Raw genomic sequence first — 56993 nt, 5'->3', positions numbered from 1 at the left:
CCAGCGCCGAAGCCGAGCGGCTGGTGGAGCTGCGACGGCACAGCAGGGGCACCGAGGTGGACGACGAGTACCGCGTGGGCGAAGACGTCGCTGTTCCCCGCTCCCGCTTGGTGGACTACGTTGCGGCGCTCGAGGCCATGGCCGCCGCCCAGCAGGTGCACCTCAAGGTGGTGGCACACGCCGGCGACGGGAACCTGCACCCCACTTTCTGGATCGACCGGCAGGGCCCCGACGTTGAAGCCGGCGCCATGGAGCGGCTCCAGGTGGCCCTGGACGAGTCCATTACCGCCGCCCTGGCAATGGGTGGAACCATCACGGGGGAGCACGGCGTGGGCCAGTACAAGCTGCGCTGGCTTGGCCAGGAGCAACCGGAGCCGGTCCGGGAACTCCAGCGCAGGATCAAGGACCTGTTCGATCCTGCCGGAATCCTCAACCCCGGAAAGGCGATCTAGGCCTCAGTCATCCGAATCCGGGTATTCGTCCTCTGACTCATCGGCACCGTAGCGGGATTCCTCGTTTTCCACCTCGAGGATCTTCAGCAGTTCGGTGTCGGGGTTCAGCATGATCGCGGCCTCGTCCCGGCGGTGCCGGAGGATCGAGTCGATGTAGGACTGCACGGCCTCTGCCAGCGGAATATGGCGCTCCTGCTTCTCCGACATGTACCACCGGTGCTCCAGGACCTCGTGCACCACCTCGGCGTGCTCGAGCTTGCCGGAGAGGTCCCGCGGAATGGAACGCACGATCGGCTCGAAAATCTGGCTCACCCACAGATGGGCGCTGTATTCCTCATCCATCTCCGGGTTGTTGTCCGCCCGGAACGAGTCCATGTCGTTGAGGAGGCGGCGGGCCTGGTTCTCCTGCGCATCCAGGCCGGTGAGCCGCAGCAGCCGCCGCTGGTGGTGCCCTGCGTCCACCACCTTGGGCTGCAGCTGGATGGTGGAGCCGTTCTGGGTGGTCTTGATGGCATATTCCTCGACGTCGAAGCCGAGCTCGTTCAGGCGCCGGATGCGGGCGCCCACCCGCCAGCGTTCGCCCAGCTCAAAGGATTCCTTCTCGGTCAGCTCAGCCCACAGCCGCCGGTAGCTGTCCATGATCAGCTCGCTGGTGGCCACGGGGTCCACCTTCTCCTCGATGAGGCCGCCGTCCAGCAGGTCCATCAGTTCGCCGGCGATGTTGACCCGGGCAATTTCAAGGTCGTATTCGCGCTGCCCTGTGGAGAGGTCGGGGTAAAGCTCGCCCGTTTCGGCGTCCACCAGGTACGCGGCGAAGGCGCCGGCGTCGCGGCGGAACAGCGTGTTGGACAGCGAGACGTCGCCCCAGTAGAAACCGATGAGGTGCAGGCGCACCAGCAGCAGGGCCTGCGCGTCGATGAGGCGGGTGAGGGTGTCCTTGCGCAGCATCTGGGAAAAGAGGGCGCGGTAGGGCATGGAGAATTTCAGGTGCCGGGTCACGAGGACCGGGTTGAGCGGGCGTCCGTCGGGGGTGGTGCGCCCGGTGATCACCGCAACCGGCTCCACGCACGGCACATCGAAGCGGGCCAGCTTGCGGAGCATGTGGTACTCGTGCCGGGCCACGTGCTCGGAGGTTTCCTTGATGGCGATGACAGAGCCGCCCAGGTGGGCAAAGCGCACGATGTGCCGGGAGATGCCGCGGGGGAGTGCCGCGAGGTACTGCGCCGGCCACTCCTCGAGGGCGATGTGCCACGGCAGGTCCAGCAGTTCGGGATCCGCCGCTGCCGCAGTGATATTCAGCGACGATGCTACCGAGGCTGCCTTGTTGTCATCGGCACTGGCTGCCACGAACCGCGGCAGTTTACCGATCTGCGCGTAGTCGGTGGGTTCATCGTGCCACTGGGCGCTGTATTCCTCGGTCATGGGTCAATTCTTCCGTACTCGGGGCAGGGCGGCTAAATTTCGCCCGGACATCGTTAAAGGCCGACGGCGGCCCGCACCGTTTACGAAAAAGGTGCGGGCCGCCGTCGGACAAGCGGCGGTTGTGCCAGGCCCAACCGCCGGAGCCAAGGAATCAGTCGCCGAGGCGCAGGCCGGTCTTGGTGTCGAAGAGGTGCACGTGGCCCGACTGCGGACGGACGTAGATGACCTCGCCCTTCATCGGGGGACGGCGGCCGTCGACGCGGGCCACGATGTCGTGGTCCTTGCCGTCGAGGTTGGTGTGGCCGTAGACGTAGGCGTCGGCGCCGAGTTCTTCGACGACGTCCACTTCCACCTTCAGGCCTTCACCCTGGGGAGCGGTTTCCAGGTCTTCGGGACGGCTGCCCAGCGTGACCGTGGAGCCGTGTGCCTCTTCGAGGACGTCGCGCGGCACGGGGTAGACGGTGCCGCCGAACTGGACGCCGCCGTCCACCACGGGAAGCTCCAGCAGGTTCATGGCGGGGGAGCCGATGAACCCGGCAACGAAGACGTTCTTGGGGCGGTCGTAGAGGTTGCGCGGGGTGTCCACCTGCTGCAGCAGGCCGTCCTTCAGCACGGCCACGCGGTCGCCCATGGTCATGGCTTCAACCTGGTCGTGCGTCACGTAGACGGTGGTGACGCCGAGGCGGCGGGTCAGGGACGCGATCTGGGTGCGGGTCTGGACGCGGAGCTTGGCGTCCAGGTTGGACAGCGGCTCATCCATGAGGAAGACCTGGGGGTTACGAACGATGGCGCGGCCCATGGCAACACGCTGGCGCTGGCCGCCGGAGAGTGCCTTCGGCTTGCGGTCCAGGTACTGCTCAAGGTCAAGGAGCTTTGCGGCTTCGCGGACGCGCTCGGCGCGCTCTTCCTTGGAGACACCGGCGATCTTCAGGGCGAAGCCCATGTTGTCGGCCACAGTCATGTGCGGGTACAGCGCGTAGTTCTGGAAAACCATCGCGATGTCGCGGTCCTTCGGCGGAACATCGGTAACGTCACGGTCACCGATCAGGATGCGGCCGGCGTTGACGTCCTCCAGGCCTGCGAGCATGCGCAGGGAGGTGGACTTGCCGCAACCGGAGGGTCCCACGAGGACCAGGAATTCGCCATCGGCGATGTCGATGTTGAGCTTATCGACGGCGGGCTTATCTGTGCCCGGGTACAGACGCGTAGCGTTATCAAAAGTAACTGTAGCCACAGTTATCAATCCCTTCACCGGCAGGTACGTGCCGGACGATCCGTTGTGAATGGTTCATGTTTATTCAGTTTTGTTCCTGCAAAGTGCTCCGAGCCTGAGCCCGGGGCACAAAATGACGCCGCACGCTGGTTGTGCGCCACATCACACACAGAGTATGCCAGAGGTTGCGCTTCCTTGCGAAAATGTTACGAACGTCACATGTGCCGCCGGCCACGTCCTAACCTGACGCGGCCTGCGGATCCTCCTCGGCAACCGCGATGCTCCGCTCCTGGAGCAGGGCCTCCAGCAGTTCCGCAATGTGGACGGGAGCCTCCACCCGGTATTGGGCCTGGGTGAAATCAAGACCTACCTTGACCCCCACGTCGCCCGGTTCGAGCCGGCCAAAAGCGTCCTCGTCCGTGACGTCGTCGCCGGCGAACAGCACGGCAGTGGCCCCGGTGGCCTGCCGCAGGAAGGTGACACCTTCGCCCTTGGAGGCATTGACAACCGAAGTCTCCAGGACGCGTTTTCCTTCCTTCAGGAAGACTCCCTTGCGGTCCTGGAGCACCGACCGTGCTGCCGCCACTGCATCTTCTGCCACGTCGTCCTCCGCCTGGCGGGTATGCAGGACGACGCCGGCAGGCTTGTCCTCCAGGGAGGTGCCGGGCGCCTCGGCGACGATGCCGGCCAACTCGGCGCGGACCTCTTCAAGGAGCGCCTTCTGGTCCTCTTCAAGGGCCAGTTCGGTGGAGCCCGGCCCCAGCCACGCCTCGGCGCCATGGCTGCCGATCAGCAACGTGTCGACCGGCGGGGAGGCGACCTCCCGCAGGCTGGCGAGGGCGCGTCCGGAGATGAGGGCCGTCGTCGTGCGTGGCAGCACGGCGAGGCCCGCGAACGCTGCGGCGGACCGCGGAAGCGGCCGCGCATCCTGTGCGCGGCCCACGATGGGCGCCATGGTGCCATCAAAATCCATGGCCACGAGCAGGTGCTCCGTGCCGGCGATCCGGCGCAGGGCCTCCCGCAGTTCCGGGGAGAGCGCCAGCGGCGCCTTGGCGCGGCGGCCCTCAGGAGTCATCGCGGACCACCTTTTCATTCAGCGCGCGCAGGAAGTCGGCGGACCAGTGGTCCACGTCGTGGTCCAGGATCTGCTTTCGCATGGCCCTCATCCGGCGCGAGGCCTCCCGCGGGGTCAGCTCGACGGCGGTCATGATGGTGTTCTTCAGGCCGGCGATGTCGTGCGGGTTGATCAGCAGCGCCTGCTTCAGCTGGTCGGCCGCCCCGGCGAACTCGCTCAGGACCAGGGCGCCGTCGTTGTTGTTGCGCGCGGTGACATATTCCTTGGCCACGAGGTTCATCCCGTCCCGCAGGGCGGTGACCAGCATGACGTCCGCGGCCAGGTACAGCGCCACCATCTCCTCCACGGGGTAGCTGTGGTGCAGATAGCGGACGGCGGTGTTTTCGAGGGTGTCGTAGGTGCCGTTGATGTGTCCAACGGTGCCTTCCACCTCCTCGCGCAGAAGCCGGTACTGTTCCACGCGCTCCCGGCTGGGGGAGGCCACCTGGATGAGGGTCGCGTCACCCACCGTGAGCCGGCCGTCCGCCAGGAGCTCCTCGAAGGCTTTCAGCCGGTGCCGGATGCCCTTGGTGTAATCCAGCCGGTCCACGCCGAGCAGGATGGTCTTGGGGTTGCCAAGGTCCTGCCGGATCTGCCGGGCGCGTTCGATGATGTCCGGCCTGGCAGCGAGTTCGGTGATTTGCTTGACGTCGATGGAGATGGGGAAGGCCTGCGCCCGCGCGATGTGGGTCAGCTGGCCGTTGTGGTCCTTGACGTGCACCTGCTGCTGCTTGACGCTGGCACCCAGGAAGCGGCGCGCGGAGCGCATGAAGTTTCCAGCGTCGCTGGGCCGCTGGAAGCCCACCAGGTCGGCACCCAGCAGGCCGTCGATGATGGCCTGGCGCCACGGGAGCTGGGCAAAGATCTCAGGCGGCGGGAACGGGATGTGGTTGAAGAAGCCGATCCGCAGGTCCGGCCGTGCTTCGCGGAGCAACCGGGGCACCAGCTGCAGCTGGTAGTCCTGCACCCACACGGTGGCCCCCTGGTCCGCGTGGCGCACCACGGCGTCGGCGAACCTGGCGTTAACCCGGCGGTAGGCGTCCCACCAGGTGCGGTGGAACTCCGGCGGGGCGATGACGTCGTGGTACAGCGGCCAAAGGCTGGCGTTGGAGAACCCTTCGTAGTACAGCTCCACGTCATCGGTGCTGAGCTGTACTGGAACGAGGTCCATGCCGCCGTGGCTGAACGGCTCGACCGTCTCGTCGGGGGCACCATGCCAGCCCACCCAGGCGCCGTCCGTCTTGGTCATCATCGGTGCGAGGGCGGTCACCAGCCCTCCGGGCGACCGGCGCCAGCCGGAGCCGTCATCGCTGTCGTCCCCCGGTGCCACGCGGTCGACGGGCAGCCTGTTCGAGACCACCATGAAGTCGTACTTGGTATGGCCGGCGTGGCCGGAACCGGAACTGCCGGCCGTAGCTGTTCCGGCTGGTTTTTCCTGGACGGGTGTTTGCATTGCGGCCCCCTGGGGTTGCTTGTGCCTCTAAGCCACCCTAGCCGGACGGAATCATCGGGGCTATTCGTCCGTTGGTCAACCCGGAAGAATGGTTGAACCCGCAAGCTCTCAGCTTTCTCCCCTAAAATGTTGGGGTGCCACCAAGTGGTCCCCCTACGTCGACCGACCCAAGGAACTCATGAGCCCCGCAAACGAAGTACGTAAGTCCAAGGCTGAGCGAACCGCCGAGGCGCGGGAAAAGGCGCGCCTGATCCGCGAAGCGCAGGTAAAGAAGGACAAGCGCAACAAGATGCTGATCGGCTGGGGCATCGTGGCGGCGGTCGTGGCCATCCTGGTGGTGGTGGCCCTGGTGGTCACCAACAGCCTCAAGCAAAACGCGCCGGTTGCGGACCAGGGCCCCGTTCCGGCCAATGCCAACGCCCACGGCGGCGTGACCCTGCTGGCCAACACGGGTGTGGCCAAGACCGAAGCGGCAACCGTTGACGCGGCTTCCGTGGGGGACGCCCCGAAGACTCCGCCCGCCGAGGTAGTGGCCCCGGGTGCCGAGGCAGAGGCAGGCAAGCCGGTGAAGGTTGTCCTCTACATCGACTTCATCTGCCCCGTCTGCAAGAACTTTGAGGCCCAGTACAACGACCAGCTCACCTCGCTGCGCAATGACGGCAAGATCACCGTGGAATACCGTGCCCTCGGCTTCCTGGACAGCCGGTCAACCACCAACTACTCGTCCCGCGCCGCCAACGCCGCGGCCTGTGTGGTCAACGCGTCACCGGAGAAGTACTCCGACTTCTTCAACGCGCTGTTTGCCAAGCAGCCCGCGGAGGGCAGCGCAGGCCTCTCGGACAACGACCTGAAGAAGATGGCCTCCGACCTGGGCGTGAACATCGACTCCTGCGTGGATGACAAGACGTACCGCCCGTTCGTGAAGTTCACCACCAAGGAAGCAGCGGCCATCGGCGTGACCGGTACGCCCACGGTGTTCGTGGACGGCAAGCAGTGGGGCAAGGGGGACAGCGCCCAGACGCCGTTCCCGGACTTCCTGCAGGCAGCCATCACGGCCAAGGGCTAAGGGCCGACAGCCAGGGCAGGGGCCCGCTCCGGATCGTCTCCGGGGTGGGCCCCTGCCGCGTCCGGCGGCGTTCCGGCGCGTTTTTACGCCCGGCGGGAGTTGGGCTAACCTTATCTAGCGCCTTCCCGGCGCACGCCCCCAGGGGCACGCCTCCTTAGCTCAGTTGGCCAGAGCACCGCTCTTGTAAAGCGGGGGTCGTCGGTTCGAATCCGACAGGGGGCTCATACAGAAACCGTGCCGTACCTGGGACCTAGCCCCTAGCGGCACGGTTTTGTTTTGCCCCAAGTGCCGGCATCCCCTCCAAAACCCCTCGGCTTCGCAGAAATGTCGGTCGGTGCTGGTTCAATGAATGCATGGTCTTCGTCCCCTTCGACGCAACTGAAGATGAGCTCGCCGCGCTTTCTGTTATTCGTGACGGCATCCCGGCCACAATGGCCGCGCCTTTGCGCGCTTGGATTACTGAGCAGCTAAAGGGGCCGTTCATGAACGCAATTGGTGTCGCTGCAAACCTAAGACTGGCTCACGATATCCAGTCGGCTCTTCATGTGGACTTGGGTGCGGGAGTGTCTCCGATTGCGTTACAGCGGTTGTTGCAGGAGATCTACAGCAGAGGGGAGCAGACGATTATGCGCGTAACGGACTTCCTTTTGAGCCGACTGTCACCTGCTTCAGGCTCAGCCGCCAGCTTGGCAAAAACCCTTGAATGGTCGCATTGCAAATACAAGGCGGACCTGTCGGGAAAAACCGCGAGGTTGTCATTACGCCTTCCCGCTGGCATGGAGGAAGTCACTCAAAGTGCCATCGAAAGCGCACGTGAAGCAGGGCCCTTGCTTTACAAGGCCTGGCAGTATGCGTTTGGACTTGACGCTCGACCGGCCGAGGCCATGGACTTTGCGGTCAAAGCTGTCGAACGGGTAGTAACACCGGTTGTTTGCCCCAACCATCCGAAGCCGTCTCTGGGGAATGCAGTCGCTTATGTAAGAGATCAAGGCACCTGGGAACATAACCTCCGTGTAGACGGCGATAAGGCTCCCCCCAACACCACGATCCATCACATGCTGCAAACGCTCTGGGCCGGTCAGCACTACCGACATGTGGATCAGAACGCTGTTCCACCCACGCTGGAACAAGCCCAGGCGCACGTTCAGTTGGCTGCGCTGCTGGTCGGCTGGTTCTCGTCCGGGGTCATTCGGCGCGCCTGAGGTCCCCGCCTGGCGTCCCTCATCGCGGCGACGCGCTGCAAGCCATTTGGTCAGCGAAGGGCTGATCACTCGCCGATAGACTGGCTACCGCCCCTCCCACATCTGCTAAAGGAAGAGAAAGCCGCTTCCAGATCAAGAACGATGACGCTCTTCGAACAGTGGACATGAAGCGCCGGTTGTCTTGCCCCCGATATAAAATCCATGTATGTCATCGTGGGGGCCTCGCTTGTCGCTTAAAACAGCTTTGGTTGCAGTGTTCTGTCTGGTGGCCGTGGCCATCGCATCGGGAGCGGTGGTGGCAGGCGTTTTGGAATCTAGTCGAGTAGCGTCAGCCAAAGCCGCCGCAAGCCCCACAGCTGTTCAGCGTCCGCCTTCCGTGGCTACGCCGCAGGCTACGCCAGCGAAGGCCACGTCGACACCGACACCGACAATGACCAGGACACCAACGGCTGCCTCGGTTGTAGCTGACGTGCCTCAGCAGGTCGTGACAACCGAAACGCCAAGAAGTGCAAGGCAGCCCCAACCAGCGCCTGCCCCGTTGCCCACCAAAACTTGCCCTGCCGGAACTGTCACCTCAACGCTTACATCCGTCGATTACAAAGAGACCAGTCGCTACGGATACCCAGAAGTCCTAGTCACGGGCCGAGGCACTATTACTAACGGAACAACCGCTGCGGTACAGATCATGCAGACTGACGTGCCGGATCTTGAGGGCCTCGATGAACGGGGCCAGATAGAAGCTATCCAGACGACCGGCACTTACGATTGGGCACCGCCCCCGGGAGTGCCTAGCGGGGGCGTCATCGATCTCCAGCCCGGTCAGACATTGGCTTTTACCGTTGTCGAGGACACGTACCGACCCTCGTCAACCGTCAAGTATTGGTACTCGTCGACTGAGTCCGGTTCCGTGTTGATGTACTTCACGGATTTCCGCAACGCCAATTGTCACGTCTTCGGCATGCCGGAGCGCAGCGGGAACTCCATTGCGAATACTTTTGTCCCCAAGTCCTAGGATTCCTTCTACCCCTCCGAATCCCATCGAATCCGTGTGAATACGTCGCAGCGGGTAGAGGTGCGTAGGGTTAGGCAATCCCTCGGCTTAGGGCTTGTAAAGCGGGGGTCGTCGGTTCGAATCTGACAGGGGGCTCCACACCACCTCCGGGTCTAAGCTGGATCCCATCCGAATAATCAGCCTGCTGACTAAAGGAGGATGGGTGCCATGCCCAAGACCGGCAAGAACGACCATGCCCGCAAGGACGAGCTTCCCTCGACCCTGCAGCGTTCTGACCAGAAGGCCCAGGACACGTTCGCAAAAACCTACGATTCCGCCCTCGAGTCCTACGACCAGGACGAAGAGCGCGCTGCCCGTGCAGCCTACGCCTCCCTGAAGCACAGCTATGAGAAGGTGGGCGACCACTGGGAGCCCAAGGAAAAGCGCGGCCCCTCTGACAAGCACGCGGAGCAGGACATCCGGTCCTCGGAACCCACCGCCGGCGGAGTCGATGCCAACGCCTCCAAGGAGCACCTCTACAAGCTCGCCAGGGAATTGGATGTCAAGGGCCGCTCGAAGATGGACAAGGACCAGCTGGTCCACGCTCTCCAGAAGGCCAACGACGCCGCTACCCGCAAAGCCCGCAGCAAATAGCCTGTGCTCTTGCCGTCCCGCCGTCCCAAGGTGTCGAATCAGAGGACACGTCCGGTCCGGTCGGCAATGATGCCAGGAGGTTCCAATGTCGGTGAAGAGCACCAGGGAGTCAGCGCGGGCAGCGGGCGGCAGGAACGGGCCTGATTCGAAGCGGGCAGACCAGGCCGCCGGCATCGCGGGGCAGGACCCGGCCCGGATCCGGAACGTGGCCCTGGTGGGGCACTCCGGCGCCGGGAAGACCATGCTGATCGAGACCCTGCTGGCAGCCAACGGCGTGATCACCCGCAAGGGCTCCATTGCGGACGGGTCCACGGTCAGCGACTCGGACCCGGCAGCGGTCCACCAGCAACGCTCGGTCACGCTGTCCCTGGTGCCGCTGATGGTCGACGACGTCAAAGTGAACCTCCTGGACACCCCCGGCTACCCGGACTTCATCGGGGAGCTGAGGGCGGGGCTCAGGGCCTCGGATGCCGCCCTGTTCGTGGTCTCCGCCGTGGACGGCATCGACGCGACCACCACCGCGCTCTGGGGCGAGTGCGCGCACATCGCCCTGCCACGCGCCGTCGTCATCACCAGGGTGGACCACCCGCGGGCGGATTACGACGGCGCCCTGGCCGCCTGCCAGAAAGCGTTCGGCGACGGCGTGCTCCCGCTGTACGTCCCGGTGCCGGCCGAAAGCGGGGCAGCCGGTCTCCTCGGCCTGCTGTCCCAGGAGGTTACTGACTACTCCTCCGGAGATCCCGCACCGGAAATCCGTCCAGCCGCCCCGGAGGAACTTGCAGCCGCCGGCGCCGCGCGGGGCGCCCTGATCGAGGGCATCATCGCCGAGAGCGAAGACGAAACGCTGATGGACCGCTACCTGGAAGGGGAGGACATCGATACAGGGGTGCTGGCGGACGACCTGGAAACCGCCGTCGCCCGGGGCTCGTTCTTTCCCGTCCTGCCAACGTCCGCCGTCACAGGACTCGGCACGGCGGAACTGCTCGATGTCCTGGTGCGCGCCTTCCCGGCACCATTGGAAGGCAAACTGCCGGACACGACCGACCTTGCAGGGGAACCGGGTGGAAGACTGTCCTGCGATCCCGATGGGCCGCTCGCCGCTGAAGTAGTGCGGACCTCGAACGATCCCTTCCTGGGCCGCATCTGCCTGGTGCGCGTCTTCTCCGGGACGCTGCGGGAAGACACGCCTGTCCACGTGGGCGGACACGGCCTCGCTGACCGCGGGCACCAGGACCACGACACCGATGAACGCGTCACCCACATTTACTCCCCGCTGGGTGCCAGCCTGCGGCCTGTTCCCTTCTCCGTGGCAGGTGACATGTGCGCCCTGGCGAAGCTGGGCAGCGCTGAAACCGGGGACACCATTTCCGCCCGGGAAAGCCCGCTGCTGCTGGCCACGTGGGAGATGCCCGAACCGCTGCTGCCGGTTGCCGTGGAAGCGGATTCCCGCAGCGACGAGGATGCGCTGGCCCGCAGCCTTGGCCGGATCGCGGCCGGGGATCCCACCCTGCGGGTGGAGCGGAACGCTGAAACGCACCAGCTGGTGCTGTGGTGCATGGGTGAGGCACACGCCGAGGTGGTCCTGGACCGGCTGCGGGAACAGGGCGTCAAGCTGCACACCGTGGACGTGGTGACACCGCTGCGGGAGACCTTCGCTGCCCCCGCCACCGGCCATGGACGCCACGTCAAGCAGTCCGGCGGCCACGGCCAGTACGCCGTGTGCGACATCCAGGTTGAACCGCTGGACCGCGGCGGCGGGTTCGAATTCGTGGACAAGACAGTGGGCGGCGTCATCCCGGGAACGTTCATCCCGTCCATCGAAAAAGGAGTCCGGACCCAAATGGACAGGGGAGTGTCTGCGGGTTTTCCCGTGGTGGACCTGCGGGTGACCCTGACCGGTGGAAAGGCCCACAGCGTCGATTCCTCCGACGCGGCATTCCAGGCGGCGGGGGCCCTGGCCCTCCGCGAGGCGGCGGCCGCTGGAAAAATCCAGCTCCTGGAACCGGTGTCCTCCGTGTCCATCACCGTTGCCGACGAACATGTGGGCACCGTGATGAGCGATTTGTCCGGGCGGCGCGGACGCCTCACCGGCACAACCTCCTCCGGCGAAGGGCTGACGGAGATCAGCGCCGAAGTCCCGGACCAGGAACTCCTGCGTTACGCAGTGGAACTGCGGGCCCTGACGGCAGGTACGGGCCGGTTCCGCCGGCAGTACCTGCGGCACGACCCCGTTCCCCCCAACTTCAGCCCGTCCTGATCCGCCCGGCCAGGAACAGCCCGAAGGGAACGGCCGCCGGTGAACGCCGCAGCACGAAAGATCCAGAACGTCTACCTGACGCTGACGCTGGGAAACACCCTTGCGGCGTCGTTCATTTGGGGCATCAATACGCTCTTCCTGCTCGATGCCGGGCTCACCAACCTGGAGGCCTTCGCGGCCAACGCCTTCTTCACGGCAGGGATGGTTCTCTTCGAGGTGCCCACCGGGGTGGTGGCCGACAGCTGGGGACGCCGCACGTCCTTCCTGCTGGGCACTGTGACCCTGGCCGGGTCCACCTACCTGTACTACCTGCTGTGGCAGTTGTCGGCTCCGTTCTGGTGGTGGGCAGCAGTGTCTGCACTCCTGGGCCTTGGCTTCACCTTCTTCTCGGGGGCCGTGGAGGCCTGGCTGGTGGATGCCCTCCACTTTTCCGGCTACGACGGTGGCCTCGAAGCCGTCCTGGGCCGGGGCCAGATGGTTTCCGGCATCGCCATGCTGGCCGGGTCAGTAGCGGGCGGGGTCATTGCCCAGGCCACCAACCTGGGCGTGCCGTTCCTGCTGCGCGTCGCGGTGCTGGTGGCCATGTTCGCTGTTGCCTTCCTGCTCATGCACGACGTCGGCTTCACCCCCGAGCGGTCGGCGCACCCCCTGCAGGCCACCCGCGCAGTCCTGCAGGCCTCGGTGGACGGCGGACTGAAGAACCCCCCGGTGCGGTTCATGATGCTGGCCGCCCCGTTCACGGAGGGCGTGGGATTCTACGTTTTCTACGCACTCCAGCCCTACCTTCTGCAGCTCTTCGGCGATCCCAGGGCCTACGCCATCGCAGGCCTGGCAGCAGCCATCGTTGCCGGCGCGGACATCGTGGGCGGCTGGCTTGCCCCGCTGGTCCGGAAGCTGGTCCGCCGGCGCACCACGGTACTGATCGCCTCCACCATCACCAGCTCCGTGGTCCTGGTGGTGCTCCTGGCCACCCACATCTTCTGGCTGGCCCTGGTGCTCCTGGCGCTCTGGGCGGTGGTTGCCTCCGCCGGCACCCCCGTGCGCCAGGCGTACCTCAACGACATGATCGCCTCGAAGCAGCGGGCCACCGTCCTGAGCTTCGCCTCGCTCATGGGGTCCAGCGGGGGAGTGGTGGTGCAGCCGCTGCTCGGGAGGACCGCGGACCTTTACGGCTACCCGGCGTCACTGGCCCTGGGCGGCGCGGTGCAGCTGCTGGCGGCCCCCTTCATCGTGCTGAGCCGCCGCCGGCGCTCGCCGGCAGATGCGGCAACCGGCGTGGCCGCGCCCTGAGCAGTTGCCCGGAACCGCCACGGGCGCACGCAGGAAGGCCCCCGCTGCCAGGACTCGGTCCGGGGCGGCGGGGGCCAACAGGTGCACGGGTGGGGTGTTTCCTACTTGATGCCTGCCTCCACCGTTTCGCTGGCGGCAGGCGCCGGCTTCTCTGCTGCCGGCGGAGGGCTGGTCTTGAGCTTGAAGCGCTTGCCAATGTTGCCGCCGCCACCGCTGCGGTTCTTGTTGAAGATGTCGAAGCCGACGGCGATAAGGAGCACCAGGCCCTTGATGAGCTGCTGGTAGTCGGTGCCCAGGCCCAGGATGGACATGCCGTTGTTGAGGACACCCATGATGAGGCCGCCGATCATGGCTCCGGCCACTGTTCCGATGCCGCCGGTGACGGCGGCGCCGCCAATGAACGCCGCGGCGATGGAGTCGAGTTCGAAGCCGGTTCCGCCGGCCGGCTGTGCCGAGTTGAGGCGGGCAGTGAAGACCAGGCCGGCCAGTGCGGCCAGGACGCCCATGTTCACGAAGAGGCGGAAGGTAACGGCCTTGGTCTTGATGCCTGACAGCTCAGCTGCGTGGAGGTTGCCGCCGATGGCGTACGTGTGGCGCCCGAAGACGCTGTTGTTCATCAGGGCGGTGTAGGCGATTACCAGTGCGGCCAGCACCACCAGGACGATCGGCGTGCCCCGGTAGGACGCCAGCAGGAAGGTGATGACGAGCATGAGCAGGGCCGTGAAGGCGGTCTTGATGACGAACCAGACCAGGGGTTCGCTTTCGAGATCGAACTTCCGGCGGATCCTGCGCTCCTTGAGCGCCTGGATCAGCAGGGCAACCGTGGCGCCAACGCCCAGGATGACGGTGAGCCATTCCAGCACGGAGGTGCCGCCGGAGATGTCCGGGAGGAATCCTCCGCCCAGGGCCCGCAGCTCGGCGGGGAAGGGGGTGATCTGCTGGTTCTTCAGGGTGATGAGGGTCAGCCCCCGGAAGATCAGCATGCCCGCCAGCGTGACGATGAAGGCCGGGATCCCCACGTAGGCGATCCAGTAGCCCTGCCAGGCACCTACGAGGGCGCCGACCAGCAGGCAGGCTGGGATGGCGGCCCACCACGGCCAGCCCCAGTGCACGATCATGACACCGGCCACGGCGCCGATGAACCCGGCCACCGACCCGACGGAAAGGTCGATGTGCCCGGCGATGATCACCATCACCATGCCGATGGCCAGGATGAGGATGTAGCTGTTCTGGACCACCAGGTTGGTGACGTTCTGCGGTTCCAGCAGGATCCCGCCCGTCAGTCCCTGGAACAGCAGGACGATCAGGATCAGGGCAACGAAGATGCCGACCTGGCGGAGGCGGCTGGTGAGGAATCCGAGCGATTCTCGTAGGGCGGACATTTCGCTATTCCTTCTCTTTGGTCATGTAGTGCATCAGGGTCTCCTGTGTGGCCTCGGCGATGGGCACCTCACCGGTGATGTGCCCGGCAGCGAGGGTGTAAATTCGGTCGCAGATGCCCAGGAGCTCGGGGAGCTCCGAGGAAATCACAATCACGGCTTTTCCTTCGGCCGCGAGTTTGGCGATGATCGTGTAGATCTCGTACTTGGCCCCGACATCGATTCCGCGGGTGGGCTCATCGAGGATGAGTACGTCCGGGTCGGAGAACATCCATTTGCTCAGTACCACCTTCTGCTGGTTTCCGCCGGACAGCTTCCCGGTGATGGCGGCCACCGACGGGGCTTTGATGTTCATGCTCGTGCGGTAGCCGTTGGCCACCACGGTTTCCTGGTTCTTGTCCACGAAGCCGCCCTTGGCGAGCTTACGCAGGGCTGCCAGGGAAATGTTCCGCTTGATGTCCTCGATGAGGTTCAGCCCGTAGTGCTTCCGGTCCTCGGTGGCGTAGGCGATGCCGTGCCTGATAGCGTCGGACACCGTTGCGGTGTTGATTTCCTCGCCGTACTTGTAGACCTTGCCGGAGGTGGCGGTGCCGTAGGTGCGGCCGAAGACGCTCATGGCAAGTTCGGTGCGGCCGGCACCCATGAGGCCGGCAAGGCCCACCACCTCGCCCTTCCTGACGTGGAGGTTGGCGTTGTTGACCACCATGCGGCTGTGGTCCTGGGGGTGGCGCACGGACCAGTCCTCAATCCGCAGCACTTCCTCGCCGATTCGCGGCTCGCGGTCCGGGTACAGGCTCTCCAGGTCCCGGCCCACCATGCCGCGGATGATCCGCTCCTGGGTGATCTGGCCTTCGTCGAGCCGCAGGGTCTCGATAGTCCTGCCGTCCCGGATGATGGTGACGGCGTCCGCCACCTTGCGGATCTCATTGAGTTTGTGGCTGATGATGATGCTGGTGACGCCCTGGCCCTTCAGGTGGAGGATCAGGTCCAGCAGGTGGCCGGAATCCTCGTCATTGAGGGCGGCCGTGGGCTCGTCCAGGATCAGCAGCTTCACTTCCTTGGACAATGCCTTGGCGATTTCCACCAGCTGCTGCTTACCGACACTGATGTGCTGCACGGGGGTGACAGGATTCTCGTCCAGGCCAACGCGGGCCAGCAGCTTGGCTGCCTCGAGGTTGGTCTTGCGCCAGTCCACCCATCCATTGGTGGCCTGTTCATTGCCCAGGTAGATGTTCTCGGCGATGGAGAGGAACGGGCTCAGGGCCAGTTCCTGGTGGATGATGACAATCCCGCGCTTCTCGCTGTCCGAGATGCTGGAGAAGTTGCAGGGTTCGTTCTCGAACAGGATCTCCCCGTCGAAAGTGTTGTGTGCATAGACGCCGGACAACACTTTCATGAGCGTTGATTTGCCGGCCCCGTTTTCACCGCAGATGGCGTGGACCTCGCCACGGTTCACATCCAGGGTGACGTCCTGCAGCGCTTTCACGCCCGGGAACGTCTTGGTGATTCCTCGCATTTGAAGAATGGGTGTGTTCATCGTCAATTCCCACTGACTGGTCGAAGCTGGGCCTTCCTGCTGCTGCAGGAGGCTGCGGGCGGGGCTGTGGCCGGATGGAGGTCCGGCCACAGCCCCCGGGCGCTGACTACTTGACGTCGGAGTCCTTGTAGTAACCCGAGTCGATCAGTTCCTTCTTGTAGTTGTCCTTGGTGATGATCACGGACTTCAGCAGGAAGGCCGGGACAACCTTGACCTTGTTGTTGTAGGTCTTGGTGTCGTTGGTTTCCGGTTCCTGGCCCTTGAGGACAGCATCAACCATCTTGACGGCCTGCGCGCCGAGCTGGCGGGTGTCCTTGAAGATGGTGGAGTACTGCTCGCCGGCGACGATGGACTTCACGGAACCCTTTTCGGCGTCCTGGCCGGTTACTACGGGCAGGCTTCCCTTGGCGTAGCCGCCGGTGCTGGTGAGGGCCGAGATGATGCCGATGGACAGGCCGTCATACGGGGACAGGACGCCGTTCAGCTTGGTGCCGGAGCTGTACGCGGAGGTGATGATGTCCTCCATGCGCTTCTGGGCCACGGGTGCCTGCCAGCGGAGGATCGCTGCCTGCTCAAATTTGGTCTGTCCGCTGGGGACCTTCAGGGTGCCGGCATCCATGTACGGCTTGAGGGTGTCCATGGCGCCGGTCCAGAAGAAGTTGGCGTTGTTGTCGTCGGGGCTGCCCGCGAAAAGCTCGATGTTGAAGGGGCCCTTGCCGTCCACCTTCTTGCCGCTGGCATCAACGAGGCCCAGCCCGGTCAGCAGCGAGGTGGCCTGCTGGACACCAACGGTGTAGTTGTCGAACGTGGTGTAGTAGTCGACGTTGGGCGTGCCGTTGATGAGGCGGTCGTACGCGATGACCTTGACGTTCTGCTCCTTGGCCTTGGCCAGGACGTCAGTCAGGGTGGTGCCGTCAATGGCGGCGATGATCAGGGCCTTGGCGCCCTTGGTCAGCATGTTCTCGATCTGCGACACCTGCGTGGGGATATCGTCATTGGCGAACTGCAGGTCCGTCTTGTAGCCGAGGTCCTTCAGGGACTTCTCCACGTTGGCGCCGTCAGCGATCCACCGTTCGGATGTCTGCGTGGGCATTGAAATGCCTACCAGTGAATCACTGGGCTTGGCGGCACCGCTGGGTTCGCTGGCCCCGCCGCGGGAGCCGCAACCTGTGGCGCCCACCGTCAGGGCGAGGACAAGGGCCACCGCGCCCATCAGTTTTTTGATTCTCACCATTTTCTCCTTCCGCGGCAGCACTGCCGCGAAGTGTTGGTGGACCAGGCAGCACCAGTGCTCCCTGGTCCTGGCCACATTGTTGATGTGTCGGTTCAATATAGACCGGTTTGTGAACGCTAACAAGACTGCCCGGCAGGAATTTCGGAAACTTTTCGGCTTCATTGACTTCTTCTTTGTTAGCGTTCACACTTGCTGCAGCACGTAGCTACACCCTGACCCCTACAAACCCGGTAATGAGGCCTAAGCCTCCCGGACGGAGGCAACCCCATGCCAGATGCGCTGTTCACTCCCGGCTCCGAGTCCCACCATGACCATTGTGTCATCGGGGTGGATTACGGAACCCTTTCAGGCCGTGCCGTGGTGGTGCGTGTCCGCGACGGCAAGGAACTGGGCAGCGCCGTCCATGAGTACCCCCACGCGGTGGTTACCGACGTCCTGCCCCGGGACACCGCGGGCGACGACGGCGCCCGCCTTCCCGGGGAATGGGCACTTCAGGTGCCCAACGACTACCGGGACGTCCTGCGGACCGCCGTCCCCGCCGCGGTGGCGAACGCCGGGATCGACCCCGCCGCCGTCGTCGGCATTGCCACGGATTTCACTGCCTGCACCATGGTTCCGGTCAAGTCGGACGGCACGCCCCTCAACGAACTGCCCGGCTTCGCCAACCGCCCGCACGCCTATGTAAAGCTCTGGCGCCACCATGCTGCGCAGGGCCAGGCCGACCGGATCAACCGGCTTGCCGCTGAACGGGGGGAGGACTGGCTTCCCCGCTACGGGGGCCTGATCTCCTCCGAATGGGAATTCGCCAAGGGGCTGCAGCTGCTGGAGGAGGACCCGGAGGCCTACGCCGCGATGGACCACTGGGTGGAGGCTGCGGACTGGATCGTCTGGCAGCTGTGCGGCCGGTATGTCCGCAACGCCTGCACTGCCGGCTACAAGGGCATCTACCAGGACGGCCGGTATCCGTCCGAAGAGTTCCTGGCTGCCCTGAACCCGGACTTCAAGGACTTTGTCAGCTCCAAGCTGGAGCACACCATCGGCCAGCTGGGGGACGCCGCCGGCACCCTGACGGCGGAGGCAGCCGCCTGGACGGGGCTGCCCGAGGGCATCGCGGTGGCCGTGGGAAACGTTGACGCCCATGTCACGGCCCCGGCCGCGAAGGCTGTGGAATCCGGCCAGCTGGTGGCGATCATGGGCACCTCCACCTGCCACGTCATGAACGGCAGCGAGCTGCGCGAGGTGCCGGGAATGTGCGGTGCCGTGGATGGTGGAATCGTGCCGGGCCTGTGGGGCTACGAGGCCGGACAGTCAGGCGTGGGCGACATCTTCGGCTGGTTCACCAAGTACGGCGTCCCGCCCGAATACCACCAGGCTGCCAAGGACGTCGGACTGGGGATCCACGAGTACCTCACCGAACTGGCTTCCCGGCAGGCCATCGGAGAGCACGGCCTGATCGCGCTCGACTGGCATTCCGGCAACCGTTCGGTCCTGGTGGACCACGAGCTTTCGGGCATTGTGGTGGGCCAGACCCTGGCCACAAGGCCCGAGGACACCTACCGCGCGCTGCTGGAAGCCACCGCCTTTGGAACCCGCACCATCGTGGACGCCTTCCGCGACGCCGGGGTTCCGGTCAAGGAATTCATCGTGGCCGGCGGCCTGCTCAAGAACAGGCTCCTGATGCAGATCTACGCAGACGCCACCGGCCTGCAGCTGTCCACCATCGGCTCGGAACAGGGTCCGGCCCTGGGATCGGCCATCCACGCTGCTGTCGCAGCGGGCGAATACGCGGACATCCGTGCGGCCGCCGCGGCCATGGGTGCCGAGCCCGGGGAGGTCTACACGCCAATTCCCGAAAACGCGGCCGCCTACGAAGAACTGTTCCAGGAATACAAGGCCCTTCACGACTACTTCGGCAGGGGCGGCAACGACGTCATGCACCGGCTCAAGGCCATCCAGCGCAAAGCCGCGCGCACCGGCCTCTCCGGCGCAGGCTCCGTGTCCGAATCACCCGTGGAGGTGTCCGCATGAGCGCCTCAGCAGGCGCCGGAACCGGCCTCCTGGAAACCATCGCCCGTGTCCGGGCGGAGGTGTGCGCCCTGCACGCCGAGCTGACCCGGTATGGCCTGGTGGTGTGGACCGCGGGCAACGTCTCCGCCCGCGTGCCCGGCACCGACCTCATGGTCATCAAGCCCTCCGGTGTCTCGTACCAGGACCTGACCCCGGAGCAGATGATCGTGACCGACCTGTACGGCACCCCGGTCAGGGGCACCAACCTTGGTGGGGGCGGCACGGTGGACTGGGGCAACCCGCCGCTGTCGCCGTCGTCGGACACCGCCGCGCACGCCTATGTGTACCGGCACATGCCGGAGGTGGGCGGGGTGGTGCATACCCACTCCACCTACGCCACCGCCTGGGCCGCCCGGGGCGAAGCCATCCCGTGCGTGCTGACCATGATGGGGGACGAGTTCGGCGGCTCCATCCCGGTGGGCCCGTTCGCGCTGATCGGCGACGACTCGATCGGCCACGGGATCGTGGAGACGCTGAAGAATTCCAAATCCCCGGCGGTCCTGATGCAGAACCACGGCCCGTTCACCATCGGCAAGGATGCCCGGTCCGCCGTGAAGGCCGCCGTCATGTGCGAGGAAGTGGCCCGCACCGTCCACATTTCCCGGCAACTGGGCGAGCCGCTGCCCATCAACCAGGACCACATCGACTCCCTCTACGCCCGCTACCAGAACGTTTACGGCCAATAACCGGCCCAAGACTCTTCCCAGGAGAATCCATGAGCACCGCAGCAAACACCTCCCTCGACGGCTACGAAGTCTGGTTCCTCACCGGCAGCCAGCACCTCTACGGGGAGGAAGTCCTCAAGCAGGTGGCCGCCCAGTCGCAGGAGATCGCCAACCAGCTCAATGCCTCCTCGTCGGTTCCCGTGCGGATCGTGTGGAAGCCGGTCCTGACCGACTCCGATGCCATCCGGCGCACCGCCCTGGAGGCAAACTCGGATGACTCGGTCATCGGAGTGACGGCCTGGATGCACACCTTCAGCCCGGCCAAGATGTGGATCCAGGGCCTGGACCTGCTGCGCAAGCCCCTGCTGCACCTGCATACGCAGGCCAACCGCGACCTGCCGTGGGCGGACATCGACTTCGACTTCATGAACCTGAACCAGGCCGCCCACGGCGACCGCGAATTCGGCTACATCCAGTCCCGCCTGGGCATCGCCCGGAAGACCGTCGTCGGGCACGTCTCCAACCCCGAGGTGGCACGCCAGGTGGGCTCCTGGCAGCGCGCCGCCGCCGGCTGGGCCGCCGTCCGGAGCCTGAAGCTCACCCGCTTCGGCGACAACATGCGCAACGTCGCCGTGACCGAAGGCGACAAGACCGAGGCCGAGCTGCGCTTCGGCGTCGCGGTCAACACCTGGTCCGTCAACGAGCTCGCGGACGCCGTCCACGGTGCTGCAGAGTCCGACGTCGACGCCCTGGTGGCCGAGTATGAGGACCTTTACGACGTGGTGCCGGAGCTCCGCGCAGGCGCGGCCCGGCACGAATCGCTGCGGTATGGCGCCCGGATCGAACTGGGCCTGCGCAGCTTCCTGGAAGGCAACGGCTCCGCCGCCTTCACCACGTCCTTCGAGGACCTCGGTGCCCTCCGCCAGCTGCCGGGCCTGGCCGTGCAGCGGCTCATGGCCGCCGGGTACGGGTTCGGCGCCGAGGGCGACTGGAAGACCGCCATCCTGGTCCGCGCCGCCAAGGTGATGGGCGCCGGCCTGCCCGGCGGCGCATCCCTCATGGAGGACTACACGTACCACCTGGAACCCGGCTCCGAAAAGATCCTGGGCGCCCACATGCTCGAGGTTTGCCCCTCCCTCACGGCAGCAAAGCCGCGGCTGGAAATCCACCCCCTGGGTATCGGCGGCAAGGAAGACCCTGTCCGGTTGGTGTTCGACGCCGACGCCTCGCCGGGCGTCGTCGTCGCCCTGTCCGACATGCGGGACCGTTTCCGCCTGGTGGCCAACGCCGTCGACGTCGTTCCCCTGGACCAGCCGCTGCCCAACCTCCCCGTGGCCCGCGCCCTGTGGGAGCCGAAGCCGGACTTCGCCACCTCGGCCGCCGCCTGGCTGACCGCCGGCGCCGCCCACCACACCGTGCTCTCCACCCAGGTGGGCATGGACGTCTTCGAGGACTTCGCCGAAATCGCCAAAACCGAACTGCTCACCATCGACGAAGGCACCACCATCCGCCAGTTCAAGAAGGACCTGAACTGGAACGCCGCCTACTACAAACTGGCCGGCGGGATCTGACCCAGTGGCACGGCTGAGGTGCCGGCCCCGGCGGCTGCCATGGAGCGGAACCCCGTGACGGACGGCAGGCCACCCCGGCTGCCAACGCTCGAGGACGTGGCGGAACTGGCCGGGGTTTCGCACCAGACCGTGTCACGGGTGGTCAACAGCCACCCCAATGTCAGCTCCGGCACCCGCGGCAAGGTGGAAGCGGCGATTGCCGCACTCGGCTACCGCCGCAACACCGCCGCGCGGAGCCTGGTCACCCGGCGCTCGCAGACCATCGGCGTCCTGGGCAGCGAGCTCTCGCAGTACGGCCCTGCCAACACCCTGCTGGGAGTGGAACGTGCTGCACGGGACGCAGGATACTTCGTCAGCGTCGCGGCGCTGCGGGAGGTCAACCGGGACGCGATCCTGGACGCCGTCCGGCACTTCCTGGACCAGTCGGTGGACGGAATAGTAGTGATCGTCCCGCACCTGGAGACGCTGGCCGCCCTGGCGGAACTGCCCATTGGAGTGCCGGTGGTGGCCGTCGGTCCCAACGGAAATGACTCCGTAGGCGGGGTCAAGGTGGACCAGCGCCGCGGCGCGGAACTGGCAGTGGAACACCTCATCGGGCAGGGGCACGTCCGGATCGGACACGTCGCGGGGCCACAGGACTGGATCGACGCCGTAGCCCGCGCCGAGGGCTGGCGGGGAGCCCTGGTCTCCGCCGGGCTCGAGGCAGACCTGATCATCGAGGGCGACTGGAGCGCGGGCAGCGGATACGGGATCGGCAGGCGGCTGGCAGCCGGCCGCAGGGCCACGGCTCTCTTCGTCGGCAACGACCAGATGGCCCTCGGGGTCCTGCGTGCCCTGAATGAGGCAGGCATCAAGGTGCCCGGGGACGTATCCGTGGTGGGCTTCGACGACCAGCCCGAAGCCGGCTATTTCAGTCCCCCGCTGACGGTGGTCCGGCAGGACTTTGAAGAACTGGGCCGGCGGTGCATGGACATGATGCTCACTGCGTTCGATGGCACGGGCGGCCCGCGGACCCTTGTTGTGGAGCCCGAGCTCATCCTGCGCAGCAGCACGGCCCCGCCGGTGCGGTAACGCCGGGGCCGCGGAATTAATCCGGAGGAGACGGCGGCGAAACGTGGCCACAACAATAGCTGCGTAGGTTTCAGGCATGACGCCTACCCTGTTCGTCCGGCTCCGCGGCTGGCTGCTGGACACCCTCACTTTCGACTCCGAAACGGACGCCGCCGGCGCCATGGCTGACGCCACCCGGTGGGGCTGGCTGCCGGCCTTGAGCGGGGTGTCCATCGGAGCCGGCCACGCCCGCTCGGTGCACGCAGGAACAACGGCAGAAACCGGCCCAATGTCTGGTTAAGCACACTATTGCGCCGGTAGCGGGATAATGCCCTAAACTGCTTCACTGAGGTGCCTGAAATGGCGCTGCGCAGCAACGAAAGTGAACATGCTATGGCTACCGATTACGATGCTCCACGCAAGCAGGAAGAAGAGTCGCCGGCCGACTCTCTCGAGGCCCTCCAGGCATCACGGAGCGGCAACGCGCAGACCGCGGTTATCGATGTCGACGAGAACGACACCGCTGAAGGTATCGACCTGCCCGGCGCCGACCTGTCCAACGAGGAACTGACCGTCATTGTGGTTCCCGAGCAGTCTGACGAGTTCACCTGCTCGTCGTGCTTCCTGGTCCGCCACCGGTCGCAGGTTGCCCGCGAAAAGGACGGCCTGAAGTACTGCCGCGACTGCGAAGGCTAAATCTCCATCCTGGTTTCCCGGCGCCGGCCACCTCACACGAGGTGGCCGGCGCTTCTTTGTCCTGTGCTGCTTTGGTCCGGCTGCTTGGCCCGGTGCTGCCGTCGTTACCAAAATGACCCCTCGTTTCCGCCCTCGAACGCTCCTACGCTGGAAGCATCCAATGGCTCTCATTTTGGATGGCACTGCAATGAAAAAGTTCTTCATCTGGCTCGCAGCCGTCCTGCTGGCTGCAGGCCTGGGCCTGGTGGTTCCGGGCGCCGCCTCGGCAACCACGTCGTACTGCGGACTCACGTGGGGTTCGCTGATGAAGTCGGACGGCGCCATGGGCGGCGCACCCGTGACCAATGTCCGGACCGGGCAGCACTATTGCTTTGACCGGCTGGTGGTTGACCTAAGCGGCGCGCCGGCCCCCGGCTACACGGTCCGCTACGTCCCCCAGATCATCCAGGACGGCTCGGGAGCAGTGGTGCCAACGCGGGGCGGCGCCCGGCTGCAGGTCGTCGTCAAGGCGCCGGCCTATGACAACAACGGCCAGCCCACCTACACCCCTGCCGACAAGGCTGAGCTCTCCAACGTTTCGGGCTACCAGACCTTCCGCCAGGTGGTTTGGGCCGGAAGCTTCGAGGGCCAGACCACCATCGGGCTCGGCGTCCGTGCCCGGCTGCCGTTCCGGGTGTTCACCCTCGACGGCCCGGGCTCCGGCTCACGCCTGGTGGTCGACGTGGCGCACTACTGGTGAGCCATCCGGCGTCGTCAACACAAAAGGTGCCGTGCCCCTGGCGGGGGCACGGCACCTTTCTGGGCTGGCGGCTATTCCGGAACGACGAGCGCAGGGGTGTCCTGCTTAAGGGTTTCGCCGCGGAAGAAGCCCGGGTGAGTGCGGGACATGACCAGCATGGCCACGGCGCCCAGGGCCAGGATGCCGACGCCCAGGATGAACACCAGGCCCACGCCGAACACCTCGGAACCGCTGCCGAACTCCGGTGCCAGGCTGTCCACGGCGGTCTGGACAAACACCACGAACAGGCCCACGCCGCCCACCACCGGGCATACCAGCCGCAGCACGAAGTGGCGCACGCTGTTGAACAGGCTGTGGCGGAAGTACCAGGTGCAGGCCAGGGCGGTGAGGCCGTAGTAGAAGCAGATCATGAGGCCCAGGGCCAGGATGGTGTCGTTCAGGACGTTCTCGCTGACCACGTGCATCACTGCGTAGAACCCCGCTGACATCACGCCGGCGGCGATGGTGGCGAAGCCCGGCGTGGCGAACTTCCTGCTCATTCTGCTGAAGGGTTCCGGCAGTGCGCCGTAGTGGGCCATGGCCAGCAGGCTGCGCGACGGCGACATGAAGGTTGACTGCAGGGACGCAGCGGAGCTGGAGAGCACGGCGAGGGACATCAGGATGGCGAACGGGCCCATGATGGGGGAGGCCAGTGCGGTGAAGATGTTTTCGTGGTTTTCAGCGTTGTTCAGGCCGTTGCCGGTATCACCGACGCCGGCAAACATCATGGTGGCGATGCTGACCAGCAGGTAGATGGCCAGGACGATGACGGCGGTCAGGGTGCCTGCCACGCCGGCGGTCTTCTTGCCGTTGGCCGTTTCCTCGTTCACGGTGAGGCAGACGTCCCAGCCCCAGTACACGAAGATCGACAGGGAGATGCCGGCGGCAATCTGACCGAACGTCTCGATCCTGGTGACATCGAACCACTCCCAGCTGAACGGGATGGCCGTTTCCGAGGTGGACCAGTTGGCAAAGGCCATCACGACGAACAGGCCCAGCACCAGCAACTGGAAGCCCACCAGGCTGTACTGCACCAGCTTGGTGGTGTGCAGGCCGCGGTAGCTGACCCAGACGGCCAGCGCCACGAAGACGAAGCAGGTAATGACGTTCAGGGCTTTGTTGTCCGCCAGGTCCGCCAGTTCGGGGGAGCCGGTGAGCTGTGACAGGAAGAGGTAGAAGAAGTCGACGGCGACGCCCGCCAGGTTGGACAGCACGATGATGTTTGCTGCCAGCAGGCCCCAGCCGCCCATCCAGCCCACCCACGGGCCAAAGGCCTTGGTGACCCAGGTGAAGGTGGTGCCGCTGTCCGGAGAGTCGGCGTTGAGTTCCCGGTAGGCCAGCGAGACCAGGATCATGGGGATGAACCCGATGAGGAAGATGACGGGCAGCTGGAGGCCGGCTTCATTGACGGTGGGTCCCAGTGCGCTGGTGAGGGTGTAGGCGGGGGCGATGGTTGAAATGCCCAGCACGACGACGGCCAGGAGCCCGAGCTGGCCGCCCTTGAGTCCTTTGGCACTGACGCCGTCCGCGGAGGGGGCGTGGGCGTGCGGACCGGGTTTGGCAGTACTGGTGCGGATTGTCTCTGTCATGGCACCACTTTCTGGAAGGCTGTGAGACGGAGGTCACTATATGAATGGCGTTCATTTAGTATGGGGGTGGCGGGCGTGTGATGCAAGACGCAATATGAATCACATTCGTTTATGACTGGTTTTCGAAATTAGTAAGCTCACTGAGAAATTGTCTTTGGCCCTGCCGCCGCGCCGCCCACGGCTGGTAGCGTCTGCCGTACTGGACCAATTGAGGAGGACGCATGAAAGCTTCACCGACACTGACCAACAACCTGCAGGCCGTCCTGGCGGACCTGATCGAGCTCCACATCCAGGGCAAGCAGGCGCACTGGAACATCGTGGGCACCAACTTCCGCGACCTCCACCTGCAGCTCGATGAGATCGTCGACGCCGCCCGCCAGTTCGCCGACGACACCGCCGAGCGCATGCGTGCCCTGCACGCGCTTCCGGACGGCCGCAGCTCCACCGTGGCCGGGACCACCAGCCTGGCCCAGTTCCCTGACGGGCTCATCAGCACCGGGGATGCCATTGAGCGGATTGTCGCCGCCATGGAAGCTGCCGTTGGCACCATGCGCAAGGTCCATGACGAAGTGGATGAGGAAGACCCCACCTCCGCGGACCTCCTGCACGAGTTCATCGCCAGGCTGGAGCAGTTCGCCTGGATGGTGCAGGCCGAGAAGATGAAGCCCACCGCCAAGGTCACGGCCCCCGACTCCAAGTAGCGGACATCCGTCAGGGCGTCCTGCGCCGGGGTTGCCCCGGCGCAGGACGCTTTTTGCCCCGGACAGCACTGCCGTTGTACTGCTAGGCCGCTTTGGGAACTTTCCGAAGCACGACGGCGGCGAGCACTGCCGCCGTCGCCATCAGTGCCAGCCCAATTGCGGCCGTGATGTGCACGCCGGAATCGAACGCGGCGGCCGCGGCATCCCGGACTGCCCCCGCGACTGATTCCGGCAGCAGGCCGGCCGCCTCCACCGCGCCGGCCAGCGTTTCCCCGGCGTTGTGCAGTGAGGCTCCGGGCAGCATGGCCTCCAGCCCTGCCGGCAGCCGGAGGTTCTGCTGGTAGGACGCGGTCAGGATGGAGCCCAGCACTGCAGTCCCCAGCAGCGAGCCCACCTCGTAGCCCGTCTCGGAAATCGCCGCCGCAGCACCTGATTTCGCCGGCGGGGCCGAGCCGAGGATGAGGTCGTTCGAGATGGTTTCCGCCGTGCCGACGCCCAGCGCCAGGACCAGCAGTGCTGCCAGCAGCAGGGAAGGCCCGCCGTCGTGCTTTCCGAAGGCCACCATGCTGTAGCCGACGGCGCTGAAGGACAGGCCCGCGGCGACTACGTACCCGGGGCGGACCTTCCGGACCAGCGGGACTACCACCAGGCCTGCCGCCACTGTGGCTGCCAGGGCTGGAAGCATGGCAATGCCCGCCGCGGACGGCGTCATCCCCTCCAGGAGTTGGAGGTGCTGGGCAAGGAAAAGGATGAATCCGTTGAAGGAAAACAGGGCCAGGATGTTGGCGCTGATGGCCATGCTGAACACCCTGTTCCGGAACAGCGACATGTCCAGCAGGGGGTATTCCAGGCGTTGCTGGCGGCGCACGAACACGATCCCCATGGCCACACCAAAGGCGATGCTGCCCAGCCCGGCCGTGCCCGGGCCTTCGGTGGCTACTGACTTGATGCCGTACACCACGGGCACCATGACCAGCATGGAGAGCAGGACGCTTGGGATATCCACCATGCCCGGCGCGGGATCCTTTGATTCCGGAATGAAGGCCGGCCCCAGCGCCAGCAGGGGCAGCATGAGGGGCACGGCCACCAGGAAAACGGCGCCCCACCAGAAGTGCTCCACCAGCCATCCACCAAGGATGGGGCCCAGGGCGGCGCCGCCGGAGAATCCGGCCGCCCAGATGGCCACTGCAAGCCGCCGGCGGTTGGGTTCCGGGAATATATTGCGGATCAGCGACAGGGTGGACGGCATCAGCATGGCGCCGAAGAACCCGAGCGCCGCGCGGCCGGCGATCAGCCACTCCGGGGTGGGTGCGAAGGCCGTGGCGGCGGACAGTCCGGCGAAGCCCAGGCTGCCGATGACCAGCAGTCGCCGCCGCCCAATCCGGTCGCCGAGGCTTCCCATTGACACCAGCAGGCCGGCCAGGACCAGCGGATAGGAGTCCACGATCCACAGCAGCTGCAGGCCGGTCGGTTCCAGGGCGCGTGCGATGGCGGGCAGGGCAAACGTCAGGGCAGTGTTGTCCACTGCCACCAGCAGCACGGGAAACATCAGCAGCCCCAGCGCAAGCCAATCCCGCCACGGAGGCCGCGCGGCGGTGCTGTCCCGTTGGGTGGGGGCCGGGCTGATGGAAGTCGTCATGCAATAACTGTACCGTCTGGACGGTACAGTTTGAAAACGCAGCCATTCCTTCTTCCCTGCCGGTGGAGGGCATGATGGAAGGCATGCCCCGAAAGCCTGTAGCCCGTGATGCGGTCCTTGACGCCTTCGAGTCCCTGCTGATCGACGTGGGGGAGCGCGCTGCAACCCTCGACGCCGTAGCCCGGAAGGCCGGGGTGTCCAAAGGCGGCCTCCTCTATCACTTTCCCAACAAGGAAGCGCTCATCTCCGTGCTGCTTGACCGCCTGGAAGGCCTGGCCAGGCAGGACGCCGACGCGATGGCTTCCGCCAGCGAAGGTGCTGCCGCGTATTTCATCCGCTCCTCCGTCTGGGCGGATACTCCGCTTGACCGGGTCATCGTGGCTGCCACGCGGCTTGCCGAGGTGGCACATGAAGAGACCCGCCGCCGGTTCGCCGCCATCCAGCAGCGGTGGCTGGACGAGATCGCAGCAGATGTGGGGCACGGCCTGGCCAAGGCTGTCCTGTATATGGGTGACGGGTTGTACTTCAATGCCATGCTTTCCGTGGGCCCTGCGCCGGAAGGCGGAGCGGCCGCCGATGTGGAGGAACTCCTGGCTGCTTTGGAACGGCTCCGCAGGTAGCTTTCCATTTGCCGGGAGGGCTTGTGGCGTAGGACAATGGAGAGTTGTGAGGGCTGTCACCGGCCGTCATCATCAACAAATGAATAGCCTTTGATCTGCGGCGGGAGAGTTCTGCCGGAAGTACAGGCAGGCGCCGTAGGAGCAAATCCTCCCCAGGAATCTCGCAGGCCCCTGTACCGCCGCGGCGAGGCACCTCTGGAAAGCAGCAGGCAGTTGTCCGGCCTCCCTTGGGGGAAGCGAAACGGCTGTTGTGCTCACCGACGGTGCAAGCGGGTCCTGCCCAGCCAGGCAACGCGGAAACTCTCAGGTCCAATACAGAGCGGGGAGGGACCCGAATAGCTGTGGCGTACCCTGCGCCGCCTGAATAAATGGAGTTCCTTCGTGTCGGTTACCCCAGCCTCCACCACCTTCGTAGACCGCCACATTGGCGCACGCCGCCAGGACGACGTCGACGCCATGCTCAAAGCCGTTGGTTACGGCACGGTCGATTCCCTGGTGGACACCGCCGTACCCAAAGTCATCCGCCAGGAAACAGCCCTCCGCCTGCAGGATGCCCTCAGCGAAGTTGAAGTCCTTGCGGAACTGCGCAGGCTCGCCGCCAAGAACAAGACGGCCGTGCAACTGATCGGCCAGGGCTACTACGACACCATCACCCCTGCTGTCATCCGGCGGAACATCCTCGAGGCCCCGGCCTGGTACACCGCCTACACCCCGTACCAGCCCGAGATTTCCCAGGGCCGGCTCGAGGCACTGCTGAATTTCCAGACCATGGTCCAGGACCTGGTGGGCCTGCCGATCGCCAACGCCTCGCTGCTGGATGAAGCCACCGCCGTGGCCGAGGCCGTGCTGCTGATGCGCCGCTCCAACAAGACCAAGCCTGCAGCGGACGGCAAGACTGTCCTGGACATCGACGTGCTGCCGCAGACCATCGCCATCGTCAAGGGCCGCGCCGAGGCGCTCGGCTTCGAGGTTGAGGTCGCCGACCTGTCCAACGGCCTGCCCGACGGCGACATCAACGGCATCGTGCTCCAGCAGCCCGGTGCCTCCGGGCGGGTCTGGGACCAGTCCGCCACTATTGCGGCGGCGAAGGAGCGCGGCGCACTGGTCACCGTGGCCGCTGACCTGCTTGCACTGACCCTGATCACTCCTCCGGGCGAGCAGGGCGCCGACATCGCCGTCGGCTCCACGCAGCGCTTCGGGGTGCCGTTGTTCTTCGGCGGCCCGCACGCCGCATACATGGCGGTCCGCAAGGGCCTGGAGCGGTCGCTGCCCGGCCGCCTGGTGGGTGTGTCAAAGGACGACGCAGGGGTTCCCGCGTACCGCCTGGCGCTGCAGACCCGCGAGCAGCACATCCGCCGTGAAAAGGCCACGTCCAACATCTGCACGGCGCAGGCCCTGCTGGCCATCGTTTCCTCGATGTACGCCGTCTACCACGGCCCCGACGGGCTGAAGGCGATTGCGGAAACGACGCACGGCCACGCCCGGGTGCTGGCGGCCTCGCTGGCGGCTGCCGGTGTGGAGGTGCTGCACACGAGCTTCTTCGACACCCTTACCGTCCGCGTCCCCGGACGCGCTGCCGCGCTTGTCGCCGATGCCGAAGCGCGCGGCATCAACCTGCGTTCCATCGACGCCGATACCGTGGGCATCTCGCTCGATGAAACCACGACGGCGGCCATCGTCGCCGACGTCGCGGACGTCTTTGGGGCCTCCGTTGCCGCGGCTGAAGGCTTCGGACTGGAGGCCGCCGTCGGACGTTCCTCCGACTACCTGCAGCACCCGGTGTTCAACACGCACCGGTCCGAAACCCAGCTGCTGCGCTACATCCGGAAGCTGTCGGACCGGGACCTGGCGCTGGACCGCACCATGATCCCGCTGGGCTCGTGCACCATGAAGCTGAACGCCACCGCCGAGATGGAAGCCATCTCCTGGCCGGAATTCGCCTCCATCCACCCCTTTGCCCCGGACTCCCAGACCGAAGGCTGGCGTGAACTGATTGCCGACCTGGAGGCGGACCTGACCGCGATCACCGGGTACGACCAGGTGTCCATCCAGCCCAATGCCGGTTCCCAGGGCGAGCTCGCCGGCCTGCTGGCCATCCGCGGCTACCACCACTCCCGCGGCGAAGAGCAGCGCAACGTCTGCCTGATCCCCGCCTCCGCCCACGGCACCAATGCCGCCTCTGCCGTCCTGGCCGGCATGAAGGTCGTCGTCGTTGCCACGGCCGCTGACGGCACCATCAACCACGATGACCTGACGGCCAAGATCGAAGCGAACAAGGACGTCCTGTCCTGCATCATGATCACGTACCCGTCCACCCACGGCGTCTATGACGGGGACGTCCGTGAGGTCTGCGACGCCGTGCACGCGGCGGGCGGCCAGGTCTACATCGACGGCGCCAACCTGAACGCCCTGGTGGGACTGGCCCAGCCCGGCAAGTTCGGCGGCGACGTCTCCCACCTGAACCTGCACAAGACCTTCTGCATCCCCCACGGCGGCGGTGGACCCGGCGTCGGACCTGTTGCGGCCAAGGCCCACCTGGCGCCGTTCATGCCCGGCGACGCCAACAAGGCAGCGCATGAGGAAGGCCACGGGGTCGCGATCTCGGCTTCCCGCTTCGGATCGGCCGGCGTCCTGCCGATCTCCTGGGCGTACGTGAAGCTCATGGGCGGGGAAGGGCTCACCGAGGCCACCAAGTCCGCGCTGCTCGCTGCCAATTACGTCGCAGCCCGGCTGAACGAGTACTTCCCGGTGCTGTACACCGGTGAAGGCGGCCTCGTAGCGCACGAATGCATCCTGGACCTGCGCGACCTCACTGCCAAGACCGGTGTCACGGCCGAGGATGTGGCCAAGCGCCTCATCGACTTCGGCTTCCACGCCCCCACCCTGGCCTTCCCGGTGGCCGGCACCCTGATGGTAGAGCCCACCGAGTCCGAGGACCTGGCCGAGATCGACCGCTTTATCGAAGCCATGATCACCATCCGCAAGGAAATCGACCAGGTGGCCAACGGCGACTTTGCCGTAGCGGACTCACCCCTGCGCCGCGCACCCCACACGGCAGCCGCCGTCGTCAGCTCGGACTGGGACCGTGCCTACCCGCGCGAGCAGGCGGCGTTCCCTGCCCACCACAAGCAGGACAAGTACTTCCCGCCGGTGGGCCGGATCGACGGCGCCGCCGGAGACCGGAACCTCATCTGCTCCTGCCCGCCGCTCGAAGAGTTCGAAAACTAAAGGACCGGCACCGTGACCGAGAAATACACCGCCCTTTACGACGAACATAAAAAGCTTGGCGCCTCCTTCACCGACTTCGGCGGCTGGCAGATGCCATTGAAGTACAGCTCCGAACTGGCTGAACACCACGCCGTCCGCAGCACCGCCGGCCTGTTCGACCTCTCCCACATGGGCGAAGTCTGGGTCACCGGGCCGCAGGCCGCCGCGTTCCTGGACTACGCCCTGGTGGGAAAGATCTCCTCCATGGCCGTGGGCAAGGCCAAGTACTCGCTGATCTGCAACGAGGACGGCGGCATCATCGACGACCTCATCACCTACCGCCGTCCCGCCGCTGGAGACGGCACGGACGTCTTCCTGGTGGTGCCCAATGCGGGCAACGCCGCGGTGGTGGCGGCGGCCCTGCACGAACGGGCCGCAGGGTTCGACGTGCAGGTGGAGGACGCCTCGGCCCGGACATCGCTGATCGCAGTGCAGGGCCCCAAGGCCCAGGAACTCCTGCTTCGCCTGGTCCCGGCCGCACAGCACTCCCTGGTGACGGAGCTGAAGTACTACGCCGCCGTGGAGGTTCCGTTCCTGGTGGGCGGCGCCGGCAAGGAACTCCTGCTCGCGCGTACCGGGTACACCGGTGAGGACGGGTTCGAGATCTTCGTGGACAACGCAGACGCCCCGGCACTGTGGCAGGCATTGGTCGCCATCGCCGACGACGGGGAGCTGACCCCGGCCGGCCTTGCCTCCCGCGACTCGCTTCGACTGGAGGCGGGGATGCCGCTGTACGGCAACGAACTGTCCCTGCAGGGTGACCCGTTCGCTGCAGGCCTCGGCCCCGTCGTCGCGCTCTCCAAGGAAGGCGACTTTGTTGGCAAGGCTGCGCTGGCAGCAAAGAAGGAAGCCGGTGCCGGCACCACCTCCGGCCGCCGCCTCGTGGGGCTCAAAGGGAAGGGCCGCCGCGCCGGACGTGCGCACTACCCCGTGCTCAAGGACGGCGCTACGGTCGGGGAAGTCACCTCCGGCCAGCCCTCGCCCACCCTCGGCTACCCGATCGCCATGGCCTACGTCGACGTCGAGTACTCGGCACCCGGCACAGCCCTGGACATCGATCTCCGCGGCAAGGCAGAACCCTTCGAAGTCGTCGACCTCCCCTTCTACCGCCGCGCCGAGTAGTCCCTTGTTCCACCCCGTGGTCACCTTCGCGACGGCGGACCGGACATTTTCACGCCTGCGTTGGGCCCACGCCGTCAGGGTTCCCTGGCCGAGCTTGCGAGGCTAGGGAGACGGTGGGGAGCACGCTTTCGAAAAGTCCGGCTCCGCCGGCGCTCGTGGGCACGACGTTACCTGCTTGCTGCGTCGCCTTGGTGACGTGCCCGCGGAGTGGGTGGGGCATCCGGCAGCGTGCGTCTAAGGGAGCGTCACGTCCGCTCAGCGGGCGTCTTCGCGACCGAGCACGCAGAGGATGTCCTGCCCGCTCCATCCCGACCACTTGTATTAGTTAGGAACCACGCACATGGCTGTTGGTGTCTTTGACCTCTTTTCGATCGGTATTGGCCCTTCGTCTTCTCATACTGTGGGGCCGATGCGGGCTGCTGCTGTGTTTGCTGAGGAGTTGAAGGCCTCGGGGAAGCTGGCGGACGTGGCGTCGCTGCGGGTGGATTTGTATGGGTCGTTGGCGGCGACGGGGCACGGGCATGGGACGATGACCGCGATCCTGTTGGGGTTGGAGGGGTTCCATCCGGAACTGATCCTGCCCGAAGAGGTGGAGGAGCGGCTGGCTTCGATCGCGGAGACCGGGATCCTGAACCTGGCCGGTGCGGTTGCGCTGCCCTACGGGGTGGGCGACATGGTGTTGCGGCCGTTGACGGTGCTGCCGCGGCACACGAACGGGATGACGTTCACCGTCACCGACGCTGAGGGTTCCGTGGTGCATGCGGCGACGTTCTTCTCGGTCGGTGGCGGGTTCATCGTCCGCGAGGGTGAAGAGGACGCCGCGCAGCAGGAACTGGACGCGTCCAAAGAGGAGTTGCCGCTGCCGTTCCGGACCGCGGCGGAGCTGCTGGAGCACTGCGCGGTGACCGGGCTGGGCATCGCGGACGTGATGTTCGTGAACGAGAAGGCCTCCCGGTCCGAGGAGGAGATCCGGGCCGGGCTGGGGCATATCTGGTCGGTGATGGAGAACTGCGTGGCCACCTCGCTCAAGCGTGAGGGGGTGCTGCCGGGCGGGTTGAAGGTCCGCCGCCGCGCCCCGGACTGGTACGAGCGGTTGAAGAAGGAAACCGCCCGCCCCGAAGACACCGACAATGACGGTCAGGACGGGCAGGACCACTACGACCCGAGGTATTGGCAGGAGTGGGTTAACTTGGTGGCGCTGGCCGTGAACGAGGAAAACGCCTCCGGCGGGAGGGTGGTCACCGCCCCCACGAACGGGGCGGCCGGGATCATCCCGGCGGTGCTGTTCTACGCCCTGCACTTCGCCCCGGGCATGGACCAGGCCACCCAGGCCGACCGGGACGATGTGGTGGTGCGGTTCCTGCTCGCCGCCGGCGCGGTCGGGGTGCTCTACAAGGAACAGGCCTCGATCTCCGGGGCCGAGGTGGGCTGCCAGGGCGAGGTCGGGTCCGCGTCCTCGATGGCCGCCGCGGGCCTGGCCGAGGTCATGGGCGGCACCCCGGCCCAGGTGGAGAACGCCGCCGAGATCGCGATGGAACACAACCTCGGCCTGACCTGTGACCCGATCGGCGGGCTGGTCCAGGTCCCCTGCATCGAACGGAACGCGATCGCCGCCGCGAAAGCCATCAACGCCGCGAAAATGGCGCTCTGGGGCGACGGCACCCACCGCGTCTCCCTCGACGAAGTCATCATCACCATGCGCGAAACCGGCAAGGACATGAGCGACAAATACAAGGAAACCGCCATGGGCGGCCTCGCCGTCAACGTCGTCGAATGCTGACACCCCGCTGACACCTGACCGAATGGCGGGACGGGCGGTGCCCGTGCGCCTAATTGTGAGTTGCCGCCCACCAATTGAGGCTGGCAGCGAACACCAGCCATGAGATGTAGGGGAGCAGGAGCAGCCCTGCCGTCCGGCTGATCGGACCGAAATGCAGCACCGTCACCGTTACCGCGGCGACCAGGGCCACAATGATGGCCAGGCCCAGCCACAGGGCCGCCGTGCCAAGAGCCGGGTAAAGGGCGAAAAAGACCGGGGTCCAGGTGAGATTGAGGGCCAGCTGGATGGCGTAAACCACCATGGCCTGCCGTGTCCCAGCGGTGCGTTTACGCCAAACCAGCCATGCAGCGAGGGCCATTGCCGCATAAAGGATGGTCCACACCGGACCGAACACGCCATTGGGCGGGGACCAGGGGGCCTTGTCCGCGGCTGCATACCAGCCAGTGACATTGGCCGCCGATGCCAAACCGCCCAGCGCCGCCACCACCAAGGACGCCAACAGGAAGCCGGCAAGCGCGGCGGCCTGCACCCCGGCACTGTACGGCTTCCCGCCGCTGCCCGCGGGAGCGGTGCTCTGTTCCCCATCCGGCCTCATACCCCAACCCTTGTTGAACATCCTGAGCTCCGTCAAGGTGACGCTCCACACCCGGACGGCCGCCGTCCCGGGCATGCCGGAGAAAAGCCGGGAGCGCCTGAGGCTTTAGACTTGAGGCTGCATGTCCGCACGCATCCAGAAGTACCGAAACCGCGCACAAACCCGATTGGACACGGCCCCCTTGCGAGAATTCACCGCACGTTTTGCCACAGCCGAGGAAATTGAAAACTGGGACAAGCACGTCACGGCCAACCCGAACGGCGGCAACATGCTGCAGTCCGCCGCCTACGCATCGGTCAAGAACGGAAGCGGCTGGAAAGTCCGGTTCCTGGTGCTGGAAGGCGGCGGGAACGCCAGCTATAACCTGGTGCTGGAGAAAAGCTTCCCCGTCCTGGGACGGCTCTGGTACCTCATCAAGGGCCCCGACCTGGCAGGGGCAGCAGACCTGGGCGCTGCCCTCGCAGCGTGCGCGCAGCTGGTCCGCAGCAGCAAGCTGAAGGTGTTCACCATCAAAGTGGAACCGGACATCATCGACTCAGACGAAGCGCAGCGGGAACTGGCAGCAGCCCACCTGGCCAAAGCCCCCAACATCCAGTCCAACGATTCCACCGCCCTGCTGGATATCTCCGGCACGGAAGAGGAAGTCTTTAAGGCCATCTCTTCCCGGGCCAGGAACGCAATCCGGCGCGCAGAGCGCGAGGGCTGCCAGGTGGTCCGGCAGGAACAGGGACCGGAAACCTACCGGGCCCTGTACGACCTGATGGCCAACACGGTCAACGCAAAGGGTTCCATGCCCCTGCGCAGCTATGAGTACTACGAGCGGTTCTGGGACGAGTTCTGCAACCGCGGCCAGGGCAACTTTTTCTTCGCCTACGAGGACGGAAAACCCAGTGTTGGTGCCTTCGTCATCAACTACGGGGGCAAGGCAACGTACAAAGACGGCGGTTCCACCCAGAACCGCAAGCAGTACGGGGACTCGCACCTGGTGCAGTGGACGGCCATCCGGCGGATGCAGGAACTTGGCTGCACGGAATACGACTTCTGCGGCACCCCGCCGGCTGCCCGCATCAAGGACAAGACCCACAACCTGTACGGAATGGGCATGTTCAAGACCAGCTTCACCAAGACGGTCACCGACTTTGTGGGCTGCCACGACTACATCCTGTCCCCGCTCCGGCACCGGCTCTGGGTCAACGGTGGAGAGAAAGTGTTCCGCCGGATCGAGACCGCACGAACCGGGCAGCAGTTCTACTGACCCGCTGCCGCCAGGGCCCTCTCCTGAGCGCCCCGCGCGGCCCGTACGCTGCGGGAACCCGGCCGGCCCGAACGCCGTCCGCCCTGAACACCCTCCACCCTGAACACCCTCCACCCAGTGCGTGCCCACAGGCCGCGAAGAGTCCAGAAGAAGGTCACCCCTTGAATCCAGTTTCCGCCGCGACCGGGCTTGAATACGCCAACCTCAGCGACGCCGAATTCGAGGCCTTCGCCCTGAAGCACCCGCAGAACAGCTTCCTGCAGTCCAACGACTTCGCCCGCTTCCAGCGTGCCCGGGGCCAGCAGGTGGAACTCTTCGGGGTCCGTCGCGACGGCGAACTCGTGGCCGCAGGAAAGCTCAACTACACCACCACCCGCCTGGGCTACACCGTCTGCGAGTGTGCCAAGGGCCCCCTCATGGACTACTCGGACCGGGACCTGGTGCGCGCCGTCGTCGGGCTTCTCCGCAACCATGCCGCTGAGCGCAAGGCGGCTGAACTGCGGATCTCGCCGAACATCAGGTACATCGCACGCGACGCTGATGGCGCCGAACACCCGGACGTCGAAGACAACAGGCCGCTGGTGGCGGACCTGGAACAGCTCGGATTCCAGCACCAGGGCCTGGACATGAACTTCATCAACGTCAACTGGATGTTCATCAAGAACCTGGTGGGGATCCAGGACGCCGAAGAACTGATCATGGGCACCAGCTACCGCACCCGCAAAGCCATCCGCAAGGCGGAAAAGAACGGCGTCTTCCTCGAACAGGCCACCCTGGAAACCCTCGACGATTTCTACGGCGCCCTGAGCCGGGCAGGCGACGAAAAAGGGTTCGTGTACCGCGAACGCGCCTACTACGAGAACCTGCTCCGCACCACCTCCACAGAGTTCACCAAGCTGATGATGGCCAAGATCGACATCCCGGCCTACCGCAAATCCATCACCGAACGGCTGGCCGCGGAGTCGGCCACAGCGGCGGACCTCCGCCGCGAGGTGGAGGAGACCGGCAGCAAGAAGAAGGCCAACCGGCTCAAAGTGGTCCAGGACCTGGTGGACAGCTACGAGCGGAGCCTGAAGGACATCGAACGCTTCCCCGACTCCGTGGGAACGGCCACCGTCGCGGCCATCCACTTCGTCTGCTACGGCGACGAGGTGGTGTGCGTGATCGGCGGCACCGTCCAGGACTACATCTACTTCAACGGCGCAACCTCCCTTTACTGGGGAATGATGCTGCACGCCCTGGAGAAGGGCTACCCGCGGTACAACTTCTACGGCACGTTCGGCATCTCCGGGCAGGACGAGGAAGGCCACGGCGGCTACGAATTCAAGAAGGGATTCGGCGGGGAAGTGGTCCAGCTGGTGGGGGACTTCGTCCTCCCGGTCCGCCCCGCCGTCTTCCACGCCAACCGGCTGGCCAGGTCCGCTGCCGCTGCCGCCCGCACACTGCTGGGTAAACTGCCGCTGAAGCGCGCATCCTGAGAGTCCATCAACCGCGCACAGGGAGGAAACGGGCATGACCAACCGGCCCGAACGGCCAGGGTCCAGGCCGAAGACTGATGGCCTGCCCAAGACTGAACCGCTGACCCCTGCACAGCTTCGGCAGGACGCCGCCGCCAAGAGGATGCTGCGCCGCCTGGTGCAGGGCGAGAATCCTCCCACGGCTCCGCTGAGCATCGTGGACCGGCTGGCGGGCAGCCCGTACGCCAACCCCACCATCCAGGTGGGCGGCGTGGATACGTCCGCGCGCAAAACCCTGGACTTCGCCCTGCACTTGGCTGAGACCATGTTCCGCTACGGCGCGGGCGCCCTGGAAGTCGAAACCAGCATCATCGCGGTCACTGCGGCCCTGGGGCTGAAGAACATCGAAGTGGACATCACCAACCAGTCCGTGGGCATCAACTACGCGCCCAAGGACCAGACCCCCATCGCCCTGCTGCGCGTGGTGCGGTCCTGGACCAACAACTACGCCGGGCTGGCCAAGGTGCACCAGCTGGTCACCGACATCGTGGCCGGGGGTGTGGGCCGTGACGAAGCAATCCGCAGGCTCAACGAGGCCATCACCAGCCCCAAGCCCTACCCGCGGTGGATGGTCACCGTGGCGTTCGGCATTTTCGCCGCGGTGTTCGTGGGGGTGCTGGGCGGCGGGCCGGTGTCGTCGGTGATCGCGTTCGTGGCCAATATCGGCATCAGCCTGCTGGCCCGGCAGCTGGGACGCTGGCGGGTTCCTGACTTCTTCATCACCGCGAGCTGCTCTTTCGTGGTCACCATGCTGGCGCTGCTGCTCTGGCAGCTGGGGCTCACCACGTCGCCGTCCATCGTGGTGGTGGGCGGCATCCTGCTCCTCCTGCCCACCGGGCGCCTGGTGTCCTCCGTGCAGGACGCCATCAACGGCTTCCCCGTGACCGCGGCGGGCCGGTTCCTGTCCACCCTGCTGACCTTCGGCGCCATCGTGGCGGGAATCGCTGTGGCCTTCGTGGTGGGGGAGTTGACCGGGCTGCAGCGCATCGACGTCACGCAGACCTTCCCGCCCGCCTACGATCTGTGGGTCCTGATCCTCTTCGTGGCCGCCGCTGTCATGGCCATCGGCATCACGGAACAGACCACGTGGAAGCTCCTGCTGCCCACGGCAGCCGTGGGCGTGGCCGGCTACCTGGTGCTGCTCGGCTGCGGCCAGCTGGGCATCGGGGACCGGTTTGCACCTGCCATGGCCGCCGTCGTCATTGGCCTGCTGGCACGGGTGGTAGCCCTGCGCATGGGCGCACCGCAGCTGGTGGTGGCAGTCCCCGCGGCACTCATCCTGCTGCCGGGCCTCACGATTTTCCGGTCCATGTATGTGCTCACCGTTGAGGAGTCTGAAGTCCTGGCCGGTGCCGGCGGGATGCTCAGCGCCGGCGCCATTGTGCTGGGCACGGCGGGCGGGATTGTGCTGGGCGACGTGCTGGCCCGTCCACTGACCCGCAGCCTGGCAAGCAACGAGCGGCGCCGGGCCCGCCGCCGCTAGGCCACGGCCGCCTGTCCAGGCTAGATCTGGCCGACCGGAAGCTTCTTCTCGGCCTGGAAGTCGTCCTCTACCCGGCCCTGCGCCCAGTACCCGGAGAGGGACACCTGCCGGCGCTCCAGTCCGCGCTGCTTGAACAGGACCTCGCGCAGGGCTTTCATGTAGCCGCGTTCGCCGTGCGCAAAGACATCCACCGTGCCATCGGGCCATTCCGCGTCCGCCACTGCGTTCACCAGCAGGTCGCTGGAACCCGCCGGAGCGCCGTTGCGGGGCAGCCAGGTGATGTGCAGTCCTGCCGGGGCGGCAATCGGCTGGATGTCCGCCTCGGATCCGACCTCCAGGAAGGCCAGCCCGGTTGCCCCTGCCGGCAGTGACTCGATGCAGGCGGCGATGGCGGGCAGGGCCGCCTCGTCACCGGCAAAGAGGTACCAGTCGGCCCCGGGGTTGGGATTGTACGCGCCGCCCGGGCCGGTAAAGATCAACGGCTCACCCGGCTGGGCGTTGGCCGCCCACGGACCGGCGAACCCTTCATCGCCGTGGACCACAAAGTCGATGGCCAGCTCCCGGGCCCCGGGATCCACCCAGCGCAGCGTATAGGTGCGGGTGAACGGCCACTGCTCACGCGGCATGGTTTCCCGCACCGTCCAGAGATCCAGCGGGGAGGGGTACTCCACGCCGGGCTGTGGAAAGACGATCTTCACGTAACGGTCAACGAACCCGTTGTTGACGAAATCACCGAAGCCCTCTCCGCCGGCCACGATCCGGACCATGTGCGGGGAGAGCTGTTCCTTCCGCAGCACGGTGAGGTTGACCTGCGGACGGCTCTTCTTGGTTGCGCTGGTGGCGGCGGGGACAGTGCTCATAAGGCAAGCCTAGCTAGGGCAGCGGCGGGAGTTCCCAGGTTACGTCCCGCGCACCCTGTTCCCGGAGCAGCTGGTTTACGCGGCTGAACGGCCTGGAACCAAAGAACCCGCGGGACGCGGACAGCGGACTGGGGTGCGGGCTGGTGACCGCGGGAGCCCCGCCCAGGAGCGGCCGGACGCCCTCAGCCTCCTTGCCCCACAACACCGCCACCAGCGGCATCCCTGACCCGTCCGGGGACTTGCGGGCGGCCAGTGCGGTGACTGCCGCCGTCGTAATTTCCTCCCAGCCCTTGCCCCGGTGGGAGCCCGCCGCGCCGGCCCGGACGGTGAGCACCCGGTTCAGGAGCAGCACCCCCTGCTCCGTCCACGCGGACAAATCCCCATGAACGCGCGGGGGAATACCCAAGTCCGACTCCAGCTCCCGGTAAATGTTGACCAGGCTGCGGGGGAGGGGCCGGACGTGCGGGTCAACCGAAAACGACAGGCCGACGGCGTGTCCCGGCGTGGGGTAGGGGTCCTGCCCCACGATGAGGACCTTCACGTCCGCGAAGGGCTGGCGGAAGGCGCGCAGGACGTTCGACGGCGGCGGCAGGAGCTGGTGCCCGGCCGCCTCTTCGTCTGCGAGGAACGCCAGGACCTTCCGGAGCTGGGCTTCGACGCCTTGCAGCGCCGAGGCCCAGTCCGGAGCCATCAGCTCTGCCAGTGGCAGCTGCGCCAGATCGGCGAAGCCGGCGGCGTCCGCAGGGTCCTGCTGCAGCTCGAAGAGGGCATCCGATTCAACCATCGTTCCATTGTTGCAGGGACGGAGCAGGGCCGGCCGGGAACATCCAGCCGGGCGGGCGTAAATGACACCCTTGTTATTCGGCGGCTAGCATAGGGGTAAGACATTGACCCCTACCAGCGAAGGAGTGCGCCGTGGCGGAACCGGCCCGGGAACACCTGCCGGAGCAGGATCCAGGGAACTCCCTCCTGGCGGATTTCACCCTTCGTGAGTCCTCCCTGTCCGAGCGTGAACAACAGATGCTGGCGCTGGAACGGCAGTGGTGGAAGTACGCGGGAGCCAAGGAGCAGGCCATCCGTGACCTGTTTGACCTCTCCGCCACCCATTACTACCAGCTCCTGAACGCATTGATCGACCGCGAGGATGCGCTCGCCCACGATCCCATGCTGGTCAAGAGATTGCGTAGACTACGTACGTCGCGCCACCGTGCACGTACTGCCCGGCGCCTGGGATCCGACGCTTAAGACGCCCCAGGCCGGGACAACAGCCGCAATCAACAAGGATGTCCTTCCACCATGACCAGATACGCCCGCGATGAATTCGACAAAGTCCCGGAGGCTGCGTCGCGACAAGGTGTCCACCGGACGGCCTCGGCCCCGTCCCGCGTGCGGCTGTGGCCCATCCTGGCGATGGGAGTGGCGGCCTTGGCCATAGGGTTGGTGTCCTTCCTGATCCTTCCCAAACTTGGCTTCAACACCACCGCCAGCCAGGCCTCGGCCAGCGTGGAGTCAGCTCCGCTGGCCGGCACCGGCACAGCCCCTTCGGCCACGCCTTCCGCTTCCGCGCCCGTGGCTTCCACGGTGCCCTCCGCTTCTTCCGAGCCAACCCAGGACGCCGCCCTCTCTCCGGAGTCCACGGCCCCTGCCAGCCAGCAGGCCGTCGTCGACAGGACCCAGGCCGTTGCCATCTACAACGCCGCCGGTACGGCGGGGCTGGCCAGCCGGGTAGGCGGAACCGTCCAGGGTGACGGTTGGCGGCTCGGCCAGGTTGGTAACTGGTCCGGAGCCCCGCAAAAGTCCTCCGTGATTTTCTACGCGGGCCCCCAGCACCTGGCCAGCGCCCAGGCGCTTGCCGGTCTGCTGAACATCCCCACCGTGGTGGACAGTACCGAATTCCAGTCGCCGCTCGTTGTGGTCCTGGGCCCGGGTTACCGGTAGCCGCACGCCGTCCAGTAACGCCGGTCCGGTCTCCACCTGGCCCCAAACGGAAAGAGTTGTTCATCATGGCACTGGGAACCGTGAAATGGTTCAACGCTGAAAAGGGCTACGGCTTCATCACCGTTGACGGCTCCGGTGATGACATTTTTGTCCACTGGTCCGCAATCCAGGGGGAGGGGTACCGTGCCCTGGCCGAGGGGCAGCGGGTGCAGCTCGATGTGGGCGAGGGCGAAAAGGGTCCGCAGGCGGAAAACGTCCGGCCGGCCCAGTGATGCCTGCTCTGCGGCGAGATGGCCGCATCCGGGCGGCCCTCGCCCTGTCCGCGGCAGCAGTTCTTTCGATGACAGCATGCGCCGGTACCGGCGGCAACGCCAGGGTGGAAACGGCGGAGGCCTCCGGCGACGGCGTGCTGCGGGTGGGGATGATCCTGGACAATGCCGGTGACAATGCCTTCCTTAACGCGCCCCAGCTGGCTGCCGCCAAGCTCGCCATCCAGGACATCAACGCCGCCGGTGGACACAAAGGCCGGCCGGTGGAGCTCCTCCCGGTGCACCCGGACCAGGACACGGGAAAGCAAGCGAAGGACCTCGCCGCCGCCAAAGCGGATGTGGTGATCGGACCCACCGATTCCAGCCATGCGGCCGCCGCGGTGGACGTTCTGTCCCACGCGCGCATACCGGTCATCTCGCCGGCCAACACAGCTGCAGGCCTGTCAGGGCTCGCCAGCGGAGGCTACTATTTCCGCACCGCCGCAGCCGACGTCGCCCAGGGCCCCGTGTTGGCCAAACTCGCCAAGGACTCCGGGGCCGCCACCATCAGTGTGCTGTACCAGGAAGGCTCCTACGGCAAGGACCTCTCCGCTGCCGTCACGGACGCTGCGACAAAGTCCGGACTCACGGTCCTGCCCGGGGCCGGCTTCAAGGACGGTGCCGCCGCCGAAACCGCGCGCTCCACCGCAAAGGCCAAGCCTGACGCCGTCGTCCTGATTGCCCGCGAGGGCGCGCAGGACGCCCTGGCCGGGCTGGACAGCGCCGGCCTCACCGGTTCACGGATCATCCTCAGCGACGGCGCGTTTGCCCGGTACGGCTCCAGGCTCGGCTCCGGGACCCTCGAGGGCACACGCGCCGTCGTCCCCGGACAGTTGCCCACCGCTGCCTTCCAGTCAAAACTGCTGGCGGTGGACCCTGCCCTCAAGGACGTCTCCTACGCTGCCGAAACCTACGACGCCGTCACGCTGGCGGCCCTCGCCGGAGCACGTGCCCAGGATGACGCCGGACGCTCCATTGCCGGCAACCTGATTGCCGTCTCCGGAGGGGCAGCCGGCCCCGGCGCCGGAGTGCCAGCCGCCCCATGCCTGAGCTACAAGGAGTGCCTGGGCGGCCTTGCTGCCGGCCCGGACATCAACTACGACGGCGAATCGGGCCCGGTGGCCTTCGATGCCAAGGGCGATATCACCACGGCCCTCTTCTCCGTGTACACCTTCGGACCCGACAACAACCCCTCGCTGTCCGGCCGGGAGACAGCGGGCCACTCCGGCTGATCGCCCTGGGCGAAGCGGCCCCGTCCTGCGGGGTGTCACGCGTCTTTTCGCTTGCACTCTCACCTGGGGAGTGCTAATTATTGACTTAGCACTCTGACGCACCGACTGCTAAAGCAATGCCTGGTTCCGGCCGGCGGCGCACGGCACCGGTCGAGGAGCGAAAGAAACACCTCACTTCAGTGAGATCCCCGCCCGGAGGCATACAGAGGCCGCCGGCAAAGGATCGTCCGTCGCGGGCACTGCAGCGAAGGTTCATTCTTAACGACTGTCCCGAAAGGACTACTGCCGTTATGGCCAAGATCATTGCATTTGATGAAGAGGCACGCCGCGGCCTTGAGCGTGGCCTGAACACCCTCGCCGACGCCGTTAAGGTCACCCTCGGCCCGCGTGGACGCAACGTCGTCCTCGAAAAGAAGTGGGGCGCCCCCACGATCACCAACGATGGTGTTTCCATCGCCAAGGAGATCGAGCTGGACGATCCCTACGAGAAGATCGGCGCAGAGCTGGTCAAGGAAGTTGCCAAGAAGACCGACGACGTTGCCGGTGACGGCACCACCACGGCAACCGTCCTGGCCCAGGCCCTGGTCAAGGAAGGCCTGCGCAACGTTGCCGCCGGCGCCGACCCGCTGTCCCTCAAGCGCGGTATCGAAAAGGCTGTTGAGGCCGTCACCGCCGAGCTGCTGAACTCCGCCAAGGAAATCGAAACCAAGGAAGAGATCGCGGCTACCGCCTCCATCTCCGCCGGTGACGACGAGATTGGTGCCCTTATCGCCGAAGCCCTGGACAAGGTTGGCAAGGAAGGCGTCATCACGGTCGAGGAGTCCAACACCTTCGGCCTGGAGCTGGAACTCACCGAAGGCATGCGCTTCGACAAGGGTTACATCTCCGCCTACTTCGTCACCGACGCTGAGCGCCAGGAAACGGTCCTCGAGGATCCGTACATCCTGATCGTCAACTCCAAGATCTCCAACGTCAAGGAACTGGTTGCTGTCCTGGAAAAGGTCATGCAGTCCAACAAGCCGCTGCTGATCATTGCCGAGGACATCGAGGGCGAGGCCCTGGCCACCCTGATCGTGAACAAGATCCGCGGCACCTTCAAGTCCGTCGCCGTCAAGGCTCCCGGCTTCGGTGACCGCCGCAAGGCCCAGCTCGCCGACATCGCCGTCCTCACCGGCGGCCAGGTCATCTCCGAGGAAGTTGGCCTCAAGCTGGAGACTGCCGGCCTGGAGCTCCTGGGCCAGGCCCGCAAGGTTGTTGTCACCAAGGACGAGACCACCATCGTCGAAGGTGCCGGCGACGCCGACCAGATCGCCGGCCGCGTGTCCCAGATCCGCGCCGAGATCGAGAACTCCGACTCCGACTACGACCGCGAGAAGCTGCAGGAGCGCCTGGCCAAGCTGGCCGGCGGCGTTGCAGTTATCAAGGCCGGAGCTGCAACCGAGGTTGAGCTCAAGGAGCGCAAGCACCGCATTGAAGACGCCGTGCGCAACGCCAAGGCTGCAGTTGAAGAAGGCATCGTCGCCGGTGGCGGCGTGGCCCTGATCCAGGCCGGTGCCAAGGCATTTGCCAACCTTCAGCTCTCCGGCGACGAAGCAACGGGCGCCAACATCGTCCGCGTTGCCATCGACGCTCCGCTGAAGCAGATCGCCTTCAACGCCGGCATGGAGCCTGGCGTAGTTGTCGACAAGGTCCGCGGCCTGCCCGCAGGCCACGGCCTGAACGCAGCAACCGGCGAGTACGTCGACCTGCTGGCTGCCGGCGTCAACGACCCAGTAAAGGTGACCCGCTCTGCCCTGCAGAACGCTGCCTCGATCGCCGGCCTGTTCCTCACCACCGAAGCAGTGGTGGCTGACAAGCCGGAGAAGGTTTCTGCCCCCGCCGGTGGCGACGACATGGGCGGCATGGGCGGCATGGGCGGCTTCTAAGCCTCCCGGCCGGGACCTGCCCCGCCAATTACGAAAGTGCGGCCCCCTCTTCCGAGGGGGCCGCACTTTTTTGTCCCGCTGCCGGGATCTACTTCCTGGCCGAATCCAGCATCCCCTGGACTTCCTTCTTGAAGGCTTCGGCGGCAGCCTGGGGGGTCTGCCGGTCATACAGCACTTCATCCGTGTAGCGCTTGATGACATTCTGGACGCTTCCCGCACCCACAGGAGGAACCGGGGGCGCGTCCTTGATATCCGGCGCAATGTCCTTCAGGAACCCCACCACGGTGGTGTCTGCCGGCTTGAGCGAGGACGTGATGCTGGAAACGATGTCGCTGTTGGTGGGTACCCCCCTGTCCGTCATCAGGATGGCCCCGGCCTCCGGGCTGTTGGTGAGGTAGTTGATAAACTCCGCGGCTTCCTTGGGATGCTTTGAACGGGATGAGGCGGACCAGAACATCGTCGGCTTGTAGTACATGCCGTTACTGGCCGCCGCGCCGTCGACGCTCGGAGCGCGCAGCATTTTGATGTTGCTGCCGGTGGTGGCCTCAAGCGATCCAAGTTGGTTGGTCCACCACCAGGCCATACCCACCCGGTTGGTGCCGAAGAGGCTTTGCTCAAGGCTGGCCCCGCCGTCTTCCGTCGCCACGTTCGCCGGCGGGCTGGCCTTGGAATCGCGTTGTTCCTTGAGCCGTTCCCAGAAGGAGGCGGCCGTGCCGGCCTCGAAGCCGAGCTTGCCGTCAGCGGAGTAGAGGTTTTCCCCGTGCTGGCGCAGCCAGATGATCAGGTCGGCCTCGTTGCTGCCGTAGGCGGCACCATAGGTCTTCCCGTCACTCGCGGCGCTGAGCTTCGCGGCGGTGTCCATGAATTCTTTCCATGTCCACGTCTTGTCATCCGGGACGGGTATGCCGGCCGCTTCAAATACCTTGGTGTTGGCCATGATGACGTAGGCATTCTGGCCTGTGCTCAGGCCATACTGTGCGCCGCTGTACTGGCCGGACGCGAGGGCTTCCTTGTCCAGTTTCGACGTGTCGATGCCGTCCTGCTTGGACAAGTCCATGAGGGCGCCGCGGCCGCCGTATTCGGCGATGTACTTCTGGTCCATCTGAATGACGTCGGGCGCATCGTTGGCGGCGGTCTTTGTGGCCAGCTTGTCCCAGTAGCTGGACCATTCGCCGGGCTCGGCCTTGACCTTGATGTTTGGATGGGACGCCTCAAACGCGGCGATGACCTTGTCTGTCTGTCCGTTGAGGTACTCGTTGCCCCACCATGCGAACCGCAGGGTTACCTGGCCGTTGTCGCCCGATCCGCCCGGGGCTCCGCAGCCTGTGGCCAGGATGGACAGGGCAAGGGCGGCAGCGCCAAGCTGGAAACTGCGGCGGCTTACGACTGGAATCGTCATTGATGTTCCTTCCGGGTTGGCTTCTCCGGCGCGGCCCAGCACGGTCGCCCGGCGTAGTCCAAGGATGAGAGAAACCGCTTTCTCATGTGATGCTGTGATTGTTTCGCGCATCCGGCACCCCCGTCAAGAATTTTCGGTAAACGTTTTCCCACATCTTCGCCGGGCCGCTGTCGGCCGCTTCTGGCAGGATGGACCGGTGACGATTACTGCAGCGGCTGATGGTTCGGCCTTGGGAAACCCCGGCCCGGCCGGATGGGCCTGGTATGTGAATGACGATTGCTGGCGCGCCGGCGGATGGCCCCACGGGACCAACAACCAGGGGGAGCTGATGGCTGTCCTTGACCTCCTGCGCGCTACAGCGCACCTGCCCGGGGAAGACCTGCGCATCCTTTGCGACAGCCAGTACGTGATCAACTCCATTACCAAATGGATGCCGGGATGGAAGCGCAAAGGCTGGCGCAAGGCCGATGGAAAGCCTGTCCTGAACGTGGAACTGCTGAAGGAACTTGACCGCGAACTGGCCGGCAGGACCTACACCTTCGAATGGGTCAAGGGGCACGCCGGCCACGACCTCAATGAGGCGGCCGACGAGCGCGCCAGGGCTGCGGCAACCGCCTACCAGCAGGGAGTGGCAGCAAGGTCGGGTCCAGGCTTCCCCGGCGGCCAGCACCCGGGCACCTCCGGGCGCGCCGCGGCCCCGCAGCCTGCCTCCGGCGCGGGCCTTCCGCCCGCCACGCTGGACATCCCGCCCGCCGCACCGGCCCGTCCTGCAGCGGCGCCTGGCGACGTTCAGGCAGTCCGTGGCGCTGATGCTTCGGGGAGGCCGCGGGCCACTCCGGCGCCCGTCCCGGCCTTCGAGGAACTTGACCTGTTCAGCGAACTGGACAACGAAGCCCTCGAAGTGGCCGAGGCAACCCAGCAGGCCGGCTCAGTCCCGCCCGAGGCGCTGGTGGAAGAGCTCGAACGTGAGCTGCTGGGTGCCTTGGTGCGGGGGGATATCGGGCGGACCGCCGTCCTCCTTCACCCGGACTTCATGGAAATCGGGAGTTCCGGAAGGGTCTGGACCCGGGACGCCATGATGATGGCCCTGGAAGAGGACCCGGGGGAACGGACCGACATTGAAATCCTGGGTGCGGAGCGCATCGGCACCAGTGCGGTCCTGCTGACGTACCGAAGCTTTGCGCGATCCGGCACTACGCTCCGCAGTTCGCTGTGGGTCCTCGATGGGGACCGCTGGCGGTTGCGGTTCCACCAGGGGACTCCGGAGGCCTGAGCCCAGGTGTCAGCTGAACCGCTGCGCGTTCCCCTGCTCCGCCTGGGCATAGGTGGCGGCGGCAGAGGCCAAGGCGGTGTTGATGGATGCCAGTGAAGCCTCCACCCGGCCCTGGGTGATGGTCCATTCGGTGACGAGTGCCTGGAAGTTGGTGGCGGCGGAGCCCCGCCATGAACCCTGGAGTTCATCCAGTCCGCGTTTCATGGTTTGCACGTCGGCGCTGATCCGGTCCACCGTGGCCTGCACGTTGGCGGACTTCAGCTGAAGTAATTCTGTGTCGACGGAAATGATGCTCATGGCTGTGCCTCTCAGATAGGGCGGGGGAGTGGCCCCCGCGCCCGGCGGTTCCGGGCTGCTGGGACGAGCCTATGGAGCGGCGGCGGGCCGGAGCCATTGCCGGCCGGCTATATGTGGATAACCGATCCGTCGCTGCCCCTGGCGCCGGCGGTGCTTCCGGCTGGTTCCTGGCCGTCTGCGCCGCCATGCCGGGGTGGGTCTTCACGCCGCGGCAGGCTGACCACCAGGGTGGCGCCGCCTCCGTCGGTCTTCTCCACCCGCACCGAGCCGCCGTGGGATCCCACGATTGCCGCCACGATGGCTAGCCCCAGGCCGCTGCCACCTGTCTCCCTGGTGCGGGAGGTGTCCGCACGGTAGAAGCGTTCGAAGACCTTGGCCGCCTCCTCTTCGGAAATGCCCGGTCCGTGGTCCCGCACTTCGATGACGGAGCGCTCCCCGCCGTCGGCACTGCGCACCCCAACGGCGAGTTCGATAGGACTGCCCTCCGGGGTGTAGCGCAAGGCGTTGCCCACAAGGTTTCCCACCACCTGGCGCAGCTTGGCCTCATCCCCGAGCACCGGGGCAGGTGCCGCCGGTCCGCCGTCGAGCCCGGTCAGTGAAATCACCCGGGAACGGTCGCTCGCCTGCGTGTCCACCACGGCATCGTGGGCGATCAGCTGCAGGTCCACCGGCTTCTGCTGCAGGGGCCGCTGCTCATCGAGGCGGGCCAGCAGGAGCAGGTCCTCAACCATCGACCCCATGCGCTTGGCTTCGCTTTCGATCCGGCCCATGGCTGTGGCCACGTCCTCGTCCGTAGCCAGGGCGCCGTGGCGGTACAGCTCGGAGAACCCGCGGATGGTCACCAGTGGGGTACGCAGCTCGTGGGAGGCGTCGGCGGCAAAGCGGCGCATCCTGGCTTCGGAGGCGGTCCGCGCTGCGAAGGCGGTTTCAATATGCGCCAGCATGGCATTCAGCGAACTGCTGAGCCGGCCCAGCTCTGTAGTGGGGTTCTCCACTTCCACGCGGCGGGAGAGGTCGCCGGCGGCAATGGCGGCGGCCGTTTTTTCCACCCTGGCAAGAGGCCGGAAGGAACGCGACACGGTCCAGCTCGCAATGAGCGAGGCCAGCAGCAGCGTCAGCAGGCCCACCCCGGTAACCACCAGGGTGGCATGCTTGAGGACGTCGTCCACGCTCTCCAGCGGCAGCCCAATTACCACCACGGCAGTGGTTTGGCCGTTCTGGACCGTCACGGCCACCACGCGCCAGTTCTCCCCGTCCGTCCCGCGGACCTGGAAGGGGGCCAGGTCGCGGGCCTGCGCCTGTTCCACCGTCATGGAGCTGATGTCCGGGTGGTCGTCGGGATCACCGCCGAACGTGTACGGCTGCTCGCCCGGCGCGAAGAGCATCAGCGAGTAGTCGGTGGGTATGGAGCTGGGAGCCTGCAGCTGGGTGAAGGAGCGTTGTTTCCGGGCGGAGTCGACGGCGGCGTTCAGTTTGTCATCCACCTGGCCCTGAAGGTAGCTGTGCAGCAGTGTCAGAGTCACCGCACCGGTCACTGTCAGGGCCACAATCAGCAGGGCCATGATCATGGCCACCAGCTGCGACCTGAGTGAGGCCGACTTCCACCGCTTCAGCAAGGTCAGCGCTTTTCGGCCGTCCGCAGGACGTAGCCCACGCCGCGCTTGGTCTGGATCAGGGCCGGCGCCTCGGGGTCGATGTCCACTTTCCGCCGCAGGTAGGAGATGTAGGACTCCACGATGGACGCGTCCCCGTTGAAGTTGTACTCCCAGACGTGGTCAAGGATCTGCGACTTGGACAGGACCCGGTTGGGGTTGAGCATGAGGTAGCGCAGGAGCTTGAACTCGGTGGGGGAGAGCTCAATGACGGTGCCGCCACGGCGCACCTCATGGGCGTCGTCGTCGAGTTCGAGGTCGTCCACGCGGATGACCGCGTCGTCGTCGAGCAGGGGCTGCGTGCGGCGGAGCACGGCACGGATCCTGGCCACCACTTCGTCGAGGCTGAAGGGCTTGGTGACGTAGTCGTCGCCGCCCACGGTCAGGCCCGTTACCTTGTCCTCCGTGTCGTCCTTGGCGGTCAGGAAGAGAACGGGGAAGTGCTTGCCGGAGGCACGAAGCCGCCGGGTCACGGTGAAGCCGTCCATGTCAGGGAGCATGACGTCCAGCACGGCCAGGTCGGGGGCGTGGGTATCGGCCGCGGCGAGGGCGTCGCGGCCGTTCGCGGCGGAAACCACTTCAAAGCCGGCGAACCGGAGCGACGTGGAGAGGAGCTCGCGGATGTTGGGTTCATCATCAACGACGAGCAGCCGGGCTTCTGGACCGTTCTTGTTCATGCTCCCATCATGCTCCCAGTCTCTGGGAGTTGTCTGGATATTCGTTGTGAGCATGGTGATGGTGGGCTTGCGGTCACCAGTCCATGGTCCCCGGCTCGCCTTTGAACGGGCCCACCACCCGGCTGGTGATCCAGCCACCGTAGAAGCGGCCGGGCTGGGCCGTCACCCGTTCGCCATCCACTTCGCAGTAATCCATCCGGCCGGGGTAGACCGCCACCCGGTCAGCGAGTGCCTCGAAGCCGGAGGCCGGCTCGGGATAGGACCAGGCGGCGCTGTCCGCTTCCTTGCCGCCGCCACGCACGGTCAGGTACTTCGCGGAACCCTTGAACTCGCAGAAGCTGCTGCCCGAGGCGGGCTCCAGGGAACCGGCGGCGAATGCTGACTTGAGGATGTAGTACACCGGTGGGTGGCTGGTTTCGAGGACGCGCAGCGAATCGGTGGTATCGAGGATCAGCTCACCGCCCAGGACGATGCGGATCCGTTCAGTGCTGGGCTCGATCCGCGGCGGCCGGGGATAGTCCCAGACCGACTCCTGCCCGGGTCCGGGCGTGGCAGGGACGATTCTTGTAGTCATGCTTCCAGTGTGCGTCCGGACGCGGCGTTCCGCACCCGGGAACCCAATTCGCGGCAAGAACGTTCCGCGTCCCGCGTCTTCCCCCGCCCCTGCTGCGGGAATACAGTGATGCTTGCCGGGCGGGCAAGCCCGGCACCAGCGTTCCAACGGAGCACCGGCAGCTGTTTTTCCGCACCCCCGTGGCTCCGTGGCTCCATCCCACCACCGGTAGTTTTCCGATAGCTCCTGGCCCATCGAAGGGGATTGACCATCATGACTGACCTGAGTGCGACTGACAAACCAGCTGCCAATGAACGCAGCATCCGGGACTGGGCGGACCTTGCCGAGGAGATGTGGTCCTATCTCACCGGCAAAGGTGCCGCGATCAACTACCAGTTCATCGACATGACCGTTGAGGTTCCGCGTGACATCGGCCCCGACGCACCGCGTGCCACCTGGAAGCTCAACGGAAGCCTGCGCGTCACCACCAGTGACCGGGACGCCGCCGGAGCGGACTCGAACCGCGGTTGACGGACATGGCGGAGAACCGTCTGGACATCGATCTGGACTTTTCGTACACGGACGGGTCGGGTGCTGTCACCAACGGCCGTGCCAAGGCCGCCGGTACGGAGGTGACCTTGTCACTGGAAGGCCTCGCCCCGCTGACCGGCGGCGGCCTGCCATCGCTTGAAGAGATTAAACCGCTGGCGGAACTGCTGGCCCGCAAGGGGATCAGCGTCACCGTTGCCGGACCTGACGGAACCATCCTCAGCCTGGGCAACGTGGACAGCCCGGCGTCACAGCGGCTGGTGACGCGCTCGCCCCATATCAAACTGGGCAAGCTCGGCTCCCTGCTGCCGCTGGTCAGGCAGGGAAGGCGGAGGCCCAGGGGTATGCCACTGCTGCCCCCAGCCACGCCCTTGCCGTTGGTCCCCACAGTCCAGCGGAACATCATCCGGCGCATCACCACCACCCACTACGCCAGGGGTGGCGGCCGGCCGCGGCTGATCTTTGTTCAGGATTCCGCCACCTGGACCGGCCAGATCCCGCGGGAGGTGGCCCTCTCCGGGGAGGTCACGACCATAGGCGGCAGCCCCGGGTCGGATGTCCAGCTGGAGGGCCTGGAGGCACTCCACGCCGAAATCAGGCACGACGAGCAGGATGAGTACGTCCTGGTGCCATACGGGCCGGTCAGCGGAAGTGTCTCCAGGACAGGGCCTTCCGTACTGCGGACCGGGGCAAGGATCCAAATGGGGCAGTGGTGCCTTGCCTTCTTCCGGGAGGAATTCGCCGACCACGGCCGCCCCTATGGCGGCCGGAGCGGCGGCGAACTGGCCTACGAACGCCCCCAGCTGGACCCACGGACGGGAACCATGGAGCGTGACAGCTCCGAGGGCATCAGCTGAGGACGTGCAGGCCGCGGGCTATTCCGCGGCCTGCACGTCCTTGGCGTCCATGATCCGGTAGGCATAACCCTGCTCGGCAAGGAACCGTTGGCGCTTGGCGGCGAAATCCTGGTCCAGGGTGTCCCGTGCCACCAGGGAGTAGAAGCGGGCGGCGCGGCCGTCCTTCTTGGGCCGCAGCAGCCGGCCCAGCCGTTGCGCTTCCTCCTGCCGTGACCCGAAGGAGCCGGACACCTGGATGGCCACCGAGGCTTCGGGCAGGTCGATCGAGAAGTTGGCCACCTTGGACACCACCAGGGTCTGCAGTTCCCCGGAACGGAATGCGTCAAAAAGCTTCTGCCGTACCTTGACCGGGGTATCGCCCTTGATCACGGGTGCCTTCAGGCGTGCGCCAAGGTCATCCAGCTGGTCGATGTACTGGCCGATCACCAGCAGCTGCTCCCCGGCGTGCCGTGCCACCAGCTGCCCCACTACCTGGGTCTTGGACTCCGAGGTAGCGCAGAGCCGGTACTTGTCCGCATCATCGGCCATTGCATAGGCAACGCGTTCATCACCTGGCAGGTCCACGCGGACCTCCACGCAGTCCGCGGGCGCGATATAGCCCTGGGACTCGATGTCCTTCCATGGGGCGTCATAGCGCTTGGGCCCGATCAGGCTGAAGACCTCGCCCTCGCGCCCGTCCTCCCGGACCAGGGTGGCGGTGAGCCCAAGCCGGCGGCGGGCCTGCAGGTCGGCGGTCATCCGGAAGATCGGTGCCGGGAGGAGGTGGACTTCGTCATAAATGATCAGGCCCCAGTCGTGGCCGTCCACCAGTTCCAGATGGGGGTAGATGCCGCCGCGCCTGGTGGTGAGCATCTGGTAGGTGGCGATGGTCACCGGCCTGACCTCCTTGAGGGCGCCGGAGTATTCACCCACCTCATCCTCCGTGAGGGAGGTGCGCCTGATCAGTTCGTCCTTCCACTGCCGGGCAGCCACCGTGTTGGTGACCAGGATCAGCGTGGTGGTGGACCCAGTGGCCATGGCCGCCGCTCCCACCAGGGTCTTGCCGGCACCGCAGGGCAGGACCACCACGCCGCTGCCGCCCGCCCAGAAGTTTTCACTGGCCAGGCGCTGGTATGGCCGCAGTTCCCAGCCGTCCTCGTTGAGGGAAATAAGGTGCGGGGTGCCGTCCACGTAGCCTGCCAGGTCCTCGGCCGGCCAGCCGATCTTCAGCAGCAGCTGCTTGAGCTGGCCGCGCTGGGAGGCGTGCACCACCACCGTCTCGCCATCGATCCTGGGTCCCAGCAGCGGCGCGATCTTCTTGGCCCGGATCACTTCCTCCAGGACGGGGTAGTCGTCCGTCCGCATGACCAGCCCGTGGCGGGGGTCTTTTTCCAGCCGCAGCCTGCCGTACCGGGACATGGTTTCCGCGACGTCAATCAACAGGGCGTGCGGCACGGGGAAGCGGGAGTACTTCAGCAGGGCGTCCAGTACCTTTTCGGCGTCCAGCCCGGCGGCCCGTGCGTTCCACAGGCCCAGCGGGGTCAGCCGGTAGCTGTGCATATGCTCGGGTGCCCGCTCCAGCTCGGCGAAAGGCGCGATGGCGTGCCGGGCTTCGGTGGCCAGCTCGTGGTCCACCTCAAGGAGGATGGTTTTGTCGCTTTGGACGATCAGGGGTCCGTCGGTCACGCGGGGAGATCCTTCACTGGCGCAGTTCCTCTGCGGCCTCGATATCGATGATGCGGTGCACGGACAGGACCCGTTCTGTGTCCTTGGCGGGATCGAAGACACGGACCCTGCCCCCGCTGACAGATAGCGGAACAACGACCTCCAGGCTGGCATTCCCCAGGCTGTCCACCACGTTCATGTGGATCCGCTGCTTCAGCCGGATGGCCCTTTGCAGGGCCTCAAGCCCCAGCTGGGTGGCTGCCTCGCTGCCGGCAACGGCGCCGGGGTGGTGTCCGGCGCCGGCGCCCGCCTGCCGCAGGACGCCCAGCTGGGCTTCAACCTCCTCCGCCGGGGGCGCCATCCGCGGGGCGGTGTAGACGGGGCGGGAGCTTTCCTGCGGCGTGGAAGGCCGGCGCAGGTGGGCCGCGGGTTCGGCCCCGTCCACGGACGGGGACAGTCCCAGGCTTCGGAGTGCGGCGGCCAGTTCGCGCGGCGGCGCCGATGAGGTCACAACCGTGGGTGACAGGCCGGCCAGGCCCAGCTGGGCGGCTTTCGGTCCTGCCAGCAGCTCGCGCAGGGCTGCTTCGTCGTCGCTTTGGATGAAGCTGGCGGCCTGGCCCACGCGGAGCCGGCCGTGCCGGGACGCTGTGTCTTCCACCAGGTACTCCAGCGGCTGCGGCACGGCGGTGGCTGAGTGTTCGCGAAGAAACGCCAGCAGGGCCGCGGCGTCGTAGCCGTGGTCGAGTGCCCGTTTGATGGACTCCGCGGAGAAGCGGTAGATGGTGGCCGGACCTTGCCCCTCGGCGTCGGCCATGACCAGGAGCTTTTCGGTCAGCGACGGTGCCAGGTAGCCGGGGGCCACAGCGGTCAGGTCCGCCTGCAGCAGCACATGGTTCAGGGCCGCAGGCAGGTGCTCGCCCAGGATGGCAAGGGCGGCATCAGGATCGTCCTCGGCGACGGCGCTGCCCAGTTGGCTCAGGGCACCCGAACCCACGAGGCCCAGCATCTCCGCTTCGGCCAGGACCCCGCGGATGAGTGAGCTGAACCGCCGGGCCATCCGAGGCTGCGACCACTCCGCACGCTGCAGGACGGCGGCGGCGTCAAGGACGGGAGCGGCGCCGTCGGACGCGGCCGCCTGCTGGGTGAGCTCGTGCAGGATCTCCAGGATCCGTTTGCGGACCACGGGGGCGTCGGGCCGCTGCGCCCCGGCGGACAGTGCGGCGATGATGGTTCCCGACGCCGACCGGCCGGCCGGTGCGCCCGGCGCCGAATTCACCGGCTGGCCCACCATGGACGGCACGCGCTCGCTGGCCAGCCACGCGTTCACCAGCCACAGCCATTGTTCCTGCCGGGGAAGGACCAGCCATTCCAGCTGCGGCGGCTGCACCCACGATGAGGAGTCGACGTCGAGCCGGATCAGCCCGGCCAGGCCGCACAGTTCCAGCAGCAGACCTACCGCACCCTGGTCAATCCGCAGGTGCTCGGCCAGGCGGCGTATCTCGCGGACGCCCACACCTCCACTGCGCAGCGTGGCCAGCGGGTGTTCCCTGACGGCATACAGCAGTTCCGAGACCAGCCGCAGGGTTTCCGAGATGGAGCTCAGGGCCGCATTCCTGCGCAGCGCCGCCGTGGTCCGGCCCAGCTCGGGGACCGGTGGCGCCAGGGTGAAATCGTTGATGATCGCGCCACCGCGCAGGGCCAGCCCCACGCTGTGGGGCAGTTCTACGTGGGCGGCGTCCAGCGGAACCAGCAGCCCGCGGGCAAGGAGCCAGTCAACGGGCCCGACGTCGGCGCCCTCCGTGGTGACCGACGCTTTCCGCTGCGCCTGGGGGACGGCACCCATGGCCCAGTTCCGGAACCTGGCGAGCAGCGCCGTCGTCCGTTCCGGGGCGCCGGCGAGGATGTCCCGCAGTGCCTCCGGGGAGGAGGTCCAGTGCTGAAGGGCCAGGGCCGCCTCCATGGGCGTGGTGGCTTCCTGGATTGCGAACCCGCTGTGGTGCAGCTCCGAGACCAGCTGCACGGCGCGCTGGGCGAAGGCCGGCTGCAGGCGGACCAGCTCGGTATAGCTGCGGCCCAGGCCGGCCGGATAGATCCCCACCACGTCCTTGAGGGAGCCCACCGGGAGGTAGAACGGCTGGTCGGCGGCCGGGGAAGGGGTGCCGTGCGGGGG

The 56993-nt window shown here is 66.1% G+C and carries 48 protein-coding genes, 1 tRNA gene and 1 riboswitch (1 of these 50 cut by a window edge); of the genes, 30 read left to right on the top strand and 19 right to left on the bottom strand.

All coding sequences use genetic code 11. The features are described from left to right. Window positions 1-452 carry the end of an FAD-binding oxidoreductase gene (locus tag BACI349Y_RS15590; RefSeq protein WP_159632897.1) on the top strand. 919 nt of this gene lie to the left of the window's left edge, so only the last 452 of its 1371 coding nucleotides appear in the window; the start codon falls outside the window, past its left edge; the stop codon is at window positions 450-452. 3 nt (window positions 453-455) lie between these two features. Here BACI349Y_RS15590 and BACI349Y_RS15585 read toward each other — a convergent pair whose 3' ends face one another. From BACI349Y_RS15585 to BACI349Y_RS15570, 4 genes are all read right to left on the bottom strand, one after another. Beyond that, window positions 456-1874, bottom strand: a complete 1419-nt coding sequence (locus BACI349Y_RS15585) for a DUF4032 domain-containing protein (RefSeq protein ID WP_142131112.1) — start codon at window positions 1872-1874, stop codon at window positions 456-458. Between the two features lie 151 nt (window positions 1875-2025). Then, the gene (locus BACI349Y_RS15580) at window positions 2026-3108 is read right to left on the bottom strand and encodes an ABC transporter ATP-binding protein (RefSeq protein ID WP_159632896.1); all 1083 of its coding nucleotides are present in this window, start codon (window positions 3106-3108) and stop codon (window positions 2026-2028) included. A gap of 217 nt (window positions 3109-3325) precedes the next feature. Then, entirely contained in the window at window positions 3326-4162 is an 837-nt protein-coding gene (otsB, locus tag BACI349Y_RS15575; RefSeq protein WP_159632895.1) for a trehalose-phosphatase, read from the bottom strand. Next, entirely contained in the window at window positions 4152-5654 is a 1503-nt protein-coding gene (locus tag BACI349Y_RS15570; protein WP_159632894.1) for an alpha,alpha-trehalose-phosphate synthase (UDP-forming), read from the bottom strand. Before BACI349Y_RS15570 ends, otsB begins: the two co-directional genes overlap by 11 nt. 178 nt (window positions 5655-5832) lie before the next feature. Here BACI349Y_RS15570 and BACI349Y_RS15565 point away from each other — a divergent pair, with 178 nt between their 5' ends. The 6 genes from BACI349Y_RS15565 to BACI349Y_RS15540 all read left to right on the top strand — a co-directional run bounded on the left by BACI349Y_RS15565 (window position 5833) and on the right by BACI349Y_RS15540 (window position 13114). Then, window positions 5833-6720 carry a DsbA family protein gene (locus BACI349Y_RS15565; protein WP_159632893.1) on the top strand — a complete coding sequence of 296 codons (888 nt, stop codon included), beginning with the start codon at window positions 5833-5835 and terminating at the stop codon, window positions 6718-6720. A 148-nt stretch (window positions 6721-6868) separates the two neighbouring features. After that, a tRNA-Thr gene (locus BACI349Y_RS15560) sits at window positions 6869-6942 on the top strand. Window positions 6943-7073: 131 nt separating this feature from the next. Then, window positions 7074-7922, top strand: coding sequence for a hypothetical protein (locus BACI349Y_RS15555; protein WP_159632892.1), 849 nt, complete (start codon window positions 7074-7076; stop codon window positions 7920-7922). A gap of 1219 nt (window positions 7923-9141) precedes the next feature. After that, a complete protein-coding gene (locus tag BACI349Y_RS15550; protein ID WP_159632891.1) occupies window positions 9142-9567 on the top strand; it encodes a ChaB family protein in 426 nt (141 codons plus the stop codon). An 85-nt stretch (window positions 9568-9652) separates the two neighbouring features. After that, window positions 9653-11824 carry an elongation factor G-like protein EF-G2 gene (locus tag BACI349Y_RS15545; RefSeq protein WP_159632890.1) on the top strand — a complete coding sequence of 724 codons (2172 nt, stop codon included), beginning with the start codon at window positions 9653-9655 and terminating at the stop codon, window positions 11822-11824. 39 nt (window positions 11825-11863) lie between these two features. Continuing rightward, window positions 11864-13114, top strand: coding sequence for an MFS transporter (locus BACI349Y_RS15540; protein WP_159632889.1), 1251 nt, complete (start codon window positions 11864-11866; stop codon window positions 13112-13114). Window positions 13115-13215: 101 nt separating this feature from the next. On the opposite strand, the gene mmsB is transcribed toward BACI349Y_RS15540, so the two are convergent. The 3 genes from mmsB to chvE form a co-directional block, all read right to left on the bottom strand. Further along, entirely contained in the window at window positions 13216-14496 is a 1281-nt protein-coding gene (mmsB, locus tag BACI349Y_RS15535; protein ID WP_159632888.1) for a multiple monosaccharide ABC transporter permease, read from the bottom strand. Window positions 14497-14500: 4 nt separating this feature from the next. Then, window positions 14501-16030, bottom strand: a complete 1530-nt coding sequence (gene mmsA, locus BACI349Y_RS15530) for a multiple monosaccharide ABC transporter ATP-binding protein (RefSeq protein WP_159632887.1) — start codon at window positions 16028-16030, stop codon at window positions 14501-14503. 106 nt (window positions 16031-16136) lie between these two features. Further along, window positions 16137-17264, bottom strand: coding sequence for a multiple monosaccharide ABC transporter substrate-binding protein (gene chvE / locus BACI349Y_RS15525; RefSeq protein WP_201302459.1), 1128 nt, complete (start codon window positions 17262-17264; stop codon window positions 16137-16139). A gap of 267 nt (window positions 17265-17531) precedes the next feature. On the opposite strand from chvE, the gene araB reads away from it, so the two are divergent. From araB to BACI349Y_RS15490, 7 genes are all read left to right on the top strand, one after another. Then, complete coding sequence (gene araB / locus BACI349Y_RS15520) at window positions 17532-19292, top strand: ribulokinase (protein ID WP_159632886.1); 1761 nt, start codon at window positions 17532-17534, stop codon at window positions 19290-19292. Further along, the gene (locus tag BACI349Y_RS15515) at window positions 19289-20017 is read left to right on the top strand and encodes an L-ribulose-5-phosphate 4-epimerase (RefSeq protein WP_159632885.1); all 729 of its coding nucleotides are present in this window, start codon (window positions 19289-19291) and stop codon (window positions 20015-20017) included. Before araB ends, BACI349Y_RS15515 begins: the two co-directional genes overlap by 4 nt. Window positions 20018-20046: 29 nt before the next feature. Then, on the top strand, window positions 20047-21567 hold the full coding sequence (gene araA, locus BACI349Y_RS15510) for an L-arabinose isomerase (RefSeq protein ID WP_159632884.1): 1521 nt from the start codon (window positions 20047-20049) through the stop codon (window positions 21565-21567). A 39-nt stretch (window positions 21568-21606) separates the two neighbouring features. Beyond that, window positions 21607-22638 (top strand): LacI family DNA-binding transcriptional regulator, encoded by a 1032-nt coding sequence (locus tag BACI349Y_RS15505; RefSeq protein ID WP_159632883.1) that lies wholly within the window; start codon window positions 21607-21609, stop codon window positions 22636-22638. A gap of 76 nt (window positions 22639-22714) precedes the next feature. Continuing rightward, window positions 22715-22918 carry a hypothetical protein gene (locus BACI349Y_RS15500; protein ID WP_159632882.1) on the top strand — a complete coding sequence of 68 codons (204 nt, stop codon included), beginning with the start codon at window positions 22715-22717 and terminating at the stop codon, window positions 22916-22918. A gap of 92 nt (window positions 22919-23010) precedes the next feature. After that, entirely contained in the window at window positions 23011-23313 is a 303-nt protein-coding gene (locus BACI349Y_RS15495; RefSeq protein ID WP_018762118.1) for a DUF4193 domain-containing protein, read from the top strand. A 187-nt stretch (window positions 23314-23500) separates the two neighbouring features. Beyond that, on the top strand, window positions 23501-24052 hold the full coding sequence (locus BACI349Y_RS15490) for an AMIN-like domain-containing (lipo)protein (protein ID WP_159632881.1): 552 nt from the start codon (window positions 23501-23503) through the stop codon (window positions 24050-24052). 71 nt (window positions 24053-24123) lie between these two features. On the opposite strand, the gene BACI349Y_RS15485 is transcribed toward BACI349Y_RS15490, so the two are convergent. Then, on the bottom strand, window positions 24124-25680 hold the full coding sequence (locus tag BACI349Y_RS15485; protein WP_159632880.1) for an APC family permease: 1557 nt from the start codon (window positions 25678-25680) through the stop codon (window positions 24124-24126). Between the two features lie 221 nt (window positions 25681-25901). On the opposite strand from BACI349Y_RS15485, the gene BACI349Y_RS15480 reads away from it, so the two are divergent. Beyond that, the gene (locus BACI349Y_RS15480) at window positions 25902-26381 is read left to right on the top strand and encodes a Dps family protein (RefSeq protein WP_159632879.1); all 480 of its coding nucleotides are present in this window, start codon (window positions 25902-25904) and stop codon (window positions 26379-26381) included. An 82-nt stretch (window positions 26382-26463) separates the two neighbouring features. Here the strand turns inward: BACI349Y_RS15480 and BACI349Y_RS15475 are convergent, their stop codons facing one another. Beyond that, the gene (locus tag BACI349Y_RS15475) at window positions 26464-28020 is read right to left on the bottom strand and encodes an MFS transporter (RefSeq protein WP_159632878.1); all 1557 of its coding nucleotides are present in this window, start codon (window positions 28018-28020) and stop codon (window positions 26464-26466) included. Window positions 28021-28103: 83 nt separating this feature from the next. Between BACI349Y_RS15475 and BACI349Y_RS15470 the strand changes: the two genes are divergently transcribed. The 4 genes from BACI349Y_RS15470 (at window position 28104) to BACI349Y_RS15455 (ending at window position 34809) form a co-directional block, all read left to right on the top strand. Then, window positions 28104-28640: a TetR/AcrR family transcriptional regulator gene (locus BACI349Y_RS15470; protein ID WP_159632877.1), complete on the top strand. Its 537-nt coding sequence runs from the start codon at window positions 28104-28106 to the stop codon at window positions 28638-28640. A gap of 91 nt (window positions 28641-28731) precedes the next feature. Continuing rightward, window positions 28732-28829, top strand: a riboswitch (glycine riboswitch). 192 nt (window positions 28830-29021) lie between these two features. Next, window positions 29022-31868, top strand: a complete 2847-nt coding sequence (gene gcvP, locus BACI349Y_RS15465) for an aminomethyl-transferring glycine dehydrogenase (protein ID WP_159632876.1) — start codon at window positions 29022-29024, stop codon at window positions 31866-31868. A 12-nt stretch (window positions 31869-31880) separates the two neighbouring features. After that, window positions 31881-33029, top strand: coding sequence for a glycine cleavage system aminomethyltransferase GcvT (gcvT, locus tag BACI349Y_RS15460; RefSeq protein WP_159632875.1), 1149 nt, complete (start codon window positions 31881-31883; stop codon window positions 33027-33029). A 340-nt stretch (window positions 33030-33369) separates the two neighbouring features. Then, the gene (locus tag BACI349Y_RS15455) at window positions 33370-34809 is read left to right on the top strand and encodes an L-serine ammonia-lyase (protein WP_159632874.1); all 1440 of its coding nucleotides are present in this window, start codon (window positions 33370-33372) and stop codon (window positions 34807-34809) included. 49 nt (window positions 34810-34858) lie between these two features. On the opposite strand, the gene BACI349Y_RS15450 is transcribed toward BACI349Y_RS15455, so the two are convergent. After that, a complete protein-coding gene (locus tag BACI349Y_RS15450) occupies window positions 34859-35404 on the bottom strand; it encodes a TspO/MBR family protein (RefSeq protein WP_159632873.1) in 546 nt (181 codons plus the stop codon). A gap of 121 nt (window positions 35405-35525) precedes the next feature. Between BACI349Y_RS15450 and BACI349Y_RS15445 the strand changes: the two genes are divergently transcribed. The 3 genes from BACI349Y_RS15445 (at window position 35526) to BACI349Y_RS15435 (ending at window position 39659) form a co-directional block, all read left to right on the top strand. Beyond that, entirely contained in the window at window positions 35526-36659 is a 1134-nt protein-coding gene (locus tag BACI349Y_RS15445) for a lipid II:glycine glycyltransferase FemX (RefSeq protein WP_159632872.1), read from the top strand. A 161-nt stretch (window positions 36660-36820) separates the two neighbouring features. Continuing rightward, the gene (locus BACI349Y_RS15440) at window positions 36821-38137 is read left to right on the top strand and encodes a peptidoglycan bridge formation glycyltransferase FemA/FemB family protein (protein WP_159632871.1); all 1317 of its coding nucleotides are present in this window, start codon (window positions 36821-36823) and stop codon (window positions 38135-38137) included. A 34-nt stretch (window positions 38138-38171) separates the two neighbouring features. Then, window positions 38172-39659, top strand: coding sequence for a threonine/serine ThrE exporter family protein (locus tag BACI349Y_RS15435; RefSeq protein ID WP_159632870.1), 1488 nt, complete (start codon window positions 38172-38174; stop codon window positions 39657-39659). Window positions 39660-39679: 20 nt separating this feature from the next. On the opposite strand, the gene BACI349Y_RS15430 is transcribed toward BACI349Y_RS15435, so the two are convergent. Both BACI349Y_RS15430 and BACI349Y_RS15425 read right to left on the bottom strand, forming a co-directional pair. Then, window positions 39680-40519 (bottom strand): siderophore-interacting protein, encoded by an 840-nt coding sequence (locus BACI349Y_RS15430; protein ID WP_159632869.1) that lies wholly within the window; start codon window positions 40517-40519, stop codon window positions 39680-39682. Window positions 40520-40532: 13 nt separating this feature from the next. Next, window positions 40533-41303, bottom strand: coding sequence for a uracil-DNA glycosylase (locus BACI349Y_RS15425; RefSeq protein ID WP_159632868.1), 771 nt, complete (start codon window positions 41301-41303; stop codon window positions 40533-40535). A gap of 131 nt (window positions 41304-41434) precedes the next feature. Here BACI349Y_RS15425 and BACI349Y_RS15420 point away from each other — a divergent pair, with 131 nt between their 5' ends. From BACI349Y_RS15420 to groL, 5 genes are all read left to right on the top strand, one after another. Next, a complete protein-coding gene (locus tag BACI349Y_RS15420) occupies window positions 41435-41764 on the top strand; it encodes a DUF3263 domain-containing protein (protein ID WP_159632867.1) in 330 nt (109 codons plus the stop codon). Window positions 41765-41815: 51 nt separating this feature from the next. Continuing rightward, entirely contained in the window at window positions 41816-42457 is a 642-nt protein-coding gene (locus BACI349Y_RS15415) for a LytR C-terminal domain-containing protein (RefSeq protein ID WP_159632866.1), read from the top strand. Between the two features lie 65 nt (window positions 42458-42522). Continuing rightward, window positions 42523-42729 carry a cold-shock protein gene (locus BACI349Y_RS15410; RefSeq protein WP_141180812.1) on the top strand — a complete coding sequence of 69 codons (207 nt, stop codon included), beginning with the start codon at window positions 42523-42525 and terminating at the stop codon, window positions 42727-42729. A 68-nt stretch (window positions 42730-42797) separates the two neighbouring features. Further along, window positions 42798-43997, top strand: a complete 1200-nt coding sequence (locus tag BACI349Y_RS15405) for an ABC transporter substrate-binding protein (protein ID WP_236560855.1) — start codon at window positions 42798-42800, stop codon at window positions 43995-43997. Between the two features lie 290 nt (window positions 43998-44287). Continuing rightward, window positions 44288-45922: a chaperonin GroEL gene (gene groL / locus BACI349Y_RS15400; RefSeq protein ID WP_159632864.1), complete on the top strand. Its 1635-nt coding sequence runs from the start codon at window positions 44288-44290 to the stop codon at window positions 45920-45922. A gap of 88 nt (window positions 45923-46010) precedes the next feature. Here the strand turns inward: groL and BACI349Y_RS15395 are convergent, their stop codons facing one another. After that, window positions 46011-47321 carry an ABC transporter substrate-binding protein gene (locus tag BACI349Y_RS15395; protein ID WP_159632863.1) on the bottom strand — a complete coding sequence of 437 codons (1311 nt, stop codon included), beginning with the start codon at window positions 47319-47321 and terminating at the stop codon, window positions 46011-46013. A gap of 196 nt (window positions 47322-47517) precedes the next feature. On the opposite strand from BACI349Y_RS15395, the gene BACI349Y_RS15390 reads away from it, so the two are divergent. Beyond that, window positions 47518-48594, top strand: coding sequence for a ribonuclease HI family protein (locus BACI349Y_RS15390; RefSeq protein WP_159632862.1), 1077 nt, complete (start codon window positions 47518-47520; stop codon window positions 48592-48594). Window positions 48595-48603: 9 nt separating this feature from the next. Here the strand turns inward: BACI349Y_RS15390 and BACI349Y_RS15385 are convergent, their stop codons facing one another. The 4 genes from BACI349Y_RS15385 to BACI349Y_RS15370 form a co-directional block, all read right to left on the bottom strand. Further along, complete coding sequence (locus BACI349Y_RS15385; RefSeq protein ID WP_159632861.1) at window positions 48604-48891, bottom strand: WXG100 family type VII secretion target; 288 nt, start codon at window positions 48889-48891, stop codon at window positions 48604-48606. Window positions 48892-48998: 107 nt separating this feature from the next. Beyond that, window positions 48999-50507: a sensor histidine kinase gene (locus tag BACI349Y_RS15380; protein WP_159632860.1), complete on the bottom strand. Its 1509-nt coding sequence runs from the start codon at window positions 50505-50507 to the stop codon at window positions 48999-49001. A gap of 2 nt (window positions 50508-50509) precedes the next feature. Further along, a complete protein-coding gene (locus BACI349Y_RS15375) occupies window positions 50510-51220 on the bottom strand; it encodes a response regulator transcription factor (RefSeq protein ID WP_056331118.1) in 711 nt (236 codons plus the stop codon). A 73-nt stretch (window positions 51221-51293) separates the two neighbouring features. Further along, on the bottom strand, window positions 51294-51794 hold the full coding sequence (locus BACI349Y_RS15370; RefSeq protein WP_159632859.1) for a DUF427 domain-containing protein: 501 nt from the start codon (window positions 51792-51794) through the stop codon (window positions 51294-51296). A 252-nt stretch (window positions 51795-52046) separates the two neighbouring features. Here BACI349Y_RS15370 and BACI349Y_RS15365 point away from each other — a divergent pair, with 252 nt between their 5' ends. Together BACI349Y_RS15365 and BACI349Y_RS15360 are read left to right on the top strand one after the other, a co-directional pair. After that, window positions 52047-52304, top strand: coding sequence for a hypothetical protein (locus tag BACI349Y_RS15365; protein ID WP_159632858.1), 258 nt, complete (start codon window positions 52047-52049; stop codon window positions 52302-52304). 5 nt (window positions 52305-52309) lie between these two features. Beyond that, window positions 52310-53179 (top strand): FHA domain-containing protein, encoded by an 870-nt coding sequence (locus BACI349Y_RS15360; RefSeq protein ID WP_159632857.1) that lies wholly within the window; start codon window positions 52310-52312, stop codon window positions 53177-53179. An 18-nt stretch (window positions 53180-53197) separates the two neighbouring features. Here BACI349Y_RS15360 and BACI349Y_RS15355 read toward each other — a convergent pair whose 3' ends face one another. Both BACI349Y_RS15355 and BACI349Y_RS15350 read right to left on the bottom strand, forming a co-directional pair. Continuing rightward, entirely contained in the window at window positions 53198-54844 is a 1647-nt protein-coding gene (locus BACI349Y_RS15355; RefSeq protein ID WP_159632856.1) for a DNA repair helicase XPB, read from the bottom strand. Between the two features lie 13 nt (window positions 54845-54857). Further along, window positions 54858-56993: helicase-associated domain-containing protein (locus BACI349Y_RS15350; RefSeq protein ID WP_159632855.1), on the bottom strand; the 2136-nt coding region annotated here is incomplete at its 5' end.

It is taken from the genome of Arthrobacter sp. 8AJ, assembly GCF_902506025.1.
GTDB lineage: Bacteria > Actinomycetota > Actinomycetes > Actinomycetales > Micrococcaceae > Arthrobacter.
The sequence above is the reverse complement of the archived record's forward strand: the minus strand, read 5'-3'. Positions and strand labels throughout refer to the sequence as shown.

What these genes read in the sequence shown, in the direction of transcription:
- BACI349Y_RS15455 (WP_159632874.1), top strand. Translation starts at nt 33,370, where the DNA reads ATGGCTGTTGGTGTCTTTGACCTCTTTTCGATCGGTATTGGCCCTTCG.
- BACI349Y_RS15395 (WP_159632863.1), bottom strand. Translation starts at nt 47,321, where the DNA reads ATGACGATTCCAGTCGTAAGCCGCCGCAGTTTCCAGCTTGGCGCTGCC.
- BACI349Y_RS15445 (WP_159632872.1), top strand. Translation starts at nt 35,526, where the DNA reads ATGTCCGCACGCATCCAGAAGTACCGAAACCGCGCACAAACCCGATTG.
- BACI349Y_RS15375 (WP_056331118.1), bottom strand. Translation starts at nt 51,220, where the DNA reads ATGAACAAGAACGGTCCAGAAGCCCGGCTGCTCGTCGTTGATGATGAA.
- BACI349Y_RS15495 (WP_018762118.1), top strand. Translation starts at nt 23,011, where the DNA reads ATGGCTACCGATTACGATGCTCCACGCAAGCAGGAAGAAGAGTCGCCG.
- BACI349Y_RS15365 (WP_159632858.1), top strand. Translation starts at nt 52,047, where the DNA reads ATGACTGACCTGAGTGCGACTGACAAACCAGCTGCCAATGAACGCAGC.
- mmsA (WP_159632887.1), bottom strand. Translation starts at nt 16,030, where the DNA reads ATGAACACACCCATTCTTCAAATGCGAGGAATCACCAAGACGTTCCCG.
- BACI349Y_RS15565 (WP_159632893.1), top strand. Translation starts at nt 5,833, where the DNA reads ATGAGCCCCGCAAACGAAGTACGTAAGTCCAAGGCTGAGCGAACCGCC.
- BACI349Y_RS15570 (WP_159632894.1), bottom strand. Translation starts at nt 5,654, where the DNA reads ATGCAAACACCCGTCCAGGAAAAACCAGCCGGAACAGCTACGGCCGGC.
- araB (WP_159632886.1), top strand. Translation starts at nt 17,532, where the DNA reads ATGCCAGATGCGCTGTTCACTCCCGGCTCCGAGTCCCACCATGACCAT.
- mmsB (WP_159632888.1), bottom strand. Translation starts at nt 14,496, where the DNA reads ATGTCCGCCCTACGAGAATCGCTCGGATTCCTCACCAGCCGCCTCCGC.
- BACI349Y_RS15555 (WP_159632892.1), top strand. Translation starts at nt 7,074, where the DNA reads ATGGTCTTCGTCCCCTTCGACGCAACTGAAGATGAGCTCGCCGCGCTT.
- BACI349Y_RS15435 (WP_159632870.1), top strand. Translation starts at nt 38,172, where the DNA reads ATGACCAACCGGCCCGAACGGCCAGGGTCCAGGCCGAAGACTGATGGC.
- otsB (WP_159632895.1), bottom strand. Translation starts at nt 4,162, where the DNA reads ATGACTCCTGAGGGCCGCCGCGCCAAGGCGCCGCTGGCGCTCTCCCCG.
- chvE (WP_201302459.1), bottom strand. Translation starts at nt 17,264, where the DNA reads ATGGTGAGAATCAAAAAACTGATGGGCGCGGTGGCCCTTGTCCTCGCC.
- BACI349Y_RS15410 (WP_141180812.1), top strand. Translation starts at nt 42,523, where the DNA reads ATGGCACTGGGAACCGTGAAATGGTTCAACGCTGAAAAGGGCTACGGC.
- BACI349Y_RS15370 (WP_159632859.1), bottom strand. Translation starts at nt 51,794, where the DNA reads ATGACTACAAGAATCGTCCCTGCCACGCCCGGACCCGGGCAGGAGTCG.
- BACI349Y_RS15475 (WP_159632878.1), bottom strand. Translation starts at nt 28,020, where the DNA reads ATGACGACTTCCATCAGCCCGGCCCCCACCCAACGGGACAGCACCGCC.
- BACI349Y_RS15430 (WP_159632869.1), bottom strand. Translation starts at nt 40,519, where the DNA reads ATGAGCACTGTCCCCGCCGCCACCAGCGCAACCAAGAAGAGCCGTCCG.
- BACI349Y_RS15405 (WP_236560855.1), top strand. Translation starts at nt 42,798, where the DNA reads ATGACAGCATGCGCCGGTACCGGCGGCAACGCCAGGGTGGAAACGGCG.
- BACI349Y_RS15450 (WP_159632873.1), bottom strand. Translation starts at nt 35,404, where the DNA reads ATGAGGCCGGATGGGGAACAGAGCACCGCTCCCGCGGGCAGCGGCGGG.
- BACI349Y_RS15515 (WP_159632885.1), top strand. Translation starts at nt 19,289, where the DNA reads ATGAGCGCCTCAGCAGGCGCCGGAACCGGCCTCCTGGAAACCATCGCC.
- BACI349Y_RS15485 (WP_159632880.1), bottom strand. Translation starts at nt 25,680, where the DNA reads ATGACAGAGACAATCCGCACCAGTACTGCCAAACCCGGTCCGCACGCC.
- BACI349Y_RS15490 (WP_159632881.1), top strand. Translation starts at nt 23,501, where the DNA reads ATGAAAAAGTTCTTCATCTGGCTCGCAGCCGTCCTGCTGGCTGCAGGC.
- BACI349Y_RS15545 (WP_159632890.1), top strand. Translation starts at nt 9,653, where the DNA reads ATGTCGGTGAAGAGCACCAGGGAGTCAGCGCGGGCAGCGGGCGGCAGG.
- BACI349Y_RS15585 (WP_142131112.1), bottom strand. Translation starts at nt 1,874, where the DNA reads ATGACCGAGGAATACAGCGCCCAGTGGCACGATGAACCCACCGACTAC.
- groL (WP_159632864.1), top strand. Translation starts at nt 44,288, where the DNA reads ATGGCCAAGATCATTGCATTTGATGAAGAGGCACGCCGCGGCCTTGAG.
- BACI349Y_RS15470 (WP_159632877.1), top strand. Translation starts at nt 28,104, where the DNA reads ATGCCCCGAAAGCCTGTAGCCCGTGATGCGGTCCTTGACGCCTTCGAG.
- BACI349Y_RS15360 (WP_159632857.1), top strand. Translation starts at nt 52,310, where the DNA reads ATGGCGGAGAACCGTCTGGACATCGATCTGGACTTTTCGTACACGGAC.
- BACI349Y_RS15425 (WP_159632868.1), bottom strand. Translation starts at nt 41,303, where the DNA reads ATGGTTGAATCGGATGCCCTCTTCGAGCTGCAGCAGGACCCTGCGGAC.
- BACI349Y_RS15385 (WP_159632861.1), bottom strand. Translation starts at nt 48,891, where the DNA reads ATGAGCATCATTTCCGTCGACACAGAATTACTTCAGCTGAAGTCCGCC.
- araA (WP_159632884.1), top strand. Translation starts at nt 20,047, where the DNA reads ATGAGCACCGCAGCAAACACCTCCCTCGACGGCTACGAAGTCTGGTTC.
- BACI349Y_RS15480 (WP_159632879.1), top strand. Translation starts at nt 25,902, where the DNA reads ATGAAAGCTTCACCGACACTGACCAACAACCTGCAGGCCGTCCTGGCG.
- BACI349Y_RS15500 (WP_159632882.1), top strand. Translation starts at nt 22,715, where the DNA reads ATGACGCCTACCCTGTTCGTCCGGCTCCGCGGCTGGCTGCTGGACACC.
- BACI349Y_RS15505 (WP_159632883.1), top strand. Translation starts at nt 21,607, where the DNA reads ATGGAGCGGAACCCCGTGACGGACGGCAGGCCACCCCGGCTGCCAACG.
- BACI349Y_RS15550 (WP_159632891.1), top strand. Translation starts at nt 9,142, where the DNA reads ATGCCCAAGACCGGCAAGAACGACCATGCCCGCAAGGACGAGCTTCCC.
- BACI349Y_RS15415 (WP_159632866.1), top strand. Translation starts at nt 41,816, where the DNA reads ATGACCAGATACGCCCGCGATGAATTCGACAAAGTCCCGGAGGCTGCG.